This is a genomic window from Pseudomonas sp. WS 5410 (assembly GCF_012985645.1).
Taxonomy (GTDB): Bacteria; Pseudomonadota; Gammaproteobacteria; order Pseudomonadales; family Pseudomonadaceae; genus Aquipseudomonas; species Aquipseudomonas shahriarae.
In genome coordinates this window covers 1-56,462 of record NZ_JAAQWS010000017.1, presented here as the reverse complement: position 1 = coordinate 56,462, position 56,462 = coordinate 1, and the positions used below count along the sequence as shown (strand labels likewise).

The following is a 56,462-nucleotide window of genomic DNA, read 5'->3' as shown; positions in this document are numbered from 1 at the left end:
GCGCGTGAACGGCGAACGTCCGGTGCATGGCGTGGGGATTGATGAAAACATCACCACCGCCAGCTTCAAAGCGGTGTTCAGCGCCCTGAACCGCTCGTTGAGCCAGCTGGAAGCGAAAGCAGCGTAACTGACCGCTGAAAAGCCAAAGGCCCCTGGATGCGAATCCAGGGGCCTTTTTAGTTTGGGGTTGTGGTGGTGCTGATGGCCTCATCGCGGCATAGGTATCTACACAACTCTTTTATCTAGTGCTTATTGGGTTTGTGTACATATCCGTTGCTGCGGTCATGGCCACTTAGGGTTCCGCCCTGACGGCGGCTCACTTTGGCGTTTCTCCAAAGTGAGCAAAACGTTTTTGCCCCACCACTCGGTGCCTCGCCTAGGCTCGGCATGCCCGCAGTCAGGCATGGTTTAACGGGGCGCCTAAGATCAAGATCAAAAGCAGAGCAACAACATCAACAGCAAAGCCGGGGCGCGAAGCTGCATTCCCCCTTGTGGGAGCTGGCTTGCCTGCGAAGGCGGTGTATCAGCCAATACATTTATCGACTGATACACCGCCTTCGCAGGCAAGCCAGCTCCCACAGGTATATGCGTACATCTCGACGATCAGGTCGGCTGTCAGGCCGCCTCGATTTGCTTTTGATCTGAGGCGCCCCGTTAAACCACGCTGGCCGTCATCCGATATTGATTTGGGGGGTAACCCGGCAGGACGCCGGGTTAGCCGCGCTGGGCCATGGATGGCCCATCGCGGCGGCCCCCCAAATCAATGTCGGATGACGGGCACACCGAGCCTAGGCGAGGTGCCGAGTGGTGGGGCAGGAGCCCTTTTGGTTACTTTTGGGGCTCTTTTCCAAAAGTGACCCGCCGTAAGGGCGGAACCAATAGCCGCCATGACCGCAGCAACGGATATGTACACAAACCTAAGAATCACTAAAAAATCTGTAGATACCTATCCTCATCGCGGGCAAGCCCGCTCCCACATTTGGAATGCATTCCCCTGTGGGAGCGGGCTTGCCCGCGATAGCTATCCCACTGACAACAGGCCCCTGTCAGACAAACTGAAAACTATCGGCATCCAGATTTGCCGGAAACCGCGTGCGATAGTCCGCCAATTGCGCCGCGTCCAGGCACACCTGGAACACCCCGTCCGCCTCCCCTGCGCTCAGCAGGCTTTCGCCCTGAAAGTCCAGGACCTGGCTGTCGCCGGTGTAGGCAAAGCCCTTGCCATCCGTACCCACTCGGTTCACCGCCGCCACATAACACAGGTTTTCGATGGCCCGAGCCGGCAACAGGCGGTTCCAGTGCTGACGCCGTGCCCCCGGCCAGTTGGCGGTATACAGCAGCAGGTCAGTGTCCTGGGCATCACGGCTCCACACCGGGAAGCGCAGGTCATAGCAGATCAGCGGGCGAACCCGCCAACCCTTGAGTTCGAACTGCACCTGGCGCTCCCCGGGGGTGTAGTGATTGTGTTCACCGGCCATGCGAAACAGGTGGCGCTTGTCGTAGTGCAACACCTCGCCATCGGGCCGCGCCCACAACAGGCGGTTGCGGTGGCTGCCGTCAGCGGCCTGGATGATCACGCTGCCGGTAATCACCGCGTTGTACTTCCGGGCCTGGGTCTTGAGCCATTCATGGGTCGGGCCGTTTTCGGCTTCGGCCAGCAATTGGGACTCCATGGAAAAGCCGGTGGTGAACATTTCCGGCAGCACGATCAGGTCGGCGCCCCTGGCCTGCTCCAGCAGCAGCTCGAAATGCTCCAGGTTGGCCTGGCGGTCATGCCAGGCCAGGGTGGTCTGCACCAGGGCAATGTTCAGGTCGGGTAAAGCACTCAGATCACGCATAGTTTCTCAGCTGCTTGACGCAGCGTCTCCTCGCGTTTGGCAAAGCACAGGCGCACCAGGCGCTGGCCTTGGGGTGGGGTCTGATAGAACACCGAGACCGGAATTGTCGCCACGCCATGCTCGCGGGTCATCCACAGCGACATGGCCACGTCATCCAGGTCCGGGCGAATCTGTGAGTAATCCACCAGTTGAAAGTAAGTACCGGCTACCCGCGTAAAACTGAAACGCGAGGGGGCCAGCAGATCGCAGAACAGGTCACGTTTGGCCTGGTAGAAAGCGGGCAGTTCCTCGACATGCTCCGGGTGTTCGGCCATAAAGTCGGCCAGGGCGTACTGCAATGGCGTTACACCGCAGAAACTGACGTATTGATGCACCTTGCGCAGCTCCGCACTCAAGGCCGCTGGCGCCACCACGTAGCCGGTCTTCCAGCCGGTGACGTGGTAGGTCTTGCCAAAGGAGCTGACCACGAACGCGCGCTGATACAGCTCTTCGTGGGCCAGGACGCTGACGTGGGGTACGCCATCGAATACCAGGTGCTCGTAGACCTCATCGCTGACCAGATAGATATCGCGATCGCGGATCAGCTCGGCCAATTGGTCGAGCTCGGCGCGAGTGATCAGGGCACCACTGGGATTGTGCGGGGTGTTGAGGATGATCATGCGTGTACGCGGGGTCAGCGCGGCCTTGATCTGTTCGAAATCCAGGCTGAAATCCGCCAGCCCCAGTTGCACATGCACACAACGCCCTCCAGCCAGCTCCACCGAAGGCTCGTAGCTGTCGTAGCACGGGTCAAAGACGATCACTTCGTCACCGCTGCGGATCACTGCCTGGATCGCACAAAAAATCGCCTGGGTGGCGCCGGGGGTGATGGTCACTTCGCTGTCGGGATTGACCGACACGCCGTAGCTGCGAGCGATCTTGGCTGCCACTTGCTGACGCAGGGCCGGCAGGCCGGTCATCGGCGCGTATTGGTTATGACCACTGGCAACATGTTTGCCCACCGCGTCGAGCAAGGCCTGGGGACCATTGAAATCAGGAAAACCCTGGGACAGGTTCAACGCGCCGGTTTCGGCAGCGAGTTGCGACATGGTGGTGAAAATGGTGGTGCCGACGTTCGGCAACTTGCTGGTGATCATGCGGTGGGCCCCTGGCGGTGAGTTACAAGTTGTAAGCTGCATGCGCCGAGGGGTCAATCGTGAGGCACAAAAAAGGGCTCATTCAGAGCCCTTTTTGGGTAACGCCTAACGTCTGTAGGAACTGGCTTGCCTGGGATGGCGCTGGGTCAGTCAGCAGGTTGGTGTCTGATCTATCGCTATCGCGGGCAAACCCACTCCCACACAAGCCCGCTCCACTGTCAGCGGCGGTCTTTACGCTTTTTGTCAGCCTTTTTGTTGTGGCTCATCAAGCGACGTTTCTTGTTCACTTGGCGGTCAGTCAGGCTGTTCTTGTTACCTTCGTACGGGTTCTCGCCACCTTTGAACTCGATGCGGATCGGTGTGCCGACCAGCTTCAAGACACGGCGGTAAGTGTTTTCCAGGTAACGCACGTAGGACTTGGGCACCTTCTCGATCTGGTTACCGTGGATCACGATAATCGGCGGGTTGGCACCACCCAAGTGGGCGTAACGCAGCTTGATCCGGCGGTTGTTGACCATCGGTGGCGCATGTTCGCCCACCGCGTCTTCAAGGATCTGGGTCAGGCGGTTGGTCGGCCAGCGGGTGACCGCCGACTTGAACGAGTTCTGTACCGAAGCGTAGAGGTTGCCCACGCCAGTACCGTGCAGCGCCGAGATAAAGTGGATATCGGCGAAGTCGACGAAGAACAACCGGCGTTGCAGCTCGACCTTGACGAAGTCACGCTCGCTTGGGGTCATGCCGTCCCATTTGTTGATCGCGATCACCAACGCCCGACCAGCCTCCAGGGCAAAGCCCAGCAGGTTGAGGTCGTGGTCGACCACGCCTTCGCGGGCGTCCATCACGAAGATCACCACGTTGGCGTCTTTGATCGCCTGCAGGGTTTTGACCACCGAGAACTTTTCAACTTCCTCGTGGATCTTGCCGCGCTTGCGCACACCGGCGGTGTCGATCAGCGTGTACTTCTCGTCGTTACGCTCGAACGGGATGTAGATGCTGTCGCGGGTGGTGCCGGGCTGGTCGTAGACGATTACCCGGTCCTCACCGAGCATGCGGTTGACCAGGGTCGACTTGCCCACGTTGGGGCGGCCGATGATAGCGATCTTGATCCCGTCTTTTTCACTCGGGCCAGGAATGCGCTTGGCTTCCTCACCTTCGGCGACGATCTCTTCTTCGCCTTCAACTTCTTCGGCGTCATCCTTGGGGAAGTCGCGCAGGGCGATTTCCAGCATCTGGGTGATACCGCGACCGTGGGCACCGGCAACAGGAATCGCGTCACCCAGGCCCATAGGGCTGAATTCGGCACGGGCCGCTTCAGGATCGATGTTGTCGATCTTGTTGGCGATCAAATAGGAGCGCTTGTTACGTTTGCGCAAGTGCTCGCCGATCATCTGGTCGGCGGCGGTGTAGCCCGCACGGGCATCCACCAGGAACAACACGACATCGGCTTCTTCAATGGCCAGCAGCGACTGCTCGGCCATCTTTTCGTCCATGCCATGCTCGTCACCGGAGATACCACCGGTGTCGACAATAATATAGGAGCGCCCTTGCCACTTTGCCTCACCGTATTGGCGATCACGGGTCAGACCGGACAAGTCGCCGACGATGGCGTCGCGAGTCCTGGTCAGGCGGTTGAACAAGGTGGACTTGCCGACGTTAGGTCGGCCCACCAGGGCGATTACGGGAACCATGCGGCTCTCCACTGCGTTATTTCAGAAAATACAAAAGCCGCTGCAAGGCAGCGGCTGGTGCTCGGGGCAACACCTGAAGGTGTCGCATGCCCTGCCGAAGCAGCGCCGCCTGGGGGTTACCCCAAGCATAGTTCTTACTTGATGGTCAGGGCTTCCAGCTTGCCGCTGTTACCAAACACATAAAGCATGTTGCCTACTACCAGCGGACGCGCACGCAGGCCGTCGCTGTCGATACGTTCACGGCCAACAAAGCGACCATCTACCTGGCTCAGCAGGTGCAGGTAACCTTCCAGGTCGCCTACCGCTACATAGCTGGAGAACACTTCCGGAGCCGACAGTTGACGGCGAGCCAGCGAGTCATTGCTCCACAGGGCTGTGGTGGAACGCTCATCGACGCTTTCAACGGTGCCCGATGCCAGGCTCACGTAGACGCTGCCAAAACCTTGGGCGACACCGGCGTAGCTGGAGGCATCACGCTGCCAGAGGACGCGGCCGCTTTGCAGGTCCAGCGCCGCGACACGGCCCTGGTAAGTGGCGACGTACAGGGTTTCACCCGACAGCAGCAAGCCGCCGTCGATGTCCACCACACGGTCCAGCTCGGAACGACCTTGCGGAATGGCGACCCGCGATTCCCAGGCCGGCACGCCGTTCTGGGTATCCAGGGCGACCACTTTACCGGTCGAAAGACCTGCCAGCGCCAGGTTATTGGTCACAACCGGACCACTGGTACCGCGCAACGTCAACACCGCAGGGGTGCTGTCGTACAGCCAGCGCTGCTCGCCGGTGTTGGCGTCAAGACCGATGACACGGTCATCCTGGGTCTGCACCACGACGATATCGCCGTTGGTGGCAGGCGGTGCGAGGACTTCACTGGTCACGCGAGCGCGCCATTTCTCTTCACCGGTGCTCGAATCCAGGGCCACGACTTCGCCTTTCAGCGTGCCGATCATCACCATGCCGTAACCCACGCCGACGGCGCCGGAAACAGGCAACTCGAGGTCTTTCTTCCACTTGACGTCGCCGTTCATGCGATCCATGGAGATCACCACGCCGGTCACGTCAGCGGCCACGATGTTGTCACCGTCGATTGCCGGTACCAACATGTTGTAGGTGTCGCCCTGGCCGTCACCGATAGAGCGGCTCCACTGCTTTTGCAGGACCACTTCTTCCTTGAAGCTGGTCAGCTCGGCCGGAGGCAGTTCTTTTTTGCTGTTGCTGCTGCAACCCGCGGCCAAAACGGCCAGAGCCAGCAATGCTGCATGTTTCCAACGGATCACGTCACGCATCCCCTTTGGCCAAGTCGTCCAGCTTGATTTGTAAACCACCGACCGCTGCTTCATCAGACAGCGCAGCCTTGGCTTTTTGGTACGCAGCATTGGCTTCGTCGGTACGACCCAATTGGACCAGCAGGTCGCCCTTGAGCTCTTCGCGAGTGGCTACAAATGCCTTGTCAGCATCGCCGTCGAGCAGTTTCAGTGCTTCGTCGGCCTTGTTCTGTGCGGCCAGGACCTGGGCCAGGCGCTGACGTGCGATTTCACCCAGGGTCGGGTTGCTCGGCTTGTCGGCGATGGCTTTGAGCTCGGAGGCTGCATCATCCAGCTTGCCGGTATCGACCGCGACTTTCGCGACGAACAGGCTACCGTATTGGGCGTAGGTGCTACCGCCAAATTCGTTTTTCAGCTTGCCGGCCAGGTCCGCCACTTGGGCAGGATCAGGCTTGCCGGTAGGCGTCAGCGTGGTTTCCAGCAATTGCTGATAGAGCATCGAGGCGCCTTGCGACTGATTGCCCTGATACTTCTGGAACGCCTGCCAACCGAACACCACCACCAGCGCCAGCAGGCCGCCAGTTACCAGGGGTTTGCCGTTACGCTGCCACCAGTCTTTGAACTCGGCCAGCTGATCATCTTCAGTACTCGACACCCCAATACTCCTTAATCGCTAAATTCGGCTGTTTGACAGCTTCAACCCTGCACGATGCAGGTGGCCAAGTGCGCGGCAAGCGCATCAAAGGCAATGCTTTGTTGTTCGCCCTGGCCACGCAGGGGTTTGACACTTACCACTTGCTGGGCCAGTTCATCGTCGCCCAGGATCAGCGCGTACAACGCGCCGCTCTTGTCGGCTTTCTTGAATTGGCTCTTGAAGCTGCCAGCGCCGGCATTGACCTGCAGGCGCAGGTTCGGCAGTTGGTCGCGCAACTGTTCGCTCAAAGCCAGGCCAGCCAGTTCGGCTGCCTCGCCAAAGGCGCACAGGTACACGTCCACCTGACGGGAAATTTCTTCAGGGATCTGCTCCAGGGTTTCCAGCAGCAGGATCAGCCGCTCGATGCCCATGGCAAAACCCACGCCCGTGGTCGGCTTGCCACCCATCTGCTCGACCAGGCCGTCGTAACGACCACCGGCACACACGGTGCCCTGGGCGCCGAGCTTGTCAGTGACCCACTCAAACACGGTCTTGCTGTAGTAATCGAGGCCGCGCACCAACTTGGGGTTGATCACGTAGGGAATCCCGGCCGCATCCAGGCGTGCCTTGAGGCCCTCGAAGTGCGTGCGGGACTCGTCGTCCAGGTAGTCGGCCATTTTCGGCGCGTCGACCAGCACAGCCTGGGTCTCGGCGTTCTTGGTATCAAGGACGCGCAATGGGTTGGTCTTCAGGCGACGCTGGCTGTCTTCATCGAGCTTGTCCAGGTGAGCGGACAGGTACTCGACCAGGGCTTCACGGTAACGGCCACGGGACTCGCTGGTGCCCAGGCTGTTGAGCTCGAGCTTGACCGCGTCGCGGATGCCCAGTTGGCCCCACAGGCGCCAGGTCAGCACGATCAGCTCGGCGTCGATATCCGGGCCATCGAGGTTGAAGACTTCGCAACCGATCTGGTGAAACTGGCGATAACGGCCTTTTTGTGGGCGCTCGTGGCGGAACATCGGGCCGATGTACCACAGTTTCTGGGTCTGGCCACCACCGGTGATGCCATGCTCGAGCACAGCGCGCACGCACGCGGCGGTACCTTCCGGACGCAAGGTCAGGGAGTCGCCGTTGCGATCTTCGAAGGTGTACATCTCTTTTTCGACGATGTCAGTCACTTCACCGATGGAGCGCTTGAACAGCTCGGTGAACTCGACGATTGGCATGCGGATCTGCTTGTAACCGTAGTTATCCAGCAGGCGCGCGACCGTGCTCTCGAAATAGCGCCACAGGGGCGTCTGTTCGGGCAGGATGTCGTTCATGCCACGAATGGCTTGCAGAGACTTGCTCACATCAAATCCTTAAATTCGTTCGATCAGCCGCGAGCGATCAGCGCTGCGTCAGAGGCGACCTTCTCGGCCGCTTTCTCGCGGATCAGCCGTTCCAACTGATCCACCAGATTATCATTCGTCAATTTCTGCGACGGCTTGCCGTCGATGTAAATCAGGTTCGGGGTACCGCCGGTCAGGCCTACGTGCGCCTCCTTGGCCTCACCCGGCCCGTTGACCACACAGCCGATCACCGCAACATCCAGCGGTACCAGCAGGTCTTCCAGGCGTACTTCCAACTCGTTCATGGTTTTCACCACGTCGAAGTTCTGCCGCGAGCAACTCGGGCAGGCAATAAAATTGATGCCACGGGAGCGTAAATGCAGGGATTTGAGAATGTCGTAGCCGACTTTCACTTCCTCTACCGGGTCCGCCGCCAGGGAGATACGAATGGTATCGCCAATCCCGTCGGCCAGCAGCATACCGAGACCCACCGCAGATTTCACTGTGCCTGAACGCAAACCACCGGCTTCGGTGATGCCCAGGTGCAATGGCTGCACGATTTCCTTGGCCAGGAGGCGGTAGGCTTCTACCGCCATGAACACGTCGGAAGCCTTTACGCTGACCTTGAAATCCTGGAAGTTCAGGCGTTCAAGGTGCTCGACATGGCGCAGTGCCGACTCGACCAGGGCTGCCGGGGTAGGCTCGCCGTATTTCTTCTGCAGGTCTTTTTCCAGTGAGCCAGCGTTGACACCGATGCGGATCGGGATCCCGCGGTCACGGGCTGCGTCGACCACGGCACGCACGCGGTCTTCGCGACCGATGTTGCCCGGGTTGATCCGCAGGCAGTCGACGCCCAGTTCGGCCACGCGCAACGCGATCTTGTAGTCGAAGTGGATATCGGCGACCAACGGTACCTTGACCAATTGCTTGATGCGGCCGAAGGCTTCGGCAGCGTCCATATCCGGCACGGAAACCCGCACGATATCGACGCCAGCGGCTTCCAGGCGGTTGATCTGGGCCACGGTGGCCGCTACGTCATTGGTGTCGCTGTTGGTCATGCTCTGCACGGCGATGGGGGCATCACCACCCACCGGCACGGAGCCGACCCAGATCTTGCGCGATACGCGACGTTTGATTGGAGATTCGCCGTGCATGACTATTGTCCCAACTTCAGGCGAGCGGTCTCGCCACTGGTGAACGGCGCCACGTCTACAGGCTGGCCGTTATAGGCCACTTGCGCGCCACGGGCAAAGCCCAGACGCAGCGTCAAAGGAGGCTTGCCGACCTGCTCAAGCGTATCTCCCTTACGCTTCAAAGCACTGAACAGGACTTTGCCATTGCCATCGGTGACTTGTGTCCAGCAGTCAGCGACGTAGGTAATGTGGAGACGGCCATCCCCCGCCACGCCGGCAGGCGCCTGGGCGGCAGGTGCAGCGACTGTTGGTGCGACTGGCGCGGCCGGAGCCTGGGCCGGGACAACAGGCGTCTGGACCGTGGCAGCCGGGGCCTGGGTCACGGGAGCCGTTGGAGCCGGTGCAACGGCGGCCGGAGCTGGCTCACCGCTGGCTTCGGCAGGCTGCTGGCCCGCTTGCAGCTCAAGATTGGTTTCAGGGGCCGCCTGGCCCTGGACGACAGCCTGGTCTTCCGGCTCGTCCAAGGGGTGAATCTGGGTGGTACCGTCAGCGCTTTCGACTTCGACGTGTTCCAGGGCGTTGCTGATCAGATCCTTGCTGCGCAGCGAGGTCTGGTCCTGCCACCAGATAAAACCACCACCGATCACTGCAATCAGCAATAGCAGGCTGACAATTCGCAAAATAGTATGGGAAACCCGCACCGGCTCTTCAATACGACCGAGACCGTGTACGTTACTGCCCTGGGAATCCGTACCGGTGAACTGGTCGAATTGCTGGACCAGGATGGCCTGGTCGGTGCCCAGCAGCTTGGCATAGGCGCGGATGTAACCACGGGCGAAGGTATGCCCTGGCAGTTTGTCGAACGCGCCGTTTTCCAGGTTACCCAGGGAAGTGGTGGTCAAATTGAGCTTGAGGGCCACTTCTTCCAGCGACCAACCATTGCTTTCGCGGGCCTGACGCAAGGTCTCGCCTGGGTTTACGCGATTAGCGGCTACAACTTCCGGGTGCGCGGCTTTCATCATTGCTCCGACAGGTATTGCTGATATTCCGGGGTACCGGGATAGAGTCGTTCTAATTGCTGACCAAAACGTGCGGCCTTGTCGCGTTCTTCATGAACCGTGGCCAGGCGCACACCAAGCAATAGACTACGTGCATTTTGCCCACTGAGCAGGCTAAAACGCTCGTAATAGTCACGTGCCGGCACATAATGCCTGTCTTCAAACGACAACTGGGCCATTTCGAGCAAGGCCCGTGGCTGGCGCTGATTCAGGTGCAGGGCTTTTTCCAGTTGCTGGCGGGCATCTTCACGCTGGCCGAGACGCACGGAGGTCACTCCCAGGTTCTCGAAAACCCGCGAACGTTCAGGATATAGGGTATCAGTGGCTGCTTGCTGGAAATAACCGGACGCTTGCTTATAACGCTCCTGCTGAAACAGGAAGCTGCCGTAGTTGTTGAGCAGGCGTGGATCATGGGGGCGAACAGCCAGGGCCTTGCGGTAATACTGGTCGGCCAGCTCGGGCTCGGCCTGGGCCTGGAACACCAGGGCCAACGCCGCATTCGCGTCGGCATCATGGTTGTCGAGGGCCAGGGCCATTTGCAGCGGCACCTTGGCCTGCTCGCTCAGGCCCTGGCGCAGGTATCCCAGCCCCAACTGCACATAGGCAGCACGCGCTTCGTCACGGCCCTTGCCGGTTTGCAACGGACTATCAGAGCCCGATGAAACACAGCCAACCGACAGGCTGGCAACAAGCAACAGCAGCGCAAGGCGCAAGGGCATAGAGATCCTCTCTCAGGTTCGTGTCGCGGCGTTCTGCGCCAGATCGCTGTCGGCGCTCAATTCGCGCACTGCGATGTAACGCTCGCTACGACGGGTGCGATCCAGCACCTGTCCTACCAATTGGCCACAAGCGGCGTCGATGTCCTCACCACGGGTGGTGCGCACAGTGACATTGAAGCCAGCCTGGTGCAGTTGATCCTGGAAACGACGGATGGCGTTGTTGCTCGGCCGCTCGTAGCCAGAATGGGGAAACGGGTTGAACGGAATCAGGTTGATCTTGCACGGGGTGTTCTTGAGCAACTCGATCATCTCGACCGCGTGTTCAACCTTGTCATTGATATCTTTGAGCAAGGTGTACTCGATGGTCAGGACGCGCTTTTCGCCCAGGGACGACATATAACGCTGGCAAGATTCGAGGAGCATCTTAAGCGGATACTTCTTGTTGATCGGCACCAATTGGTTACGCAATGCGTCATTGGGTGCGTGCAGCGACAACGCCAGGGAGACGTCGATGTGCTTGGACAGCTCATCAATCATCGGCACCACGCCGGAGGTCGACAGGGTCACACGGCGCTTGGAGATGCCGTAGCCCAGGTCGTCCATCATCAGGTGCATGGCCGCAACCACGTTGTCGAAGTTCAGCAGCGGCTCACCCATGCCCATCATCACCACGTTGGTGATGGCACGGTCGACGGTCGCCGGGACGCTGCCAAAGGATTTGTTGGCAATCCACACCTGGCCAATGACTTCGGCGGCGGTGAGGTTGCTATTGAAGCCTTGCTTGCCGGTGGAGCAGAAACTGCAATCCAGGGCACAGCCTGCCTGGGACGAAACGCACAAGGTGCCACGTTTGCCCTGGGGAATGTAGACGGTCTCGACGCAGCTGCCGGACGCCACGCGCACCACCCACTTACGGGTGCCGTCGCTGGAGATGTCCTCGCTGACCACTTCAGGACCACGGACCTCAGCAATCGCCTTGAGCTTGTCGCGCAGGGCCTTGCTGACGTTCGTCATGGCGTCGAAATCGTCGACGCCAAAGTGGTGAATCCACTTCATTACCTGACCGGCACGGAAACGCTTCTCCCCGATTGAGTCGAAGAATTTTTCCATTTCCTGTTGAGTCAGACCCAGCAGGTTGGTTTTTACAGTCGATGTAGTCATGGATTCACCTTCACTCTTAAGCCAATGCTTAGCGAGTGGTTACTTCAGTAGCTGCGAAGAAGTACGAAATTTCGCGAGCAGCAGCGGCTTCGGAGTCCGAACCGTGTACAGCGTTGGCGTCGATGGAATCAGCGAAGTCAGCACGGATAGTGCCGGCAGCTGCTTCTTTAGGGTTGGTAGCGCCCATCAGCTCACGGTTCAGAGCGATAGCGTTTTCGCCTTCCAGAACCTGAACAACAACAGGACCGGAGATCATGAAGGCAACCAGGTCACCGAAGAAACCACGAGCGCTGTGCTCAGCGTAGAAGCCTTCAGCTTCAGCCTTGGACAGTTGCTTGAGTTTCGAAGCTACAACCTTCAGGCCGGCTTTTTCGAAACGAGTGGTGATCTCGCCGATGACGTTTTTTGCAACAGCGTCAGGCTTGATGATGGAGAAAGTACGTTGAACAGCCATGGTGTAACTCCAGAAACGGTAATTTGCGAAAAATTAAACCCGCGAATTATACGCGGGTTCTTGGGTATTGCCTAACTGCGTAAGGGAGGCTTCAGTCCTGTTCTTCTTTCCAGGCAGTCTGGATCGCTTCGAGAACCTTTTCACCACCACGATCCCGCTCGTCTTCGAACCCTGGCAAAGCCATGACCATGTCACGCAAAGCTACAAAGTTCACCGAATAGGGATCCGTATCCGGATGGCCGTCGGCCAGCAGAATAGCGATTTCTTGCACATCAACCCATTTAAGACTCATGACACTTCCTTGAATCAGTGCGGCGCTTCGGCGGCATGGTTGAGCGAATACTTCGGAATTTCGACGGTGAGGTCTTCTGTCCCCACCTTGGCCTGACAGCTCAGGCGCGAAGTCGGTTCCAGGCCCCACGCCCTATCAAGATAGTCCTCTTCCAGCTCATCAGCCTCTTCGAGACTATTGAAACCTTCGCGGATAATGCAGTGACAGGTGGTGCAGGCGTTAACACCACCACACGCACTCTCGATCTCGATATGGTTGTCATGGGCAACTTCGAGAATGGACTTGCCGGTCTCAGCCTCCACGACCATACCGTCCGGGCAATGCTCGGCGTGTGGCAGAAAAATGACCTGTGGCATCAGTTATTCCTCGATTTCATTCAGGTTGCGTCCCGCCAGGGCGGCTTTCACCGTCTGGTTCATACGACGGGCGGCAAAGGCATCGGTTACTTGTGAAAGGCGCTTGGTCTGTTGTTCGATGGCATAGCCATCGGTGCCTTTCATCAATTGGGCCAGTTCCTGCATCTGCAGGTCGATGACCAGACGCTCTTCAGCATCCAGCAGGCGCTCGCCGTCGGCCTCAAGGGCGCCCTGCACCGCTTCAAGCAGGCGCTGGGCATCGACTTGCTGCTCACGCAACACCCGGGCGACCTTGTCATCACCGGCGTACTGGAACGAATCCTTGAGCATCTTGGCGATTTCGCCGTCAGTCAGGCCGTAGGACGGCTTGACCTGGATGCTCGCTTCAACGCCCGAACCCAGCTCGCGCGCTGCCACGCTGAGCAGGCCGTCGGCGTCAACCTGGAACGTCACGCGGATCTTCGCCGCACCCGCGACCATGGCCGGGATACCGCGCAATTCAAAACGCGCCAGGGAGCGGCAGTCGCTGATCAGCTCGCGCTCGCCTTGCAGCACATGAATCATCATGGCCGTCTGGCCATCTTTATAAGTGGTGAAGTCCTGGGCGCGGGCGACGGGAATAGTGGTGTTGCGCGGAATCACCTTCTCCATCAGGCCGCCCATGGTTTCCAGGCCCAGGGACAACGGAATCACATCAAGCAGCAACAACTCGCCGCCATCGCGCTTGTTGCCGGCCAGGGTATCGGCCTGGATCGCGGCACCGATGGCCACCACCTGATCCGGGTCGATTTCGGTCAGCGGCTGGCGACCGAAGGCGTCGGCTACCGCTTCGCGAACCCGTGGCACACGGGTCGAACCGCCAACCATGACCACCGCGCCAACTTCTTCCAGTTCGATGCCGGAATCACGTACGGCGCGACGGCAAGCCTTCAGACTACGGGCGACCATTGGCTCGATCAGCGCATCAAAGGCTTCACGGGTCAGTTGGGCCGACCAGGAGCCGTAGGAAACTTCAACAGATGCGGCGTCAGTCAGCGCTTCCTTGGCGGCGCAGGCGGTTTGCAGCAGGTTACGCTGCTCGCCCGGATCCAGGTCGGCGGACAAACCGGCACTGGTGATCATCCAACCGGCAATGGCGTGGTCGAAGTCATCCCCACCCAGGGCACTGTCGCCACCGGTGGCCAGCACTTCAAACACACCGCCAGTCAGGCGCAGAATCGAAATATCAAAGGTGCCGCCGCCCAGGTCATAGATAGCAACCAGGCCTTCAGCGTGCTGATCCAGGCCATAGGCCACAGCTGCCGCCGTCGGCTCGTTGAGCAGGCGTAGCACGTTCAGACCGGCGAGTTTCGCCGCGTCCTTGGTGGCTTGGCGCTGGGCGTCATCAAAATAAGCCGGGACCGTGATGACCGCGCCGACCAATTCGCCACCCAAGGTAGTTTCTGCACGCTGGCGCAGCACCTTTAGGATATCGGCCGACACTTCCACCGGGCTTTTCGGCCCCTGCACGGTGTCGATGAACGGCATATGGGATTCGCCGCCGACAAAGCGGTACGGCAGTTGGTCGCCCAATTGCTTGACGTCGGACAGCCCACGACCCATCAAGCGCTTGACCGACAGTATGGTGTTCAGCGGGTCGGCAGACGCCGCCAGCCGAGCGGACTCGCCCACTTCGATGCGGTCAGCGTGATAGCGCACGGCGGATGGCAGGATGACCTGGCCATCAGCATCGGGCAGCGGCTCGGAGAGACCGCTGCGCAGTGCGGCGACCAGTGAATTGGTAGTACCCAAGTCGATGCCAACCGCCAGGCGACGCTGGTGCGGTTGAGGACTTTGGCCGGGTTCGGCGATCTGCAGTAGAGCCATGGTAATCAGGTCTTATCTGTCTATCAGGCGTGCAATCTGTGCAGCACTGGGTTAATCGTCGAGGCGCTCTTCTAGCTGGCGCACTTCGTAAGTGAGCTTGTCGAGGAACTGCATGCGCCGCATCAGGCGTTCGGCCTGTTCACGTTGCGCTGCATCGTCCCAACAGGCTGCGAAGCTTTCGTTGAGTTCATCCTGGGCCACTTTCAGACGCCGCTTGAAGACCGCGACGCCAGCCAGATCGGCCTCGTCCTGCAAGTCTTCAAGCTCTTCACGCCACTGCATCTGCTGCATCAGGAAATCAGGGTCATGGACCGTGACTTCCAGCGGCATTTCGCCACCACCCATGGCGAGCAGGTAACGCGCGCGTTTGGGAGGGCTTTTGAGCGTCTGATAGGCTTCGTTGAGGCTGGCTGACTGCTCCAGCGCCAGGCGCTGCTCACGCTCGGAAGCGTCGGCAAAGCGATCCGGATGCACCCCACGCGCCAATTCACGGTAGCGCGTGGCAAGCTGCTCGAGGTCCAGCCGAAAGCTCGGCTGCAGCTCGAATAAAGCGAAATGACAAGGAGTACCCACAAATAGCCTCAGATGTTGAAGCTTTCGCCGCAGCCACATTCACCGCGTACGTTGGGGTTGTTGAACTTGAAGCCTTCGTTCAACCCTTCCTTGACGAAATCGAGTTCGGTGCCGTCCAGGTAGGTCAGGCTTTTCGGGTCGATGATTACTTTCTCGCCGTGACTTTCGAACACCTGATCTTCCGCAACCACCTCGTCGACGAACTCCAGCACGTAGGCAAGGCCGGAACAGCCTGTGGTGCGCACACCCAGACGAATCCCCTCACCTTTACCGCGCCCATCCAGGGAGCGTCGCACGTGCCGCGCAGCCGCTTCTGTCATGCTGATAGCCATCGTTGACTCCTTACTCGTCGCCAAATGCTTAGATCAAGCCTTTCTTCTGCTTGTAATCGCGAACGGCCGCCTTGATGGCGTCCTCTGCAAGTACCGAGCAGTGAATTTTCACGGGCGGCAGGGCCAGTTCTTCGGCCAACTGGGTGTTGCTGATAGTGACAGCCTCATCCAGGGTCTTGCCTTTCATCCATTCGGTCGCCAGGGAACTGGAGGCGATGGCTGAACCGCAGCCGTAGGTCTTGAACTTGGCGTCTTCAATAACGCCAGCGTCGTTGACCTTGATCTGCAGGCGCATAACGTCGCCGCACGCCGGAGCGCCGACCATGCCGGTGCCCACATCAGGATCTTCCGCGTCCATCTTGCCGACGTTGCGCGGGTTTTCGTAGTGGTCGATGACCTTTTCGCTGTAAGCCATGGTACTGAATCCTCACTCATCAGGGCCGCTCTGGAACCCTGTAGAAACGCCTGCGTTTTCCGCCACGTTCCTACAGAGCTTGGGTGGCGGCTTCTATATTTAGTGTGCCGCCCACTCGATCTTGGAAATATCGACACCGTCTTTGTACATGTCCCACAGCGGCGACAGAGTGCGCAGCTTGGTGACCGCTTCGCAGACTTTCTGCGCTGCGTAGTCGACTTCTTCTTCGGTGGTGAAACGGCCGAACGTAAAGCGGATCGAGCTGTGCGCCAACTCGTCGTTGCGGCCCAGGGCGCGCAGGACGTAGGACGGCTCGAGGGAAGCCGAGGTGCAGGCCGAACCGGACGAAACCGCCAGATCCTTGAGCGCCATGATCAGCGACTCGCCCTCGACGTAGTTGAAGCTCAAATTCAGGTTGTGCGGTACACGGGCGGTCATGCTGCCGTTGATGTACAGCTCTTCAAGGTTCTCGACCTGCTTGTAGAAGCGATCGCTGAGGGCCTTGATGCGCACGTTTTCGGCAGCCATGTCTTCTTTGGCTACACGGAAGGCTTCGCCCATGCCGACGATCTGGTGGGTCGCCAGGGTGCCCGAGCGCATGCCGCGCTCGTGACCGCCGCCGTGCATGGTGGCTTCGATACGTACGCGAGGCTTGCGGCTCACGTACAGCGCGCCAATGCCTTTAGGGCCGTAGGTCTTGTGGGCCGAGAACGACATCAGGTCGACTTTCAGCTTGGACAGGTCGATATCGACCTTGCCGGTGGACTGGGCAGCATCGACATGCAGCAACACGCCTTTGGAGCGGGTCAGCTCGCCGATGGCGGCGATGTCGTTGATGGTGCCGATTTCGTTGTTCACGTGAATCACGGAAACCAGGATGGTGTCTTCACGCATCGCGGCTTCGATCATTGCCGGGGTGACGATACCGTCGGTGGTGGGCTCGAGGTAAGTAACCTCGAAACCTTCACGCTCCAGTTGGCGCATGGTGTCGAGGACAGCCTTGTGCTCAATCTTGGTGGTGATCAGGTGCTTGCCCTTGGTCGCGTAGAAATGCGCGGCGCCCTTGATTGCCAGGTTGTCGGACTCGGTGGCACCGGAGGTCCAGACGATTTCACGCGGGTCGGCATTGACCAGATCGGCGACCTGGCGACGAGCGTTTTCCACCGCTTCCTCGGCCTTCCAGCCGAAAACATGGGAACGGGAGGCCGGGTTGCCGAAGTTTCCGTCAACCAGCAGGCATTCGCTCATCTTTTGCGCGACACGCGGATCAACCGGGGTGGTCGCTGAGTAATCAAGGTAAATCGGCAATTTCATGGACTTTCTCCTAAATCAGGCTGGCTGGCGTGCCGTTAGCTCTTCGGCTGTCACTCGACGGCGGACGCTTCAATCTTGTCCAGACGCGGCACCTTGGTGTTGCATCGGCGCTGGTCCTGACGCTGGGCTACTTCCTGCACCTCACGGCGAGTCACAAGATCAGCCAAGCTGATACCACTCAAAAACTCATGGATCTGCAGGCTCAGGTCACACCACAAGTGGTGTGTCAGGCAGGTGTCGCCGGCATGGCAATCACCCAGACCCTGGCATTTGGTAGCATCGACGGACTCATTGACCGCGTCGATCACCTGGGCCACCTGGATGCCCTGCATATCGCGGGACAACTGATAACCGCCACCCGGGCCACGCACACTGGAAACCAGGTTGCTGCGGCGCAGCTTGGCGAACAGCTGCTCAAGGTAAGACAGGGAAATGCCTTGGCGCTCGGAGATATCGGCCAGGGACACCGGCCCGTTTTGCGCGTGCAGGGCCAGATCGAGCATGGCGGTCACCGCATATCGGCCTTTTGTAGTCAGTCTCATGGACAAGTACCAAGGTGTTTCAGAATGGGAGCAAGTATGCGATTCCCGAGTATTTAAGTCAACTATAAGACCTAGTACTTTAGTCAGGAATACCCGTAAAAAGGGCGCGCGAATCATAGCAGGATGGGGTGGGATCGAACAGCAGGAACAGGGCCAGGGCTCAATCTCAAGACCAATGGAGATCAAATGGGGGAGCTGGCTTGCCTGCGATAGGCGTGGATCAGCAGCCCAAGGGGTGACTGGCAGACTGCTATCGCAGGCACGCCAGCTCCCACAGGGCATTTTATCGGACTTAAAACCTAACCAGCTTTGGTGGTACCGGCCTCATCCTTGATCTCGGCGAAGTCCTCTTCGCGCAACTCAGGGAGATCTTTCGCACAGTAAGGACTACCCAGATCCTTCAGCGCGCCGCACATGCCATCCAGCTTGCCATCCACCGCCTGCAGATGGTCGAGCAACTGGCCGATGGCGCGAGCCACCGGGTCCGGCATGTCTTCGCTGACGCCATAGGCGTCGAAGCCGATCTTCTCGGCCATGGCCTTGCGCTTGGCCTCCTGCTCATCGCCGACTTCCGGCTTGACGATGATCCGCCCAGGAATGCCCACCACGGTTGCGCCCGGAGGCACCGCCTTGGTCACCACCGCATTGGAACCAACCTTGGCACCGGCACCCACGGTAAACGGACCCAACACCTTGGCGCCCGCCCCCACCACTACGCCGTTTTCCAGGGTTGGGTGACGCTTACCCTTGTTCCAGGTGGTACCGCCCAGCGTCACGCCTTGATACAGGGTCACGTCATCACCAATTTCGGCGGTCTCACCAATAACGATGCCCATGCCGTGATCGATGAAGAAGCGACGACCGACCTTGGCCCCTGGATGAATCTCGATCCCGGTCAGCCAACGACCAAAGTTCGACACCAGCCGCGCCAGCCACTTCCAGCCCATGCCCCACAAGGCACCGGACAAGCGGTGAATCCAGATCGCGTGCATACCCGGGTAGCAGGTCAGCACTTCAAAGGCGTTGCGCGCCGCCGGGTCACGGTGGAAAACACTCTGGATATCTTCTCGCAAACGCTCGAACATTTTTAATCCTTCCGCTTAAGAAGCTCGCCACGGGCCGCTTTCTGGGTTTCCGTGAGGATGCCACGCAATATATTCATCTCTGCCCGGCTGACCGAGCTGCGCCCATACAGCCGGCGCAGGCGCGCCATCAAGTGCCGCGGCTTTTCCGGATCAAGGAATTCGATGGCCACCAGAGTTTGCTCCAAGTGTTCATAGAACCGTTCCAGTTCATCCATGGTGGCCAATTCACCACTTTTGGTGGATGCAACCTCGTCCTTCTCCATCTTGCTCGGCCGGCCTTGTGCTGCCAGCCAGGCCATGCGCACTTCATAACTCAACACCTGCACGGCTGCCCCGAGGTTCAGCGAGCTGAATTCAGGGTCTGATGGAATGTGCACGTGATAATGACATCGCTGCAGCTCGTCATTGGTCAGGCCGGAGTCTTCACGGCCAAATACCAGAGCGATTTCAGCACCGCCAGCAGCCTCTTCGACCACTTTGGTCCCGCACTCGCGGGGATCGAGCAGCGGCCAGGGGATGCGCCGGTCACGAGCACTGGTGCCGAGCACCAGGTTGCAACCGACCAGGGCGTCTTCCAGGGTGGCGACGACCTGGGCTTTTTCCAGGATGTCATTGGCGCCTGAGGCACGAGCGTCGGCTTCGTGGTGCGGGAACACCCGTGGCTCCACCAGCACCAGGCGCGTCAGCCCCATGTTTTTCATGGCCCGCGCCACCCCGCCGATATTGCCGGGGTGACTGGTATTGACGAGGACGACACGAATGTTTTGCAGCAAGGGAGGCGCTCTCGGACATGGGAAAGGGGGGCAAATATTACAGAACAGCCTAAGGTTATGCCATGAAAGCGAACGTCGTCCTTCACCTGAAGAAAGTTTCTGCTAGAATGCCCGGCTTTCTTTAACAACCTTAGGTGACACATCCATGCAGCCCATGCTGAATATCGCGCTGCGCGCCGCCCGCAGCGCCAGTGAATTGATCTTCCGCTCCATCGAGCGCCTGGATACCATCAAGGTCGACGAAAAAGACGCCAAGGATTATGTATCCGAGGTGGACCGCGCCGCCGAACAGAAAATCATCGACGCCCTGCGCAAGGCCTACCCTACCCACGGCATCCTCGGTGAAGAAACCGGCCTGCACAAAGGTAGCGGCGAAGGCGAAGACTACCTGTGGATCATCGACCCACTGGACGGTACCACCAACTTCCTGCGCGGCATCCCACACTTTGCCGTGAGCATTGCCTGCAAATACCGTGGCCGCCTGGAACACGCCGTCGTGCTGGACCCGGTTCGCCAGGAAGAATTCACCGCCAGCCGCGGCCGTGGCGCCCAGTTGAACGGTCGTCGCCTGCGTGTCAGCGGTCGCACCAGCCTGGACGGCGCCCTGCTGGGCACCGGCTTCCCGTTCCGTGACGACCAGATGGACAACCTGGAAAACTACCTGGGCATGTTCCGCGCCCTGGTTGGCCAGACTGCCGGCATCCGCCGCGCCGGCGCCGCCAGCCTGGACCTGGCATACGTTGCCGCCGGTCGTTTTGATGCGTTCTGGGAGTCGGGCCTGTCCGAGTGGGACATGGCCGCAGGCGCCCTGCTGATTCAAGAAGCCGGCGGCCTGGTGAGCGACTTCACCGGCGGTCACGACTTCCTGGAGAAGGGTCACGTGGTAGCAGGCAACACCAAATGCTTCAAGGCAGTCCTGACGGCGATCCAGCCGCACCTGCCGGCTTCGCTGAAGCGTTAAGCGAGCGAGCACAAAAAAGCACCCCTCGGGGTGCTTTTTTTATGCCTGGGATTTGGGCATGCCTCGCTTTCAGCGACAACACAAATCAAATGTGGGAGCGGGCTTGCCCGCGATAGCGGAGTGCCTGGTTAGACACATTTGACTGATTCACCGCCATCGCGGGCAAGCCCGCTCCCACATTTTGAGCTGCGCCAGGCTTGGGATTACTGTTGATTTTGGCCCAAGATCAAACGCCCTTCTTTATCCACTGGGATCTGGCTACCCGGATCGCGCTCCATGCGCACCGATCCTTCCTTGCCATCCAGGTTGTAACGCACGTCATACCCGACAACCTTGTCGCTGATATCGTTGACGGTATTACAGCGCGTCTGGGTGGTGGTGTAGGTATCACGGTTCTGCATGCCTTCCTGAACCTTGTTACCGGCATAACCACCACCGACTGCGCCGGCTACGGTGGCAATCTTCTTGCCTGTACCGCCACCGATCTGGTTACCCAGGAGGCCACCTGCCAGGGCGCCGACCACGGTACCGGCGATTTGATGCTGATCCTGCACCGGACGCTGCCGGGTTACGGTGACGTCCTTGCAGACCTCACGCGGGGTTTTGATCTGGGTCTTGACCGGCTGCACTGCCAGCACTTGCGCATACTCAGGGCCGCTTTTTACCAGGCTGTAGGTGGCGACAGCACCCCCGGCAGTCACACCGACAGCACCCAATACCGCACCAACCAGTAACGACTTGTTCACGTGAACCTCCTGACCATCACAAGCGGACTGAAACGTCCGCGCTATACCCAGCCTTGGAGCAAAAAAAAAGGCGCGAGTTCAATACTCGCGCCTTCTTTGTAACAGCCGATCAACAAGCACCCATCAAGGGCGGTCGTCGATCTCCTTGTCTGTCGCAACAGGAGGAATCAGGTCTTCGCTGTTGAGGTTCAGCCAGATCAGCACCACGTTGGCGATGTAGATCGACGAGTAGGTACCTGCCAGGACGCCGATGAACAGCGCCAGGGAGAAGCCCCACAGGTTGTCGCCACCGAAGATCATCAGCGCGGCAATCGCCAGCAAGGTGGAGATCGACGTCGCCATGGTACGCAGCAGGGTCTGGGTGGTGGAGATGTTGATGTTCTCGATCAACGTCGCCTTGCGCAGCACCCGAAAGTTCTCGCGAACCCGGTCGAATACCACGATGGTGTCGTTCAAAGAGTAACCAATGATCGCCAGCACCGCCGCCAATACCGTCAGGTCGAAGGTGATCTGGAAGTACGCCAGGATCCCCACGGTCACGATCACGTCGTGGATCAGCGAGACAATGGCACCGACGCCAAACTTCCACTGAAAGCGGAACGCCAGGTAGACCATGATGCCGGCCAGCGCCATCAGCATGCCGAGGCCGCCCTGGTCGCGCAGCTCTTCACCCACCTGCGGGCCGACGAACTCGACGCGCTTGACCGAAGCCGGGTTGTCGCCACCGACCTTGAGCAAGGCCTCGGCCACCTGGTGACCCAGTTGCGGGTCTTCACCGGGCATCCGCACCAGCAGGTCGGTGGTCGCACCAAAGCTCTGCACGATCGCCTCGTTATACCCGGCCTCGTTCAGCTGGGCACGCACCTTGGTGACGTCGGCCGGTTTCTCGTAGGTCAGCTCGATGAGCGTACCGCCGGTGAAATCCAGGCCGTAGTTCAACCCCTTATGGAACCAGCTGAACAGCGCCAGGACGGTAAGGAGCACAGTGACGCCGAACGCAACGTTGCGAACGCCCATGAAGTTGATTGTACGTAACATGGCAGCCCCTTAAATCCACAACTTCTTGAAGTCACGCCCGCCAAAGATCAGGTTGACCATTGCGCGGGTCACCAAAATGGCCGTGAACATCGAGGTAAAGATACCGAGGGACATGGTCACCGCAAAACCCTTGACCGGGCCGGTGCCCATGGCAAAGAGAATCCCGCCGACCAGCAATGTGGTCAGGTTGGAGTCGAGAATCGCGGTAAATGCCCGGCCGAAGCCTTCGTTGATTGCCCGCTGCACGCTCATGCCCGCCGCGATCTCTTCACGAATCCGCGAGAAGATCAGCACGTTGGCGTCTACCGCCATACCCATGGTCAGCACGATACCGGCGATACCCGGCAGGGTCAGTGTAGCCCCCAGCAGCGACATCAGGGCCAGCAGCATCACCATGTTGCCCGCCAGGGCTACGGTGGCGATGACGCCGAAGAAGCGGTAGATGGCAATGATGAACAGCGAAACGAACAGCATGCCCCACAGCGCCGCATCGACACCCTTGGTGATGTTGTCAGCACCCAGGCTTGGGCCAATGGTGCGCTCCTCGGCGAAGTACATCGGTGCGGCCAGGCCACCGGCACGCAAAAGCAGCGCCAGTTCGGAAGACTCACCCTGGCCGTTCAGGCCGGTGATGCGGAATTGAGCACCCAGAGGCGACTGGATGGTCGCCAGGCTGATGATCTTCTTCTCTTCCTTGAAGGTCTGTACCGCCACGTCTTTCTCGACGCCATTGACCATTTGCTTGGTGTAGGTGGTCACCGGGCGTTGCTCGATGAAGATCACCGCCATGCTGCGACCGACGTTGCTGCGCGTGGCGCGGTTCATCAGTTCGCCACCATGACCATCCAGACGGATGTTCACTTCAGGCGTGCCGTGCTCGCCGAAACCAGCCTTGGCATCCGTCACCTGGTCACCGGTGATGATCAGGCTACGCTCGATCTGCGCGGCTGGGCGGTTGCCCTCGCGGAACTCGAAGGTTTCGGAAGTGGCCTTGGAAGCACCCGGCTCGGCCGCCAGGCGGAACTCCAGGTTGGCAGTCTTGCCGAGGATGCGCTTGGCTTCAGCAGTATCCTGCACGCCCGGCAGCTCAACCACGATGCGGTTGGCACCCTGGCGCTGAACCAGAGGCTCGGCCACACCCAGCTCGTTGACGCGGTTACGTACCGTGGTCAAGTTCTGCTTGATGGAGTATTCACGGATTTCCGCCAGCTTGGCCGGGGTCATCGCCAGACGCAGTACCGCCTGACCATTGAGGTCGGCCGGAACAATGTCGAAATCGTTGAAGCTTTTGCGGATCAGTGCACGGGCCTGTTCGCGGCTTGCTTCGTCAGCAAAACCCAGCTGGATGGCACCATTGAGCTGCGGCAGGCTGCGATAACGCAGGCGCTCTTTACGCAGCAGGCTCTTCACATCGCCTTCGTAGACTTTCATGCGTGCGTCGAGGGCTTTGTCCATGTCCACTTCCAACAGGAAGTGCACACCACCGGACAAGTCCAGACCCAGCTTCATGGGATGCGCGCCAATGCTGCTCAACCATTTTGGCGTGGTCTGAGCCAGGTTCAGTGCAACGACGTAGTCATCACCCATGACCTTGCGCACAACATCCTTGGCCGGCAATTGGTCTTCTTGCTTGGTCAGGCGCAGCAAACCGCCCTTCGCATCAGCTGCCAATGTTGCCGCTTTAACCTGGATACCCGCGTCGATGAGCGCCTTGCTCGCACGGTCCAGGTCAGCCTGATTGACCTGCAGCGAAGTGCTGGCACCGGTGATCTGGATCGCCGGGTCATCAGGATAGAGATTGGGAGCGGAATAAATAAAGCCGATCGCCAGCACCGCCAGGATCAGTACGTATTTCCACAGAGGGTATTTGTTCAGCATCACGCCGCCCGCTTATGACGCGGGGCGCCTTGCGCGCCCCGTCGATTGGTAAAAGTTGTTACTCAGATCGCTTTGAGCGTGCCTTTTGGCAGCGTGGCGGCGATGGCGCCTTTCTGGAACTTCATTTCAACGGTGTCGGAGACTTCCAGTACCACGAAAGCATCGGAAACCTTGGTGATCTTGCCAGCGATACCGCCGGTGGTGACCACTTCGTCGCCTTTTTGCAGGCTACCCAGCAGGTTTTTCTGCTCTTTGGCGCGCTTGGCCTGTGGGCGCCAGATCATCAGGTAGAAGATGACCAGGAAGCCGACCAGGAAAATCCACTCGAAACCACCGCCCATAGGACCGGCAGCGGCCGGTGCAGCGGCGTCAGCCATAGCGTTAGAGATAAAAAAGCTCATTTAGCACTCCAGTTGCAAATAGTGAATCTTAGGGTCGGGAAACTCAGTCCAAGGGCGGCACGGGCAGCCCGCGCTTGGCATAGAAGGCATCGACAAAGGCGGCCAATGTACCCTGTTGAATAGCCTCGCGCAAACCAGCCATCAGGACTTGGTAGTGACGCAAATTGTGGATGGTATTCAACATGCTACCCAGCATTTCCCCGCATTTGTCCAGATGGTGCAGATAAGCACGGGAGAAGTTCTGGCAGGTGTAGCAATCACAGGTGGGATCCAGCGGCGAATCATCATGGCGATGGAACGCGTTACGGATCTTCAGCACGCCTGTATCAATGAACAGATGCCCATTGCGGGCATTACGGGTTGGCATCACGCAATCGAACATGTCCACACCGCGGCGCACACCCTCTACGAGATCTTCTGGTTTGCCAACGCCCATAAGGTAACGAGGTTTGTCAGAAGGCATCAGGCCTGGCAGGTAGTCCAGCACCTTGATCATTTCATGCTTGGGCTCGCCCACCGACAGACCGCCAATGGCCAGGCCGTCGAAGCCGATCTTGTCCAGGCCTTCCAGCGAGCGCTTGCGCAGGCTTTCGTGCATACCGCCCTGGACGATACCGAACAACGCCGCCGTGTTGTCGCCGTGGGCATTCTTCGAGCGCTGGGCCCAGCGCAACGACAGCTCCATGGAGATCCGCGCCACGTCTTCATCGGCCGGGTACGGCGTGCACTCGTCAAAAATCATCACAATGTCGGAGCCCAGGTCACGCTGGACCTGCATCGACTCTTCCGGGCCCATGAACACCTTGGAACCGTCCACCGGCGAGGCGAAGGTCACGCCCTCCTCCTTGATCTTGCGCATGGCGCCCAGGCTGAACACCTGGAAACCACCGGAGTCAGTCAGGATCGGGCCTTGCCACTTCATGAAGTCATGCAGGTCGCCGTGCTTCTTGATCACTTCCGTGCCCGGGCGCAGCCACAGGTGGAAGGTGTTGCCAAGGATGATCTCGGCGCCGGTGGCGACGATGTCACGCGGCAGCATGCCCTTGACCGTGCCGTAGGTGCCGACCGGCATGAACGCCGGGGTCTCCACGGTACCGCGAGGGAAGGTCAGGCGGCCGCGACGGGCCTTGCCGTCGGTGGCCAATAATTCAAACGACATACGACTCATAGTTGTTCCTCTGGGCCGCGCGGCGCCGGATTACGGGTGATAAACATCGCATCACCGTAGCTGAAAAAGCGGTATCCATTGTCAATGGCTGCGTTATACGCGGCCATTGTTTCGGGATAACCCGCGAAGGCCGACACCAGCATCAACAGCGTGGATTCCGGCAAATGGAAGTTGGTGACCAGGCAGTCGACCACATGAAACGGCCGGCCTGGGTAGATAAAGATGTCGGTGTCGCCACTGAACGGCTTGAGCACGCCATCGCGCGCCGCGCTCTCCAGGGAGCGCACGCTAGTGGTGCCCACTGCGACCACCCGCCCACCGCGCGCCTTGCAGGCGTTGACCGCGTCCACCACGGCCTGGCTGACTTCCAGCCATTCGCTGTGCATATGGTGATCTTCGATGTTCTCCACACGCACCGGCTGAAACGTCCCGGCCCCCACGTGCAGGGTCACATAGGCAGTCTCGACACCCTTGGCGGCAATCGCATCCAGCAGCGGCTGGTCAAAATGCAACCCGGCCGTCGGCGCGGCGACGGCGCCGAGGCGTTCGGAGTAAACCGTCTGATAGCGCTCGCGGTCCGAGTCTTCATCGGGACGGTCTATATAAGGAGGCAACGGCATATGGCCGACACGCTCCAGCAGCGGCAGCACTTCCTCGGCAAACTTGAGCTCGAACAGCGCGTCATGGCGCGCGACCATCTCGGCCTCGCCACCGCCATCAATCAGAATGCTCGACCCCGGTTTCGGCGACTTGCTGGAGCGCACATGGGCCAGCACACGATGGCTGTCCAGCACCCGCTCGACGAGAATTTCCAGCTTGCCGCCGGAAGCTTTCTGGCCAAACAGCCGCGCCGGAATCACCCGGGTATTGTTGAAGACCATCAAATCGCCTGGGCGCAAATGCTCAAGCAAATCAGTGAATTGACGGTGTGCAAGAGCACCGCTGACCCCGTCCAGGGTCAACAGTCGGCTGGCGCGACGCTCGGCCAAAGGGTGGCGGGCGATCAGCGAATCCGGGAGTTCAAAAGTAAAGTCAGCAACGCGCATGATGGGGTTCGTCTAGCAGGGCCGGGAAGTCTAGCGGAAATAGTGAAAATAGACCATGAAACGTGATTGACCAACGGTAATCACCTCTCTATACTTCGCCGCCATTGAGCCCTGATGGCGGAATTGGTAGACGCGGCGGATTCAAAATCCGTTTTCGAAAGGAGTGGGAGTTCGAGTCTCCCTCGGGGCACCAACATTCTCCTTGTAAATCAAGGACTTAGAGAAGGGGTAGAAAGAAATTTCTACCCCTTTTTCTATCCAAAAAATCTACCCTTCTCATACCCTTTTCTTGGGAAAAACTGCCTCCCGGCAGTAGTCTTCTTGCTTTGCATTCACGCGAGAGACTGTGCGTTTAAGCCATCCTTTCTGATCCAGACCGCTTGAAGTGCTGCGGCTCTGCAGCAGTGCGTAAAAGGGTCAACCATGGGTTGCATAGATGTGTGGCTCAGGCGAGGATTAGCCTAGGCAAAACGCCACCACGCAAGGAAAGCCACATGCAAGCAAAATCCCTCAAAGCCTTGATTGCTGACCACGGCGTCTCATTCGACGCGAGCACCATCATGAATGCTCTGCTGAAAGCTGGTTACGCGGAAAGCTTTGAGTATGCGAGCACCACCGGCAACGGTGTGATGAAGTCATTCAGGAAATTGACCGATCAAGGTGAAGCCTTCGGCGTCAACAAGGCGTCAATGGGCCACCCCTTTAAGACTGAGGCGAAATTTTTCGGAGAGACTTTCCCTCAAATGCTTGACGTGGTCGTTGAACAATTGCGGAAAGAAGTCGGAGGGCTGTTAGCCAAATGAGGTTAGCACTCGTCTTGGCTGCCGTTCTCCCACTAGGGGTAGCGGCTGCTGCTCCTTCTAACGTCCAAGAGTTCGTAGCAAACGACCCTTGGCACCAATTTAGTGATGGCGTTAACGGCCAGAAGGTATTCACGAAAGGTGTTCTAAGACACGATAAAGGTCGCTATGAGCTTTGGTTTAAAGTCGAATACCCACAACCCAAAAGCTGTGGCGGAAACCTATTTATGAAAAGCCCTATGGACAGGGTCATCTGCGACAACGAAAAAGATGGTGAAATTGAAATTTCGATGAACCTTTACGAGATCAATTGTAATAATGGAACATCTAGGGTTACTGAAAGCATTGATTATGATTTTTCAGGAAAAACGTTAAATCACACGTCCAACAAACGTGCAGAGTGGACAAGGACCATACCCGATACTATCGGTGAAGGACTGAACACCTTTTTTTGTAAGCAGGACTAGGGTCGCTAACACATATGGCCATGCTATATAACAGGTGAAAAATCCTTCATAGACTCGTCAGGGAAAATCACATAGCATATTTGTTATAGATACCTAATGGAGCAAATATCTTTTTATCTTTCCAATCAAAAAAGTTATTCCCTCCTGCATATAGACCATCGTCAAACTCTTCAAACGCGACTTTGAAAAGATTATCGCTTTTGTCCCCTAGTGTCATCATGGCTACGATGCATTGTTTTATACCTTCTTCCGCGACTTCCTCGCCGTATAATACGCTGAAAATCAATTCAAGAGCGTTGGGGTCATATTTCTGATTTTTAGACTGAAGAAAAGCGTCATAAAATCCAGAAATATATCCAGCAAGCCATTGGTTAATTTCGTAATCCCCATTATCTCCTTTGTAAAGAAGCGGCGGCGTTTTCACACCAGACTTCTCAATTAAAAAAAATTGGTCCTTAATTAAAGAGTATACAAAAGAAACTCCATCAGTCATTTCAGGTGTTATGGGGTATCTTTTGGGTTCTTTTTCTTGGGTTTTCTTTTTTTTGAAAAAATCAAATAAAGCCATTGATTAATCATCCAGAGTTAAGGTCATCGCGTCATAATTTTGTTAAATAGTATCAGATATGGCTATGCTCTGTGAATGGTTCACACACCCGTCAAGGTCGTTTTTAGCGGCTGAACTTGTTCAAGCGTGATAAATGACCAGATGAACGCGACGTTTCTTCATACAGATTTTCAGAGGGTCATTTTCAATTTTGAGAAATTTAAAGAATAAGGTTGAACTCTATTTGATGATTAAGGTTGCACCATAAATATATTTTCAATTTTCTATTGACAACGAATTTCATTGTTTTTAAGCCAAAAAACGGCTACCCAAGAAAATGAAAACTCAAAAAACTGACATGAAAACGTGCAAAAAAATCAACGCTCTTTTTTAGGGCACTAACAAAAACACGTTAAAAACGGCGTGTTTTAATTCTAGGTATTACCATACGAATAAGATGGTAAATCGTCTAAAAACAGCCGTTTCATAAGTTTTGATATTTAAAAGTTTTGCTGCTCCAAATGTATTTGGAATTAAATTTTGAGCTTTACGCTTTTGATTTTCATATGCGAACTTTGTTCGCAATACCCAGAAGCTTTTCGCCTGCTAGGGCGGCTTTATGCTTTTTACGCTCTTCTTGGATAACTCTTAAATAAGTGTCGCAAGTTGATTTTATAGGTTTTTTTGACCGTTTTTGATTTTTAAAAAAATCAGCTTTTTTACAGGTTAGAAAGTAAAAATATTTATTTATTTGACAACCATGCACGGCATGGTATTTGTATTAGTAACGAACAATAATAACTTTCATGATATTTATTCCACAACGCATAATCCTTAAAAATCTTACTCCTGAATTTTTCTTTGCAGAATGTGAAAGGCAGTATTTTTTTGAGCGAGCCATCGAAAAAAAGATGATTGCAAAGGAATGTCTTGAAAATAAGTTAAATAACTCATCAAAAAGAAAGCGTGAAAACATAGCCAAAGAAATAAGAAACCTCAAAAATAAATTCACTTGGGTTGCCACTTGCAGTGAATATAGATGCTGGAAGATACGACATAAATACATTCTAGCTGGCGATTTGGACGAAATCGTCAAAAATATCACGTTTGTTTTCGAGAGAATTCAAGAGCAACTAATAATAAAGCAGAGAAACCTCGACAACGATGACTCCGGCGAGAGTATTTTTTCACGCATAAAGAATGATTGGGATATCGGTTATGGTATCAAAATAAAGGACATTAAAGGGTCAACTATAAAAGACAAGCTCATCAACATTGCTGATGAGAAAAGACTTAAATCACAAATAAAAAGAATACAAAAACAAAGAAGCGAACTTTTAAAGCTGCACTCAGGTTTGATTGGTTCCGGTCGAGCATTTGAGATTTGTAGTGATGAAGTTGTTCGCAATAGAGAAGCTGACGAAGCCAGCCAGCTTGATTACATAATGAAGAAATCTCTTGTTAATGAAAACAACAAGAAAATCCCACTATGGAAAGTAGCAAGCACTGAAAAGCAAAGATTTGCTGAGATATTTATCCAAGTCTCATCGTTGGACGCCTATGCCAAACAACTTGACTATAAGCCTCTTTTCATAACTTTTACCGCTCCGGCAAGATTTCATCCAAAGCCGTCGAAAGGCGTTAGTTCTTGGGACGGTTCAACCCCAAAGGATAGCAATGATTACTTGAAAGGCTTATGGAATGCTTTTAGAAAAGACATCCATAGACATAAGATTGAGATGAATGGTTTCTGGGCAGTCGAACCTCACAAAGACCAGTGCTTTCATAAGCACGCTTTAATGTATGTTAATAAGAAACATTATGACGAATTAGTAATCTTGATTAACAAGCATTTTAGACACTCGGAAAACGCCGTAAGAATTGAAGAAATTGACGCAAAGAAAAGCAAGGCAACATCATACGTGATGAAGTATCTAACTAAGTCATTCAATTTGGAATTCGAGTTAAAAGGCGGCGTCCTAAATGTAGATAAGTTGGAAATCTCAAATCACAAAAAAGTTAGAGCAGTTCAAGCACTGTGGTCTGTGCGTAGATATGCAATGTTCGGCGTTAAGAATACGCTTTCATTGTGGAGAGAGCTGAAAAGAAAATCATTCTTGAAAGGCAAGAATGACGTTATTGATAAGGCGTTCGCATTTGTGGACAAGAACGATTTCATTGGGTTCTCTATATTTGTAAATGGAAACCTAAAAATAATGAGGCTATACAGCAAAATACAAGTATTTAAGAATGACCTGCTCGGTGATGTTTTCGGAAAAAGACTAATAGGTAAATACATAATTGATTTGAGCACAAAAGAAATGATTGATATAAAAGCAAATTACAAAATTGTTGATACTGCATTGCTTGATGCTGCCGAGTTGCAATAAATAAATACTTATCTATTGATTATTTATAATCGCATGTTATATTGTTATCAAGAACAGGAGATTATGAGCATGCAACTAATAAGGGTAACTAGCAAAAGAAAAGAAATCTTAAAATATACAAAAAAACTAGGTCTTTATGGTTTATATAAAGATGTTAAGAATGCACATGACAAAAGTGTTTGTCATTTGATTTTTGACCCATTAGATTACACATTCAAGGTGCTGGTAGACCAAAGTAGAGTTCCTTACGAATATCAAGACGAATGTATAAGGGACTTATAACAAAGCCAGCTAATGCTGGTTTTTTTGTGCCTGAATTTTGTCAAGAAAAATATGTATTTATTTGACTTTGCTTTTATTTGTGCTCTAATAAATATATATAAATAAGAAAGGGACACTAATGAAAAAACCAAAAGCAAAAGCAAATCTTAAAGTTTGCACCATCACACTCGACGCTGAAACACATAATCAATTTAGAGAAATTGCCAATACTCACAAATTTCCGTTGTCACGCTTTATAAATGATTGTATGAAAGAATACTTAAATGTAAGCAAAGTTAACGGGTTCAACAAAGATGTAACGCTACAAGTTGGAATTAGAAACTTTCAAATCCAAGACAAATAAAAAGCCCTGATAGGGCTATTTTGTTAACTGTGGTTTTAAGTCAAACGTAACCGCTCTTTTGTTTGCCATCTGTGCTTTAAAAGCTTGTTCAAGCTGTTTTGCTGCCGCTGGGTCTCTTTCTTTAATTTCATCAAATAGATTATAGAGCTTCTCTCTGAATTCATATTGACGTTTAACATCTCCAGTTTTTATTCCATTACGATTTTCTGGGATGTTGTCCATCTCTCTATGTCCGGCAATATCTCTCTTGCTATTACCCGGAAATGAACTTTTCTTTAGTCTCGGTTGTAACCATTCAAATTCTTCAACAAGTTCATCATTCGAATATGTTGAATAGTCTCCATCAATCTTGTGATTTTCAGGCTCTGCAAGCGGTTCTGGTGCCATCGGTATGTAAAACTCATCTATGGCAGGCTCTACTGGTTTAGGTGGTTCTACGGCTTCTGTGGGAGCTTGTGCGACAGGGGTAGCTATGGCTGGCCGGAACATATCGTGCAAGTCATCAATTAAGCCATCATTGGTTGGCGTAACCTTTTCTTGTTCAACCTTCTTTGTAGGCTCTGGTGGCTTCTCAGGAGCTTTTTGAAGAGGTATAGGCATGACAGGCTCAACTGGTTTAGGTGCTTCTACGGCCACCGTAGGGGCTTCTGGTGCTGGTTGCGGTTTAGGATCGGCCTTCTTATTCATCGAAGCATATTGCTCCTGAATTTTCTTCAATTCGTCTAAATCTGCTGGGGTAGGTTTGTAGCCTTCAAGCTTGAAGCCTTTGGCTTCCAATCCCATTAGCTGAAATTCGAGCCATACATTCTTCTTGAAGTAATCAGGGCCATTCACTGTAAATGATTGTGGTGGTTTGGCGTCGGCAACAAGTCTTTGAATGCCAGCCTTTGCTGACTGTCTTGATAAATCATGGAATGAAACTTTTGATGGGTCTTTGTAATACTCGAATGATTTCTTGCTACTGGCTGAATTATAGAAATATTCAACCTTGTCACTATGCTGAATAAACTTGAACTTAGTAGCAAGCACTGAGTTTGGTTTAATCTTTTTCATGTAGTCGGGTTCTGCTTCGGTTGAAGCGATTGAACAATTTTCGTATTCCTTTACGTTGTGCTTATTTTTTAAAGTCTGCTCAAAGCCAGTGTCATCACCTAGTTTCGCTTTAAGTGTTTTGTAAGATAGGCCAAGCTCGGATGCTTTGAATATCTGGTCTTCATGTTGAATGGAGAGAGATGATTTGCCATTGTGAATGACATTGAAACCATTCTCGGTTATCTGGTTGATGAAGTCGGATGGGCTGGAAGCATTGTTAAGGAAATCACTCAAAGCGTCTTTCATTTGTTTCTTGTTAGAAATAACGCCACGAACGTCAAGCATTCTTTCTTTTGTTGATGGATGCTTGTCTTTGTATTTCTTGTTGATAATGTCTTTCTTATCTTGCAGTGTTAGCTCTTTTATTTTGTCGAGTTCATCCATGTCTCTTGAAATTCGATTTTCGGGAACTATTAGATTGTATTTTTGTTCAAGCTTTTCACATTCTCTTTCAATAACACGGTAGTCATTGCTGACGTTGTAACACTTGCCATTAAAATCTTTTAAAGCCCACACAATATGAACATGAACCTCATCTGTATCAATGTGAACGCCTAACGAATACTTTCTATTTGAAAGTTTATGCGTGGCCTCATAAAGTTCTTTTGCAATATCACGGGCTTGCTCTGGTGTAATATTGTCATTCGTATGAAAGCTAACAACATCGTGCTGGGTTCTAACGGATTGCTTTCTACCTTTCTTGTTGTCAGTAATATCGCTTTCAATTGATTGTGATATTGCTTTCGCAATATCTTTCTTTGAAGCATTCAAAGGCGTGTAAATATTTGACTCGAATAAAACGCAGCCTTCTTCTTTATTGAAGTATTTGGCTGTTTTGTAAATCTTTGATTTAGATTTTTGAGTGCTTAGCTTTTCACGTATCATGACTTACCTACGTTTCTTAATGTCTCATTTTTTAATTTGCCCAACTTTTTAGTAAGTATAGTTATGTTTTGGTCGAGTGCAGTTAGCGTTTTTAGAATATCAAAAGGTGGTGTCTCATTCGCATTTAGACTTTTAGCTATTTGATTTAGGTTGTTTCCATATCCGCCCAGAAACCTTTCAATTTTATCAATGTCTTGTCTAAGCTCAGGATTGGTGATTTCAATAATTTCACTGATGCCATTATTAATGATGTGGGAAATATAGCCGGACTGGCTTTTGTGTATAATTCCCCTTTCGTGCTCAATCTTTTCGTAATCACTTTCGGATATTCTTACATTCATCTGTCTTGGTTTTTTATTATCACTCATACATTCCTCATGGTTGTTGATTTTAATTTTTCAAACGTAGTGCGAAAAATCGAGCGTAAATGTAAGCAACGAACGAAGTGAGGTGCTATACATTTACATTGCTCGCCTGTAATGTTTTCGAACTACTAATATCAAGTTAACATATATTAAAATGTTTTCAAGTTGTATAGCTTTCAATAAGCCAGATAACAAAGAATGAAAGTGTATAGCAACGTATAGCAACGTATAGCAACGTATAGCAATGTATAGCAGGCATTAAAAAGGCCACCTAATTAGGTAGCCTCATGAATGATGACAACAATAAAAAATTATACTGAGAATTTATATTGTAGGTGTTTAACAGCATCCATTTTAGATGCTGGGGTTGGGCCTTCCGAATATCTATCGAAAGTCATTCTTAGCAGTCCATCAGCTTTGTGGCCAACCAACGAAATGATGACAAGGTTCTTAACATCAGCACGCTCTAATGTAGTGATTACAGTTTTGCGAATGCTATGGAAAACACATTTTTTATCAAAACCTAAATCTGTCTTGAAGATTGAAAATTGATTACCTAAACCTTTCGATTTGGTTTCATACTTCCCACCTTTGCTTGTCTTCAACAAATACCCATCGTCCGATGAACTAACAAGCCGTTTGACCGTTTCCATGAGAACCGGATGAATTGGCACAAAACGAACGGATGCTTGTGTTTTACCTTCTGTAATATGAAAACAATCCACACCATCCTCTTTAACAACTGACGATGTTTTTAAACGGCATATTTCTTCAATGCGTGCTCCCGTATAGGCCGCTATCTTAATCAAATCGGCTAATTGACGCTTTCCTTTTTCAACTGCTTTACTATGCAAGGTTTCAACCTCTTCCGCCGTAAAAGCACGTCTTTCATCTTTTTTGAGTGTTCCACGTCTAACTTGGCTCAATTCATGACTTTTGAAAGGATTGATTGGATAACGTTCTTTGAATGGTGGTTCTTTTTTAATCAAGAAATTATAGAAGGCATTAAACGAAAACAAATATTGTTTCTTTGTCTTCGATTCCAGATTTTTTGAAATCAAGAATGAAGCAACTGCCTCATAATCCAGCAATAAGTCCTCAGCTTTCAAAAAGGCATCAAGTGCTTTAATTCTCTTTATATGTCTATCAACTGTATTCAAGTCTACTTTTCGTTGATTTAATTCATAGTTATAGAAACCATCAAGGCGACTTTTGAAAAATGGGGTTTTTGGTGAGTAGTCCGAACGACCTGCTGCAATATCAATTGCTTCATTAACAAGGTCGATGCTTAACTTCTTATCTTGTGTATATTGGATTACTTCAAAACCCATTTTTGTTTCATTGTTTGCGGGTTTCCCCTTAATTTTATCTTGGTTTATGGCCCTTTGATGCTTTTCAACTATTTGAAGAACATCATCACGGAAATTGCCGATTTCACCCCTACGGGCTTTTTCGATTTCGGTTTTCCACTGCTGCAACCATCGTAGTTTGAAAATATGGGCTTCCGAACGATTGCCAGTTTTGAGGCTTTTAGTCAAAACCTTACGCCCGGAAAAGGCTTCCCGTGCGTCTTCTGGAACGTCCAGACGGACGTAGTAGGTGCCGGATTTCAGGACTAAAAAATCGGTCATAGCAAAAGCCTTCGCTAGTCATTTCTACCCAAAATTCTACCCAAAATTTCTACCCAAAGCCACTGAAAGCCTTTAAACTCGCGGCATTGCTGGGTCTTATGATGTTTTTGAGGGAGTTCGAGTCTCCCTCGGGGCACCATCTTAAAAAAGACCTTGAAATTCAAGGTCTTTTTTTTCGCCTGCAGAAAAGTGATCATCGCCCACCGCACCAGATAGTAGAGGTACCAGGACCATGGAATTGACACTCGAAGCCGTTGCTCTGTTCGCCCTCAAACTGGTGCATGAGACGGAAGATGGCAGCCCGATCCTGCGCGACGATCTGGTCATGGATGGGTATGAGCGGGAGGTGTTTGGGTTGTTGGTGCGCACTGGCGACCTGACAACTATCCAACGCAAGTTGGATGAATGCATGAAGTTGGCCCTGGAGACGTTGGGGGGTGCCAACACGGTCATGGGCCGTGAGCTGCAAAAGCTGGCGGCTGAAGTCCAGCAAGCCTCGACGCTGGAGGAACTAAAGACCCCGCTCGACGCACTTATGGATTACCTCAAGGCCATCTTGTAACGCACCCTCCCTGCCCCACCACAAGGACCGCCCAATGATCGACTTCAACAACAAAGGCTTCTTCAAGCTCAAGCAAAACAATGAATACGCCGAACGCGTTGCATCCCTGCTGCTCGATGACGAACAGGTAGTAGATGCCTACAAAGCCATGCGCGACGGCGTAGTGTTTACCACCAAGCGCATCATCGCCGTAAACGTGCAAGGCATCACCGGCAGCAAGAAGGACTTCACTTCCCTGCCGTACAAAAACATTGTCGCGTACTCGGTGGAAACCTCCGGCACGTTCGACCTGGATTCGGAGTTGGAGATCTACTTCTCGTCATTGGGCAAAGTGAAGTTCGAGTTCACGGGCAAGACCTCGATGGTGGAAATCTCCAGGCTGATTTCCAAACACCTGCTGGGTTGATCGGCCGTTAAAAACCAAGGTCTTTTTACCGCAAGCCGTGTGATTCAGCGGCTGTACGCCATCAAATGTGGGAGCTGGCTTGCCTGCGATAGCGCCCACCCCGGCACCATCGAACTACCCGTCTGCAGCAACTCTCTCACCCAGCGCTCCAGGTCCTTCCTCGGTCAACCATACCGATTTGTTCCGGTTCACCGGATCACAGATGCCAGCCCTGCTCATGCAATCAACACCTTACGGCGGGCAACGCATCTTGCCAGGCAGGTGAAATGATTTGAATCCAGCGCGCGCCTTCTAGACAATCCCCACCTTTGGCTCGAAAGGATGCGTGCAATGAAGTTCGAAGGGACTTTCCAATACATGGGCAATCACGGGATCGTGTTCAACGTCTCGCAGATCACCCTTACCGACAGCGAGCGCGGACGCCTGGGCGAGTTGCATTTTGGTGAAGCGAAAAGCGCCCACTATGAGGTCAACCGCAAGGTCGTCGAGGTGTACGACAAGATGCTGGCCAAGAACCTGCCGTGCCTGATGATGATCGGCATCTCCAAGCCGCTGACCCGGCAACAGGGCGATGTTCTCAATGCCCAACGCACCAAGATCGCTAACCTCGCGGCCTCGGCCTTCGCTGGCGCCACCTCTTATGTAGCCTCCCCCTACGTGGGTGCCCCTGTCGGCGCCGGTGTGCGCATGTATGTGAATGAAACCCTGCCCACCTATCATGCAGGCGACATACTGGTCAGCATCGAGGCGCAGGTGAATGGCGGTATCGGCCCACAACGTAGCGCCTCGACACTGATCATCAAGACCTGACGGGAGAAACACATGTCTGACATTACCCAGTTGGTCATTGCCCTGGTGCTGTTCTTTCTGCTCGATCGGTTTCTGAAGTCGTACCCACTTCGCAAATGGCTAGGGGTGCTGCTGGTAGCGATCGGAGCGGTCGGCTGCGTGGCTGCAAGCCAAATCCGTTTGTTTGGGTTTGACCTGGGGCTGCTGTCGATCTTTGCCGTTGCACTGGGGGTGGGGTTGTTCCTGAAGCGGCGGCGGTTCGAACAGAGGGGGTGAAGGTGGCAGGAATTTGCGCTGATTAGCGCCCAAAAGCCCCAGCAGTAAAAAGGGGACGGACTTGTTTGAAAATAGATCCGTGCCCTTTTCCTGATCAGGATGCAGCACTGCAGATCGGGATTGCCTGCCAATCAACGGATACATTTATTCCCAGCGGGGCCTGAAGTATTCAGGAGCAAGCCAAAAAAGAGGTTCCTAGAGCTGGGCTCCTAACCCCGAAGCAAACGCCGACGGAACCAAACAACTCCAACTAACATTGAAACCCCAACTACCACCCCATTCCCTAACAACCAAATCCCAAAATTCCGACTCTGGTCCGCATCATTCTCGTAAAACGGCCCAAAGTAAGCCGAAGCCGCTACAACCAACCCGTTAAACACCGCAACCGCCACAGCCACCACCAACGCTACAAATAACATGCCCTTAACTACCGTCATAAAACCTTCCAAAACCAAATCTCCCTGGACTCGTGATAATCCGAGAACGTCCCCTCAATCGAAAACCCAAGTTGAATACGCGGGTAGCTCAACCAATCCGTCAACCGCCGCCCATTCCACAGATCAATGTGATCACCACTGCGATTGCCAAATGTCTCGCTCCCCCGGCGCCAAAAGTCCTTGAAGAAAATGATGCCTCGCTGCCCTTGCAGCTCATCCTCAAAACCTTCGGGTGTGACCTTTCTCATTCGTTGCAAGCCGAGAATGTTCGTACCGCTTAATGCTCTGGCCATTTCTTCTGCTGCCAGTACATGGCCCTCAGCCTTGGGATGCTGCCAACAATAGCGCACGCCTCTTAATTTGCTCAGATCAGCGCCTGATCTGCGCAGTGCAACACCAAGGTTGATCGCGCATTGATCACTGAAGTTTTTGGCACCGTTGGTCCGGCATGGCGCTGCGTCTCCATAGATCTGCGGGTGGTTTTTCCATAGGGAATCGAAAGTGAGCATTCCGCGTCTCCATCGCGTATTTTTCACGCAAAAGTAGCAAACGCAGTGCTGCCAAAGACGGGGCTACATGAAAACAGGAAAGATCCTACCAGCACGCAACGTTTAGGACAGAAAAGCAGCGGCGGTAAGCTTAGAGCTCGTATCGGCGTGGTCGTGGCAAAGACCCAACCACGCCAAGGCAGGCACTTGCCCTTGACCATCCTACATCTCATATCGGCCCAGCCAATCCATCCCCCCAATCTATCGATTTGAGCTCTCCCCCACCCTCCCCGACTATTGGCGCCACTTCCAACAACAAAAACCAGGAACACGCCATGACTGCCCGATTCCATAACCCGGTAGACACCCGCTTCGGCTGGGGCTGCCTGCAAGACCTGGCCAGCATCACTGCGCAGCAGACCGTCGCTCTCGTCACCTTCCCGGAGGCCCGTGGCCTGGGCTTGGTCGAGCGGATCCAGGGATTGCTGGGCGAGCGTCTGGTGTATGTCGTCGAGGATGTGCAGCCCAATCCCGATGTCGCGCAATTGCGTGAAACCTACGAGCGTTTCTGGCTGCAAGCCGGGGATTGCGATGTGGTGCTGGCCGTCGGTGGCGGCAGTGCGATTGATACGGCCAAGGCGCTGATTGTCGGCACTGAGTCCGGGCAGTTCGATGAATTACTGGGATTGTTGGCGACCGGCCAGCCGTTTGTGCCGGCGCACTGCAAAACCTTGATCGCTGCGCCGACCACGGCGGGCACCGGCAGTGAGGTGACGCCCTGGGCGACGATCTGGGATTCGGCCAGCCACAAGAAGTATTCCCTGCACCTGGATTGCACCTGGCCGAAGGTGGCGATTGTCGACCCACAGTTGATGCTGACCGTACCGGCCGGGGTCACGGTGTCGACGGGGCTGGACGCCTTGTCCCACGCGCTGGAGGCGATATGGAACATCAATGCCAATCCGATTTCGGACACGTTCGCGGTATCGGCCATCGAGGACATCCTGGAATGCCTGCCATCGCTGCGGCGCGACCTCGGTAATCAGGAGTTGCGCTCGCGCATGGCCTTGGCCGCGCTCAAGGCCGGCCTGGCGTTTTCCAATACCAAGACTGCGCTGGCCCACTCCATTTCCTACGAGATGACCCTGCACCACGGCCTGCCCCATGGCATCGCCTGCTCCTTTACCTTGCCGCTGGTCCTTGGCTTGGCGTGGGGACATGACGCGGCGCGGGATCGCACCCTGCAACGGGTGTTCGGTGATGACCTGGACAAAGCCCAGACCCGGTTGCGCAACTTCCTGCATAGCCTGGAGGTAAAAACCGAGTTTGCCGATTACGGCGTCACGCCCACCGAGGCCGCCGCGATGATCCGCTTCGCCCTGCAAGGTGCACGCGGCAAAAACTTTATCGGTTCGAAAGCCGCCTAGGCTCAACGCAATTCAGTCTTTCCTCTTGCACCTGTAAAGGGTGCCACCCCGTCGCTGCGGCTTCGGGGGCGAATAACAATAAGGAAAACATCATGAATCGTGCACAAACCCTGCCTGCCCCTGCCGTTCGCTCGGCGTCGTTCCGTTTTGCCCAGTGGCGCATGCTGCTCGCGGCGATGTTTTGTTACCTGTTTTTCTACACTGGGCGCCAGACCTTCGGCTTCGCCATCCCGGGAATCCAGGCCGAGTTCGGCCTGACCAAGGAAGTGCTGGGCTGGATCTCGGCCGCCATGCTCTGGTCCTATGCCATCGGCCAGGCGATCAACGGCAACCTGGCCGATAAGTTCGGCGGACGGCGCATTATGACCCTGGGCGCGGTGCTGTCCTGTGGCGCCAACTGGGTCACCAGTTTTGCCAGTGGTTTTGCCGGGTTGATCCTGCCGTGGGGCATCAACGGTTACTTCCAGGCCCTGGGCTGGGCGCCGGGCAGTCGCTTGATCTCCAACTGGTGGAGCGCCAGCGAGCGCGGCCGGGTCTATGGCTTCTACGTGTTCGCCGCCGGCTGCGCGTCGGTGCTGTCCTATGTGACCTCCATCGTGGTGTTGGAGGTGCTGCAACTGGAGTGGCGCTGGATCTTCCGCCTGCCGGTCCTGTTGATGTTGGCCGGGGGCATCCTGTTTTACCTGGTGGCCCGTGAGCGCCCGCAGGACCTGGGCTTCGAACCCCTGGCCGATACCGGCGTGGCCAACGCCGAGGACAAGGGCCATGAAGTGGCCCACGGCGAAGAGGAAACCTCGGCCCAGCGCTACAAGGCAGTGCTGAAAAACGCGCGCCTGATCATTGCCGCCGTGTCCCTGGGTTTCCAGAACGCTGCGCGCTACGGCCTGATCGTGTGGGTGCCGGTGCATTTCCTCGGCGCCAACTGGAAAAGCGGCGACAGCATGATCGATCCAAAGTGGATCACCGTCGCCCTGCCGGTGGGCATGGCCGTCGGCGCCCTGAGCAATGGCTGGGTGTCGGACAAGCTGTTCGGCTCCAAGCGCTACCTGGCGATCATGCTCTATATGTTCCTCGGCGCCGCGACCAGCCTGTGGATGTGGAGCCTGCCACCCCATAGCGCAGTCGGCCTGGTGGCGCTGTTTCTCTGCGGGTTCTTTGTCTACGGCCCGGCGTCCAGCTTCTGGGCTTTGTGCCCGGACCTGGTGGGTGCCAAGCGCGCAGGCACGGCCACGGGTGTGATGAACTTCTCGTCTTATCTGTTCGCCGGCCTGGCAGAACCGCTGATCGGCAGTATGCTCGACAGTACCGGCAATACGTCGCTGATCTTCATCGTCGTCACCTCGGCCTGCCTGTGCAGCGCGGTGGTGGCCCTGTTTATCCGCCGTTGATGACCCGGCTCGGCTGATCCCTGGAACAGGATGCGTTATGTACCAGTACCACAAGTGGCTACGGTCCTTTCATGCAGTGGCGAAGACCGGCAGTTTCACCCTCGCCGCCGAGTACTTGAGCGTCGGCCAGCCGACTGTCAGCGAACAGGTCAACGGCCTGGAAAAGCAGTTCTCGGTGGAGTTGTTCCACCGCCGTGGGCGCTTTATCGAGATGAGCTCGGCCGGCCATGCGCTCTACGGGATCACCCAGGGCCTGTTCGGCCAGGAGGATGAGGCCATGCAACTGCTGCACAGCTTCAAGCAGCGCAAGACCGGGATGTTGCGCCTGGGCGCTGTTTCGCCGCCCATTGCCATGAACCTGACGTACGAGTTGATGCAGCGCCACCCGGATATCACGCTGGAGACCTCGTTTTCCCCGGAGAAGGAGACCCTCGACCGCCTGTTCAATTTTGATATCGACGTGGCAATCCTGGCCCTCTCGGAGTTTGACCAACGCTTCGATACGCAGCTGTACCGGCGTTACCCGATCATTGCGGTGGTGCGCGACGACCATCCCTGGGCTGCGCAGAAAGAGGTACACGTCGAGCAGATCAGCCAGGAGCGTTGGGTCATGCGCGAACGCAGCTCGCGCACCCGGCAACTGGTGGAAGAAAGCTGCAAGCGCCTGGGGGTGGACCTCAACTGCGTGATGCAGCTCAACAGCCGCGAAGCCATCGTGCATGCCATCGCCAAGGGTATCGGCATTGGCTTTGTATCGGCGGTGGAATACGCCGAAACGCCGGGTACCACACCGATCACCTTCGTCGACCACCCGTTTTCCATCGACTACCACCTGTGTTGCCTGGGCATCCGGCGCAACCGACCGATGATCGCCGAACTGTTCGAGGCCAGCCCCATACCGGCTACCTGATTCGCTTCACCCTTTTGCACTCAACCGGCTTACCTCGTGAATCGAGGGACGGCCTGCTCATACCCGAAAATGGAGATTGATCATGCATTACCAACAACCTTCTACGTTGCAAGCCGTGGTCCTGGACTGGGCCGGCACCGTCGTCGACTTCGGCTCGTTTGCGCCCACGCAGATTTTCGTCGAGGCCTTTGCCGAGTTCGGCGTCGCCGTGTCCCTGGAGGAAGCCCGCGGGCCGATGGGCATGGGCAAGTGGGATCACATCCGCACCCTGTGCAATCAGCCGCAGATTGCCGAGCGCTATCGTGCGGTGTTCAACCGCCAGCCGACCGACGCAGACGTCACCGCCCTGTACGAGCGTTTCATGCCGTTGCAGATCGAGAAAATCGCCCTGCACTCGGCAGTGATTCCCGGTGCGCTGGAGGCGATTGAAACCCTGCGCGCCAAGGGTTTGAAGATCGGCTCGTGCTCGGGCTACCCGGCGGTGGTGATGGCCAAGGTAGTCGAGTTGGCGCGGCAAAATGGCTATGTGGCCGATCATGTAGTGGCCACCGACGAAGTGCCCAACGGTCGCCCGCATCCGGCCCAGGCCCTGGCCAATGTGATCGCCCTGGGCATCAGCGATGTGGCGGCGTGCGTCAAGGTCGATGACACCTGGCCGGGAATCCTGGAAGGACGCAGTGCCGGCATGTGGACAGTCGCCCTGACCTGCTCGGGCAACGCACTGGGGCGGACCTACGCGCAATACAAGGCGCTGCCGGCCGAAGAACTGGCGCAGGAACGCGAGCGTATTACACAGATGTTTGAAGGGTCACGGCCGCACTACCTGATCGACACCATCGTCGACCTGCCGGCAGTAATCGACGATATCAATGCGCGACTGGCACGCGGGGAAACACCACAAGGCAGTTGAAATCGCTGCCAATCCTGCAGGAGCCGGTTTGCCGGCTCCTGCAATGGATTTGGGTGTATCGCGCTATTGCGCCTGAAAGGTCTCCAGATAGGTCAGCAGGTTCTCGATCTTCTGCTGATCACTGATCCCCCAGAAAATCATGCGGGTCCCGCTCACCACTTTTTTCGGATTCTCGATATAGGCCGCGAGGGTCTCCCGCGTCCACACCACGCCCGAATTTTTCATCGCGGCGGAATACTGATAGTCCGCCGTGGTGCCCGCCAGCCGCCCGATCACCCCATTGAGCTGTGGCCCAAAGCCGCCACGGGCGTTCAGCCCGACACTGTGGCAACCGCCACAGGTCTTGGCGAACAGCCGGCCGCCTGCCTCGGCATCGCCTGCTGCCACCGCCGACGTGTTGAAAAGCATGGCCGTGAGTAACAGGGTCAGTAAGGCAGCGGGTTTCATCAGGGGCTCCAGGTCACGGGCTTCAGGCGGTAGAGGCGGCAATTATGCCTGCGGTTTACTTGTCCTCGTCCACGTTATTGAAGCGTGCCCGGTTGATCTGCCAAGGCAGGGCTGGCTGTGAACGGATTTTTTTATGTTTGCCACGGCTGAAAAAGTGCGTTTGCAGTTCCAGGAAGTGCCGGTCGCGCCCTACCGACTCAAAGGTTACGACAAAGAAAACCAGCGGTGTGCTGGCCTTGGCCCAGAGCTTGGACGCCTTCTCGATGGCTTCGGGCAAATGGCTTTTGGTGCTGTAGGACACGAAAGTGGAGAACGCCGCCTGTTCATGGTTTTTAAACAGTTTGCTGATTTCATCCACTTTGTCGTTATGGGACTGGACCCACTCCCATTCGACGTTGGACAGGATGCTCTTGTCGGGATATTTCAGGACCGCATCGGTACGCCCGCCCTGTTCGAAATAGGCACGCGCGCCGAGCAATTTCGCGCACTCGCGCATCACCAGCCCCACATGAATCGTCCACCCGGCACGGTTGGTGACGGCATCCACCTCCACCGGAAAATCCTGGTACCACAGGCAATTGAACAGGGTGATGAAGTCGCGTTCGATCCGTTTCATTTTTACTTCCTTAGCGTCGACTGGACGAATGGCAAAGAGCCATCACTCTAAATCAACTGAAGGCAAATCGCTCCCGCTGTCTGGCAAAACATTTGGACACAGCCATTTAATTGCCATCACTCCCGCCCTCTGTTTGCATGCGCACTTTCCATCAGCGCGTCAGTTCAAGGAGAGATCAATGAGAACCATGGTGGTCGGTGCAAGCAAAGGTTTGGGCAGGGCATTTATGGAAGGCTTGGGCGGCGTGGGGGATACCTTGATCGGGGTCTCGCGCAGCCGTCCTACAGGCTTGATATCCAGCAGTGGCGCCGAAGTGTCATGGGTGGAAGCCGACCTTGGCCAGCCGGCGCAAGCCGCACAGGTCATCGAGCAGGCGGTGGCACAGGACGGCCTGGATACGCTGATCTATAACCTGGGTATCTGGGAAGAACAGGCGTTCGATGAGGCCTACAGCTTCCTCAAGGATGAAGACACGCAGTTGGAAGCCATTGTCAGCTGCAACATCACCGCCCCCTTGCTGCTGATCAAGCGCCTGCTGCCCGTGCTGTTAAAAAGCCCCAACCCACGCATCATCTTTACCGGCTCTACCTCAGGTCTGCCACAGAGTGGGCGCCCGGAAGTGACGTTCGGCGCGTCGAAGTTCGCCTTGCGCGGCATGGCCGATGCCTTGCGTGAAGGTTATCGGCACCAGCGCCTGGGCGTGACCTGCCTGAACCTGGGCTACCTGAATACAGAGGATCCATTGAGCACCTCCCGCCTTGAGGCCGAGCAGCGTGGCGACGGGCAGTTGATCCCGGTACACGACGTGGTGCAAGTGGTGCGCATGGCCTTGAGCCTGTCATCGGCCAGCTTTGTCAAAGAGCTGACTTTGCCAGCCCTGCTGGACGAACGCTTCTGACGGAACAGGCCGAATCTTCAGACAGCCAGATAAAGCGCCATCAGGCACAACGGCACCAACACCAGCCCCAGCAGCATCATGAACACCACACTCATGGCGTTGGTCCGGGGCGTGCCGACGTGGCTGACAAAGCCCATGCACAACCGTCGCAACAGCTCCGCGCCTCGGGCGAATTGATAGACCACGCCGATGGTGAGCAGCGAGAGGGTTCCGGTCGCCGCGCAGTAAAACAGGATCGGCTCGGGCATGAAGTAACTGGAGATAAAACCTTCGGAGGTGGCATAGATAAACGTCACGGGCTGAAACAGCGCGATCGAATACAGCACATTGCGCAACGGGTTGAACGCGATCGTCGGCCGCACTTCGTCAGCGGGCAACATGGCGTACAGCTCGTTCATGTCCGACCAGCGAAACCAGTAGACCGCCACACTGAACAACAGGTAGGCCAAGGCAATCGTCGCCGAAAAGCACCCCAGGAACTGCCACGAACCAAACCCGCGACGCGTTCCCACGTTGATGCTCCATTTGGTCAACTGGATGGTCACGCAGTCGATCACCATCGCCACCAGCAGCCCCTTGCCGTAGAAGTCCTGGATGGCTTGCAGCACATTCGGCGGCGGCGGAACATTGAACACGTGCTCGGGATTTTTAAACAGGTAGAGATCCAGCAGCCACACCACAAAAAACACCAGCGACACGAGCAAGGTGTACAGCGGGATACTGATCAGTTGGCGCCGGGCGAGGTACGTTTGCCCGAACACCCGTTGGAAGAGGTTGGCCCACAACTGGGCGATCCCGATAAAGCGGTCGCGGCCAAGGCTCATGCCGCCCAAGGTCTTGAGTATTTCCAGGCGGCTTTTCTGGGTGGTAAACGCGACGGCGACCAATACCCCGGTACACCCGAACAACACGGTGGCAACGACGATCAACGCCCCAATCAGTTCTTTCACACTCGCATCCCTTGCTGTGAAGTTACGTGGCCCACATCCTGGCTTATCCCACCCGAAGCTCGCAAGCAGCGGCCGTTTTATCCACGCTGGCGACACGCTCAAATGACCACCCATCGAATAAAAAACATTCAGTAGAACCTATCCCATGGCCTGCCACTCCACCTTACTCAACCCAGATGGTGGAGTAAGGATCATGGCTCAGCCATCGATATTGGTACTGGAAGACGACGAGATCATTCGCTCGTTGATGGTGGATGTGCTGGAGGAGTTCGGCGCGGTGGTGACCTCGTTCCCATCGGCCGATGAAGGGATGATTTTTCTGGAGCGGACCAGTGATCCGGTAGACCTGATTGTCAGCGATATCCAGATGCCCGGCCTGCTCAACGGGTATGACCTGAGCAAGGTCGTGGCCCATCGCTGGCCGTCCTTGCCGGTGGTGCTGACCTCGGGCAATACGGTGATGGCGGCGCAACTGGGCAATACGGTGAAATTCCTGCCCAAGCCATGGAGCACCGAGCGCCTACTTGACTGTGTGCAGTCGGCATTGGTGCAGGGTACCTCCCTGCACTGATAGCGTCACAACACGGCGGCAATCGAACTTCGCGATAAGGTGTGGGGTCTGTTTTTGAATATTGGGTTATTTTTCTGACAGCAACGTCAGATTTTTTACCTGACTTTTCAGATACAGACGACGGGACAAACAGAATCGTTGCCCGCCCTTCACCCACGCGTCAGCCATGGTTGCCCTGGCCGACCAGTCCGAGCTTACTGCATGCATCCACAGGCCCATGACGTCGCGGCGCCCTCCCTGCTTGAAGCCTTGCGCGCAGGCACAGCCCTGCTCCATGTGGCCCTGGAAAAACGCTTGCCATTCTTTTCCCCGCAGCTGGATGCCGACGGATATCGGCGTTTGTTTGAGGCTTACTACGGTTTCTACCACCCGCTGGAATCACGACTGTACGACTGCGCCTTGATTCCTGTGGGATTCAACCAGGCGCTGCGGGTGAAAACCCCTACCCTCCACAGTGACCTGATTGCCCTGGGCCTCACCAGCCAGGCGATTGCCGCCCTGCCCCTCTGCCCTCGCCTGCCACGCCTCGACACCCCGGCCGCCTGCCTGGGCGTGTTGTATGTGCTCGAAGGCGCGACCCTCGGCGGCCAGGTACTGCGCCGGGAGATGGCCCGGCGCCTGGCGCTGGACGCCAGCAACGGCGGCGCCTTTCTCGATATATACGGCACCGAGACTGGTCGGCGCTGGAAAGACTTTCTCGACTACTTGGGCCACGTCCCGCTGGACGACCTCGGCCGGCAGCAGGCGGAGGACGCGGCCTGCTCGACATTCAGCTGTTTTGAGCAATGGCTCGACAGCCAGGAGGTACTGCTATGAAACCCGAAGATTTTGAAGAACTGCTGGCCAACTGTGCCGACGAGCCGATCCGCTTCCCTGGCGCGATCCAGCCTCATGGCGCACTGCTGACCCTGCGCGAACCGGACCTGCAAATCGTGCAAGTCAGCGCCAACGTGGCCAGCCTGTTCAATCACCCGCCCGAGACCTTGCTTGGCCAGCCACTGGATACGCTGTTGGGCGCGGACAACGCGCGCACGGTGCAGCAGATCGCCAGTCAACTTAACTTTATCGACGCCCCGGCGCTGCACGTCACCCTCAACGGGAACGAGTTCGAAGGCCTGCTGCACCGCCATCAAGGCGTGCTGGTGCTGGAGTTCGAGCCACGCTACGAGCACTTCCAGCCCAAGTCGGTGAACGGCCGCGCCAGCAACCTGGGCAAGATGTTGCAACATTTGCAGTCGGCGAAAACCCTGCAAGCCTTGTACGAAATCAGCGTGAGCGAAATCCAGGCCATGACCGGCTATGACCGTGTGCTGATTTATCGCTTCGAAGAGGAAGGCCACGGCCAGGTCATCGCCGAAGCGTCCGCGCCGTCCATGGAACTGTTCAACGGCCTGTTCTTCCCGGCGTCCGACATCCCGGAACAGGCCCGCGAGTTGTACCGCACCAACTGGCTGCGAATCATCCCCAATGCCGACTACGAGCCGGTGCCGCTGCTACCCAAGCTGCACCCGGACACCGGGAAACCGCTGGATTTGAGCTTCGCCACCCTGCGCAGCGTGTCGCCGATCCACTGCCAGTACATGAAGAACATGGGCGTGCTGTCGTCCATGAGCATCTCGCTGATGAAAGGCGACAAATTGTGGGGGTTGATCAGTTGCGGCAACCGCGAGCCGCTGCACGTGCCCAACGACCTGCGCACCACCTGTCAGACCATCGGCCAGGTGCTGTCGTTGCAGATCAGCGCCATGGAGGCCCTGGATATCAGCCGCCAGCGTGAAGAAAAAGTCGAGGCCCTGGACACACTCAACCAGGCAATGAGCGCGTCAGCGGACACGGTGTTCGACGGCCTGGCCCAATGCCCGCAGGTGTTGATGGACCTGGTCCTGGCCGGTGGCGTGGCGATCATTGAGGGCCAGCAACTGCATCGCTATGGCAACTGCCCGGAACCGGCGCAGATCCGCGCCTTACACAAATGGCTGCAGGACACCGGGCAACCGGTGTTTGCCAGCCACCACCTGTCAGCGGTCTACCCGCCCGCAGCCGACTATCAGCCAGTGGCCAGTGGCGTCCTGGCCATGAGCCTGCCCAAGCCGGTGGACAACGGCGTGCTGTGGTTCCGCCCGGAAGTCAAAGAGAACATCCAGTGGAGCGGCGACCCGCAGAAACCGCTGGCCCTGGAAAAATCCGACGCGGGCCTGCGCCTTCGCCCACGCACCTCGTTTGAAATCTGGAAGGTGGAAATGGCTGGCATCTCCACCAAGTGGAGCTCTGGCGACCGTTTCGCCGCCAACGACCTGCGCCGTTCGGCCCTGGAAAACGACCTGGCCCGCCAGGTCCTGCGCGAGCAACAAGCGGTGCGCGCCCGGGATGAACTGGTGGCGGTGGTGTCCCATGACCTGCGCAACCCGATGACCGTGATTTCAATGCTGTGCGGCATGATGCAAAAGGCGTTCAGCTCTGATGGCGCCCACACCTCGCGGCGAATTTCCTCGGCCATCGACACCATGCAGCAGGCCGCCGCGCGCATGAATGTGTTGCTGGAGGATTTGCTAGACACCTCAAAGATCGAGGCGGGCCGCTATACCGTCAAGCCGGTGCCCCTGGACGTCAGCCAGATCCTCGAAGAAGCCTATGCGCTGCTGGCGCCCCTGGCCCAGGAAAAGGGGGTTGACCTGTCGTTCAACGCCGAACCCGGCCTGCAGATCAACGCCGACCCGGAGCGTTTGTTCCAGGTACTGTCGAACCTGATCGGCAACGCCATCAAGTTCACCCCGCGCCAGGGCAAGATCGGGATTTCGGCGATGAGCAATGGCGAGGAGATTGTGTTTGCGGTGCGCGACTCCGGCGAAGGCATTGCCCCTGACCAACTGCCCCACGTGTTTGATCGCTACTGGACCCTGACCGAAAACAACCCCACGGGCAGCGGCCTTGGGCTGTACATCACCCAGGGCATCGTCAAGGCCCACGGCGGGCGGATCGAAGCCGAAAGCGAGCTGGGGCGTGGCAGTGAATTCCGCTTTACCGTCCCCAAGGTCACGCAGCCCCCATGCTGACCGCGCGGCCCACTGTGCCTACCTCTGTGGCGAGCGGGCTTGCCCGCGCTGGGCTGCGCAGCGGCCCCCTTCAGACCTCTGCGGTGTGTCAGGCATACCATAGCGCCCGGTTTTGGGGCTGCTGCGCAGCCCAGCGCGGGCAAGCCCGCTCGCCACAACCACATCACAAAACTCAGAGCCAGACCGCATCCCATAATGGGTAGTCACCGATATGCTTCACCAGCCCTGCCCTCAGCGGATTGGCAATAATATAGCGAGCGATTTTCCGGTGGTCCTCTTCAGCCCTCACCGCACGGTCATGATAACCACGCTGCCAAAACGGCCCCGTGGTACCGCGAGCACGGTTTATCGTCAGCGTGCTCCGGGACTTGGTCCGCCCCATGACTTGCGCCAACCCCACCTCTTGCAGCTCAAACAGCCAATGAAGGTGATCCGGCATAATGACCCAGGCCAGCGAGTTGACCTGGCCTGAGTCATGGGTACGCTTAAGCTCGGCCACCAACAATCGGCCCAGGCGCAGATCACGGAACAATGGCCGTCGCCCATACACGACGGCGGTTATCAGATAGGATCGGCCTGGCTCCGAGTACCGGCCACGGCGTAACAAATGAGAGTCTGGCTGACGAAGCATTCCTTTGCGCCTTTGAACAATAAGTACATGTCGAGGCTAGCAGCGGATATCAGCCAATGACCGTAAGATTGGTGAACACATGTATCCGCTTGCCACAGTGAGCCTGCTTTGACAAAACACCGACATCCACTGCGTTAACCTACCCAGTCCAATCCCGCACAGAGCCGTGTTTTCATGCTGCAACCCGACACATTGCCCGCCGTCCTCGCCGGCCCCTTATTGCGTCGCCTGGAGCCGGGCCGCCTGGTGTTGTGGCTGGTGGGCAGTCGCGCGCTGGCATTGACCTTGCGGCTGCAGTTCTGTCAGGACGAGGGCGAACAGTCCCTGGATATCGACCTCGACGCCACACGCTGCCAGGTCATTGCGGTGGGCCGCGCGGCGTTTATCCACCTGATTGATGTGTCGCTGGCCACACCCCTGCCCCAGGACGTGCCCATCCGTTATGACCTGCTGATCGAGGGTGGCGCCGGCATCGCCCAATGGGCCCCGCATCTGTTGTACCCAGGCGCCCAGGCCCCGGACTTCATCCTGCACAGCCGTATCCGCCAGTTGCTGCACGGTTCTTGCCGCAAACCCCACCATTACGCCGACGAGGGCCTGCTCTGCGCTGATCGCCTGTTGGCCGCCGACCGCAGCCTGGCCCAGCGCCCGGCGTTGTTGATGATGAGTGGCGACCAGGTGTACGCCGACGATGTGGCCGGGCCGATGCTGCGCGCCATCCATGGGCTGATTGCGCGCCTGGGCCTGTTCGATGAACACCTCGATGGCGCCGTGGTGGACGACAGCGCCAAGCTCTATGACCACCCTGCCAGCTATTACCATCGCGCCGATCTGTTGCCCGCCCTGGAGAGCAACGAGACCCTGCGCGAACGCTTTTTTGGCGGGGTGAAAAAGCCGATCTTCACCAGCAGCACCGCCGACAACCACCTGGTGACTTTCGCTGAAGTCATGGCCATGTACCTGCTGGTCTGGTCGCCCACCCCCTGGACCCTGATCGCCACACAGCCGCCCACTCGGCTCACTGCCGAAGAACGGGCGCGCTACGCCCGCGAACAGGTGCCTGTGGATAAGTTTCGCGACGGTCTGGGCGGTGTGGCCCGGGTGTTCGCCCATGTGCCGTGCCTGATGATTTTCGATGATCACGACATCACCGATGACTGGAACCTCAGCGCCCAGTGGGAACAGACCGCCTATGGCCACCCGTTCTCCAAACGCATCATCGGCAACGCCTTGCTCGCCTATATGCTCTGCCAGGGCTGGGGCAACAACCCCGATGCCTTCGCCGCGCTTGTGGAAAAAACCCTGGCCCTGAGCGCGACGGCCCAGCAGCACGACAACCATTTACCCGCGCCCGCCCAGGACCAATTGCTCGAAGAACTCCTGCAGTTTCAACAGTGGCATTACGTGCTGCCCACCACCCCGGCGCTGGTGGTCATCGATACCCGTACGCGGCGCTGGCGCAGTGAATTCACCCTCAAGCAACCGTCCGGCCTGCTGGACTGGGAAGCCTTGAGTGAGCTGCAACAAGAACTGCTCGACCACCCTTCGGCAATCATCGTGTCGCCTGCGCCGATCTTCGGCGTCAAGCTGATCGAGACGGTGCAGAAAGTCTTCAGTTGGTGCGGTTACCCACTGTTGGTCGATGCCGAAAACTGGATGGCCCACCGTGGCGCCGCGCAGGTAATCCTGAATATCTTCCGCCACTCGCGCACCCCAGGTAACTACGTGATTCTGTCGGGGGATGTGCACTACTCGTTCGTCTACCAGGTGCTGATCCGCCATCGCAACGGCGGGCCGAATATCTGGCAGATCACCAGCAGTGGCATCAAGAACCAATTCCCGCCGCGCCTGCTGGAATGGTTCGACCGCCTTAACCGCTGGCTCTACTCACCACGCTCGCCCCTGAACTGGCTGACCCGGCGCCGGCGCATGCAAGTGGTGCCGTATATCCCGGAACATGCCGAAGCGGGAGAGCGTCTGTGGAACAGTGCCGGCATCGGCCAGGTGTTTTTCAATGAGGAAGGGCAGCCGGAGGCGATTTACCAGCACAACGCCAACGGCTCGGCTCCTACCCGGATGGTGGAACCGCTCTAGCTTGGCCACCAACAATAATGGCGTTTAGCCACAATTTTACCCGGACAAACCTCGCTGTACAGTACGCCCAGCCACGGAGTATCGGCGTTAACACCTGACTGGCCACAATGAGCCGGCATCCTCGCAGGGAGCGCGCAGATGGGCGATACATCCGATTTGGATCCGTTGAACAGTGAGCTTTTCGACGTCAACGCCGACCTGGTCCATGCCATCATGGAACTGGTCAGCGATGGAATCTGGGACTGGAACGCCAACACTGGGTTTGTCTATCGCAACCCCGGCTGGTACGAAATGCTGGGCTACGATCACCATTCCCTGGAAAACACCGTCTTCACCTGGGAAAGCGTGATCCACCCCGACGATTACCCCCATGTGATGAAAGTCTTCGATGACTACATCAATAGCCGCACCCCTCACTATCAAGCCGAATACCGCTGTCGAAAAAAAGACGGTACCTGGCTGTGGATCGAAGACCGTGGCTACATCATTGCCCGCAATGCCGATGGCTCGGTGTCGCGCATGGTCGGCGCCCACCGCAGCATTCATGAGCGCAAACGCTCCCTGGAACAGCTTGAGCGGCGCAACCAATCCCTTGAAGCGCTGGTGGCCGAACGCACTCGCGAACTGTCGCGGGTCAACCAGCAACTGCAGTTACAGCTGGAGGAAAACCGCTCCCTGGCCGAGCGCGATACCTTGACCCGCATCGCCAACCGCTATCGCCTGGAAAAAGCCCTGCTCGAAGAGTGCGCGCGCGCTCAGCGGTTTCGTCTGCCGCTGGCGGTGATTGCCATGGATGTCGATGACTTCAAGTCGATCAACGACCAGCATGGACACGCCGTGGGCGATGCCACCCTGCTGCGGGTAGTCGAATGCCTGGAGCATTGCGTGCGCCAGGGTGACCTGCTGGCACGTTGGGGGGGCGACGAGTTTATGCTGATTATGCCCAAGAGCACCGTGGAAACCGCCCGGATACTGGCCGAGCGCATTCGCCGGGCGGTGCTCGACCTGCCTCCCGTGGGCGATTTCAACGTGACCCTGAGCCTGGGGGTGGTACAGCGCCTCGATGGCGAATCACCCGCCGACCTGATGGCCCGGGCGGACCAGGCGCTGTACCGGTCCAAGGCCGCGGGCAAGGACCGGGTTTCGCAGTAACCGTTAGCGCACCGGCGGCGCGTACTGGATGCCGCCGTTGTTCCACAGCGCATTGAGGCCGCGCGGGATCTTCAGCACGCTGCCCTGGCCGATGTTGCGCTCGAACACCTCGCCATAGTTGCCCACTTGCTTGACGATCTGCACCACCCAGTCCTTGCGCAGCTTCAAATCCTTGCCGTACTCCCCGTCGGCCCCCAACAGGCGGGCGATGTCGGGGTTCTTGGTGGTCTTGGCCTGTTCCTCGACGTTCTTCGAGGTGATGCCCATTTCCTCGGCATTGAGCATGGCAAACAGCGTCCACTTGACGATGCTGAACCAGTCGTCATCGCCCTTGCGCACCAGCGGGCCCAGGGGTTCCTTGGAGATCACTTCCGGCAGCACGATAAACTCATCCGGGTGCGCCATCTTGATCCGCTGGGCGTACAGGCCCGACTGGTCGGTGGTCAGCACGTCGCAACGGCCGGCTTCCAGGCCCTTGGCACTTTCATCGGCGGTATCGAAGGTGATCGGGGTGTATTTCATGCCATTGGCACGGAAGTAATCCGAGACGTTCAACTCGGTGGTGGTGCCGGCCTGGATACAGATGGTCGCGCCATCCAGCTCCTTGGCGTGGGCCACTCCCAGCTTGGTATTCACCAGAAACCCGATACCGTCGTAATAGGTCACGCCGGTAAACACCAGGCCCATTCCGGAATCCCGGGAGCTGGTCCAGGTGGTATTGCGCGAAATCACGTCGATTTCCCCGGATTGCAACGCGGTGAAGCGCTCCTTGGCGGTCAGTTGGGTGAATTTGACCTTCGAGGCATCGCCAAACACGGCGGCGGCAACGGCATGGCACACATCAACGTCGATGCCGGTCATCTTGCCCTGGGCGTCCGGCACGCCGAAGCCTGGCAAGCCGTCGCTGACCCCACATTGGATAAAGCCCTTTTTCTGGATCGCGTCCAGGGTCGCGCCTGCGTGAGCGGTGCCGGCCAGGCCCAGGACAGTGGCGGCGGTGAGTGCTGCCAGGGTGGATTTCAGATGCTGCATGCAAGGCTCTCCGTGTTGGATTTTATTATTTGGCGCCGCAAACCCGGGCCAGTTTATTTATAGTGTTGCCGGTCAGTATCAACGGCTTTACACCTGGGTCACAAATGACGTTTAGGCAAAGGCTCCTTCCTGTTTGGAATGAACTCCCATGATCTCAAAACGCTTGACCCCTTCGATGACTGCCCTGCAATGCTTCGAAGCCGCTGCCCGGCACCTGAGCTTCACCCGTGCCGCCGAAGAACTGCACCTGACCCAAAGTGCGGTGAGCAAGCAAGTGGCGCAACTGGAGGAAATGCTCTGCCACAAGCTCTTCGAGCGCGTGCGCCAGCGTCTGTACCTGTCGCCGGCGGGCTCGTTGTACCTGGCAGAAGTGCACAAGATCCTGACCCAGGTGGATATCTCCAGTCGCTATATCCTCACCTACGGTGGTGAAACCGAGGTGCTGCGCATCGCCACCCAACCGACCTTCGGCGACCGCTGGCTGGTGCCCAAGCTCAAGGACTTTGCCGCCCGTCATCCGAATATCCACCTGGATGTGCGCAACGAGCTCGAACCCTTCGACGTGCTGCAGGCCAAGGCCGATATCGCGTTCTTCTTCGGCCAGGGGTCATGGCCGGGGGCCACCTGCATTGAGCTGTTTCGCGAAGCGGTAGTGCCGGTGTGCGCACCGGGGTTTGTCGCCCAGGGCAGCGACGCTTCATCGCAACACACCTTGCTGCAATGCACCTCACGGCCCGAGGCCTGGCACGAGTGGTTCCTGGAACAGGGCCTGCATTCACAGAACAGCTACCACGGGCCGCGCTTCGACACGTTCTACATGTGCATACGCGCGGCGCAATCGGGTTACGGCGTGGCACTGGTGCCGCACTACCTGGTGGCTGACGAATTGGCCCAGGGCAGCCTGGTGGTGCCATGGGACTATGCGATGCCCAGCAGTGGCGCGCACTTTATCGCCCATGCCGAGCATGCCGGGGAGATTCCCAAGGTGAAGGCGTTTTTGCAGTGGATGGTGGAGTACACCCACTCTCACTGTGGGGGCGGGCTTGCCTGCGATGGTGGTGTATCAGTCAACTGATGGGTTGGCTGATTTGGTTGTTGGGGATGTGTACATATCCGATGCTGCGGTCACGGCGGCTATTGGTTCCGCCCTTACGGCGGGTCACTTTTGGAAAAGAGCCCCAAAAGTAACCAAAAGGGCTCTTGCCCCACCACTCGGCACCTCGCCCAGGCTCGGTGTGCCCGTCATCCGACATTGATTTGGGGGGCCGCCGCGATGGGCCATCCATGGCCCAGCGCGGCTAACCCGGCGTCCTGCCGGGTTACCCCCCAAATCAATATCGGATGACGGCCAGCGTGGTTTAACGGGGCGCCTCAGATCAAAAGCAAAGCGAGGCGGCCTGACAGCCGACCTGATCGTCGA

Annotated in this window: 59 protein-coding genes and 1 tRNA gene (1 of these 60 running past the window's edge); 22 read left to right on the top strand and 38 right to left on the bottom strand. The window is 56.3% G+C overall.

Annotation, left to right across the window (positions count from 1 at the left end):
• Positions 1–127: the end of a 2-isopropylmalate synthase gene (gene leuA, locus HBO24_RS22445; protein ID WP_057960565.1), read on the top strand. 1,553 nt of this gene lie to the left of the window's left edge; 127 of the gene's 1,680 nt are visible here — the last part of the coding sequence; its start codon lies off the left edge, out of view; it ends in the stop codon at positions 125–127.
• 919 nt (positions 128–1,046) lie between these two features.
• Here leuA and HBO24_RS22440 read toward each other — a convergent pair.
• From HBO24_RS22440 to trmJ, 21 genes are all read right to left on the bottom strand, one after another.
• Positions 1,047–1,838 carry an amidohydrolase gene (locus HBO24_RS22440; RefSeq protein ID WP_169960778.1) on the bottom strand — a complete coding sequence of 264 codons (792 nt, stop codon included), beginning with the start codon at positions 1,836–1,838 and terminating at the stop codon, positions 1,047–1,049.
• The gene (locus tag HBO24_RS22435) at positions 1,826–2,974 is read right to left on the bottom strand and encodes a pyridoxal phosphate-dependent aminotransferase (RefSeq protein WP_170060336.1); all 1,149 of its coding nucleotides are present in this window, start codon (positions 2,972–2,974) and stop codon (positions 1,826–1,828) included. The genes HBO24_RS22440 and HBO24_RS22435 overlap by 13 nt, the downstream gene beginning before the upstream one ends.
• Positions 2,975–3,192: 218 nt before the next feature.
• Positions 3,193–4,662 (bottom strand): ribosome biogenesis GTPase Der, encoded by a 1,470-nt coding sequence (der, locus tag HBO24_RS22430; protein ID WP_057437955.1) that lies wholly within the window; start codon positions 4,660–4,662, stop codon positions 3,193–3,195.
• A gap of 134 nt (positions 4,663–4,796) precedes the next feature.
• The gene (gene bamB / locus HBO24_RS22425) at positions 4,797–5,948 is read right to left on the bottom strand and encodes an outer membrane protein assembly factor BamB (RefSeq protein ID WP_057437953.1); all 1,152 of its coding nucleotides are present in this window, start codon (positions 5,946–5,948) and stop codon (positions 4,797–4,799) included.
• Complete coding sequence (locus HBO24_RS22420; RefSeq protein WP_057437951.1) at positions 5,941–6,582, bottom strand: tetratricopeptide repeat protein; 642 nt, start codon at positions 6,580–6,582, stop codon at positions 5,941–5,943. Before HBO24_RS22420 ends, bamB begins: the two co-directional genes overlap by 8 nt.
• A gap of 41 nt (positions 6,583–6,623) precedes the next feature.
• Complete coding sequence (hisS, locus tag HBO24_RS22415; protein ID WP_057437949.1) at positions 6,624–7,913, bottom strand: histidine--tRNA ligase; 1,290 nt, start codon at positions 7,911–7,913, stop codon at positions 6,624–6,626.
• Positions 7,914–7,936: 23 nt separating this feature from the next.
• Complete coding sequence (gene ispG, locus HBO24_RS22410) at positions 7,937–9,046, bottom strand: flavodoxin-dependent (E)-4-hydroxy-3-methylbut-2-enyl-diphosphate synthase (protein ID WP_057437947.1); 1,110 nt, start codon at positions 9,044–9,046, stop codon at positions 7,937–7,939.
• 2 nt (positions 9,047–9,048) lie between these two features.
• Positions 9,049–10,044, bottom strand: coding sequence for a RodZ family helix-turn-helix domain-containing protein (locus tag HBO24_RS22405; RefSeq protein WP_057437945.1), 996 nt, complete (start codon positions 10,042–10,044; stop codon positions 9,049–9,051).
• Positions 10,044–10,802, bottom strand: coding sequence for a type IV pilus biogenesis/stability protein PilW (pilW, locus tag HBO24_RS22400; protein ID WP_057437943.1), 759 nt, complete (start codon positions 10,800–10,802; stop codon positions 10,044–10,046). Before pilW ends, HBO24_RS22405 begins: the two co-directional genes overlap by 1 nt.
• 12 nt (positions 10,803–10,814) lie before the next feature.
• Positions 10,815–11,963 (bottom strand): 23S rRNA (adenine(2503)-C(2))-methyltransferase RlmN, encoded by a 1,149-nt coding sequence (gene rlmN, locus HBO24_RS22395; protein WP_057437941.1) that lies wholly within the window; start codon positions 11,961–11,963, stop codon positions 10,815–10,817.
• Positions 11,964–11,991: 28 nt separating this feature from the next.
• Positions 11,992–12,417: a nucleoside-diphosphate kinase gene (ndk, locus tag HBO24_RS22390; RefSeq protein ID WP_017846179.1), complete on the bottom strand. Its 426-nt coding sequence runs from the start codon at positions 12,415–12,417 to the stop codon at positions 11,992–11,994.
• 91 nt (positions 12,418–12,508) lie between these two features.
• Positions 12,509–12,709 (bottom strand): Fe-S cluster assembly protein IscX, encoded by a 201-nt coding sequence (gene iscX, locus HBO24_RS22385; RefSeq protein ID WP_057437937.1) that lies wholly within the window; start codon positions 12,707–12,709, stop codon positions 12,509–12,511.
• Between the two features lie 14 nt (positions 12,710–12,723).
• Positions 12,724–13,065, bottom strand: coding sequence for an ISC system 2Fe-2S type ferredoxin (gene fdx / locus HBO24_RS22380; RefSeq protein WP_016977666.1), 342 nt, complete (start codon positions 13,063–13,065; stop codon positions 12,724–12,726).
• Positions 13,066–13,068: 3 nt separating this feature from the next.
• Positions 13,069–14,931 carry a Fe-S protein assembly chaperone HscA gene (gene hscA / locus HBO24_RS22375; RefSeq protein WP_057960568.1) on the bottom strand — a complete coding sequence of 621 codons (1,863 nt, stop codon included), beginning with the start codon at positions 14,929–14,931 and terminating at the stop codon, positions 13,069–13,071.
• Between the two features lie 51 nt (positions 14,932–14,982).
• A complete protein-coding gene (gene hscB / locus HBO24_RS22370; protein WP_057437935.1) occupies positions 14,983–15,504 on the bottom strand; it encodes a co-chaperone HscB in 522 nt (173 codons plus the stop codon).
• Positions 15,505–15,512: 8 nt separating this feature from the next.
• Complete coding sequence (gene iscA, locus HBO24_RS22365; protein WP_010565230.1) at positions 15,513–15,836, bottom strand: iron-sulfur cluster assembly protein IscA; 324 nt, start codon at positions 15,834–15,836, stop codon at positions 15,513–15,515.
• Between the two features lie 28 nt (positions 15,837–15,864).
• Complete coding sequence (iscU, locus tag HBO24_RS22360; RefSeq protein ID WP_028617851.1) at positions 15,865–16,251, bottom strand: Fe-S cluster assembly scaffold IscU; 387 nt, start codon at positions 16,249–16,251, stop codon at positions 15,865–15,867.
• A 99-nt stretch (positions 16,252–16,350) separates the two neighbouring features.
• Positions 16,351–17,565 (bottom strand): IscS subfamily cysteine desulfurase, encoded by a 1,215-nt coding sequence (locus HBO24_RS22355; RefSeq protein ID WP_057437931.1) that lies wholly within the window; start codon positions 17,563–17,565, stop codon positions 16,351–16,353.
• Positions 17,566–17,615: 50 nt separating this feature from the next.
• Positions 17,616–18,107, bottom strand: a complete 492-nt coding sequence (iscR, locus tag HBO24_RS22350; protein ID WP_038446306.1) for a Fe-S cluster assembly transcriptional regulator IscR — start codon at positions 18,105–18,107, stop codon at positions 17,616–17,618.
• A 299-nt stretch (positions 18,108–18,406) separates the two neighbouring features.
• The gene (cysE, locus tag HBO24_RS22345) at positions 18,407–19,192 is read right to left on the bottom strand and encodes a serine O-acetyltransferase (protein ID WP_115127479.1); all 786 of its coding nucleotides are present in this window, start codon (positions 19,190–19,192) and stop codon (positions 18,407–18,409) included.
• Positions 19,193–19,194: 2 nt separating this feature from the next.
• Positions 19,195–19,965 carry a tRNA (cytosine(32)/uridine(32)-2'-O)-methyltransferase TrmJ gene (gene trmJ / locus HBO24_RS22340; protein ID WP_170060335.1) on the bottom strand — a complete coding sequence of 257 codons (771 nt, stop codon included), beginning with the start codon at positions 19,963–19,965 and terminating at the stop codon, positions 19,195–19,197.
• Between the two features lie 145 nt (positions 19,966–20,110).
• Here trmJ and suhB point away from each other — a divergent pair, with 145 nt between their 5' ends.
• A complete protein-coding gene (gene suhB, locus HBO24_RS22335; protein WP_003175971.1) occupies positions 20,111–20,926 on the top strand; it encodes an inositol-phosphate phosphatase in 816 nt (271 codons plus the stop codon).
• 203 nt (positions 20,927–21,129) lie between these two features.
• Here suhB and HBO24_RS22330 read toward each other — a convergent pair whose 3' ends face one another.
• From HBO24_RS22330 to queA, 6 genes are all read right to left on the bottom strand, one after another.
• Positions 21,130–21,672: a glycine zipper 2TM domain-containing protein gene (locus tag HBO24_RS22330; RefSeq protein WP_029298576.1), complete on the bottom strand. Its 543-nt coding sequence runs from the start codon at positions 21,670–21,672 to the stop codon at positions 21,130–21,132.
• A 123-nt stretch (positions 21,673–21,795) separates the two neighbouring features.
• The gene (secF, locus tag HBO24_RS22325; protein ID WP_057437925.1) at positions 21,796–22,710 is read right to left on the bottom strand and encodes a protein translocase subunit SecF; all 915 of its coding nucleotides are present in this window, start codon (positions 22,708–22,710) and stop codon (positions 21,796–21,798) included.
• 9 nt (positions 22,711–22,719) lie between these two features.
• On the bottom strand, positions 22,720–24,588 hold the full coding sequence (gene secD, locus HBO24_RS22320) for a protein translocase subunit SecD (protein ID WP_057437923.1): 1,869 nt from the start codon (positions 24,586–24,588) through the stop codon (positions 22,720–22,722).
• A gap of 62 nt (positions 24,589–24,650) precedes the next feature.
• The gene (gene yajC, locus HBO24_RS22315) at positions 24,651–24,989 is read right to left on the bottom strand and encodes a preprotein translocase subunit YajC (protein ID WP_003175975.1); all 339 of its coding nucleotides are present in this window, start codon (positions 24,987–24,989) and stop codon (positions 24,651–24,653) included.
• Between the two features lie 43 nt (positions 24,990–25,032).
• Entirely contained in the window at positions 25,033–26,148 is a 1,116-nt protein-coding gene (tgt, locus tag HBO24_RS22310) for a tRNA guanosine(34) transglycosylase Tgt (protein ID WP_032858353.1), read from the bottom strand.
• A gap of 5 nt (positions 26,149–26,153) precedes the next feature.
• Entirely contained in the window at positions 26,154–27,203 is a 1,050-nt protein-coding gene (gene queA / locus HBO24_RS22305; protein ID WP_057437921.1) for a tRNA preQ1(34) S-adenosylmethionine ribosyltransferase-isomerase QueA, read from the bottom strand.
• Positions 27,204–27,311: 108 nt separating this feature from the next.
• On the opposite strand from queA, the gene HBO24_RS22300 reads away from it, so the two are divergent.
• From HBO24_RS22300 to HBO24_RS22290, 3 genes are all read left to right on the top strand, one after another.
• Positions 27,312–27,396: transfer RNA gene (locus HBO24_RS22300), tRNA-Leu, on the top strand.
• Between the two features lie 301 nt (positions 27,397–27,697).
• Complete coding sequence (locus HBO24_RS22295; protein ID WP_130207432.1) at positions 27,698–28,006, top strand: hypothetical protein; 309 nt, start codon at positions 27,698–27,700, stop codon at positions 28,004–28,006.
• 14 nt (positions 28,007–28,020) lie between these two features.
• Positions 28,021–28,470 carry a surface-adhesin E family protein gene (locus tag HBO24_RS22290; protein WP_130207430.1) on the top strand — a complete coding sequence of 150 codons (450 nt, stop codon included), beginning with the start codon at positions 28,021–28,023 and terminating at the stop codon, positions 28,468–28,470.
• 67 nt (positions 28,471–28,537) lie between these two features.
• On the opposite strand, the gene HBO24_RS22285 is transcribed toward HBO24_RS22290, so the two are convergent.
• Positions 28,538–29,038, bottom strand: coding sequence for a hypothetical protein (locus HBO24_RS22285; RefSeq protein ID WP_130207428.1), 501 nt, complete (start codon positions 29,036–29,038; stop codon positions 28,538–28,540).
• 785 nt (positions 29,039–29,823) lie between these two features.
• Between HBO24_RS22285 and HBO24_RS22280 the strand changes: the two genes are divergently transcribed.
• Together HBO24_RS22280 and HBO24_RS22275 are read left to right on the top strand one after the other, a co-directional pair.
• Positions 29,824–31,407, top strand: a complete 1,584-nt coding sequence (locus tag HBO24_RS22280) for a replication endonuclease (protein WP_149411650.1) — start codon at positions 29,824–29,826, stop codon at positions 31,405–31,407.
• A gap of 400 nt (positions 31,408–31,807) precedes the next feature.
• A complete protein-coding gene (locus tag HBO24_RS22275; RefSeq protein WP_143129380.1) occupies positions 31,808–32,032 on the top strand; it encodes a hypothetical protein in 225 nt (74 codons plus the stop codon).
• 15 nt (positions 32,033–32,047) lie between these two features.
• On the opposite strand, the gene HBO24_RS22270 is transcribed toward HBO24_RS22275, so the two are convergent.
• The 3 genes from HBO24_RS22270 to HBO24_RS22260 all read right to left on the bottom strand — a co-directional run bounded on the left by HBO24_RS22270 (position 32,048) and on the right by HBO24_RS22260 (position 36,005).
• On the bottom strand, positions 32,048–34,009 hold the full coding sequence (locus HBO24_RS22270; RefSeq protein ID WP_170060334.1) for a relaxase/mobilization nuclease domain-containing protein: 1,962 nt from the start codon (positions 34,007–34,009) through the stop codon (positions 32,048–32,050).
• Positions 34,006–34,377 carry a plasmid mobilization relaxosome protein MobC gene (gene mobC, locus HBO24_RS22265; protein WP_170060333.1) on the bottom strand — a complete coding sequence of 124 codons (372 nt, stop codon included), beginning with the start codon at positions 34,375–34,377 and terminating at the stop codon, positions 34,006–34,008. Before mobC ends, HBO24_RS22270 begins: the two co-directional genes overlap by 4 nt.
• 308 nt (positions 34,378–34,685) lie before the next feature.
• Entirely contained in the window at positions 34,686–36,005 is a 1,320-nt protein-coding gene (locus tag HBO24_RS22260) for a tyrosine-type recombinase/integrase (protein ID WP_028624202.1), read from the bottom strand.
• A 232-nt stretch (positions 36,006–36,237) separates the two neighbouring features.
• Here HBO24_RS22260 and HBO24_RS22255 point away from each other — a divergent pair, with 232 nt between their 5' ends.
• The 4 genes from HBO24_RS22255 (at position 36,238) to HBO24_RS22240 (ending at position 38,038) form a co-directional block, all read left to right on the top strand.
• Positions 36,238–36,567, top strand: coding sequence for a hypothetical protein (locus HBO24_RS22255; protein ID WP_057437918.1), 330 nt, complete (start codon positions 36,238–36,240; stop codon positions 36,565–36,567).
• 34 nt (positions 36,568–36,601) lie between these two features.
• Positions 36,602–36,973: a PH domain-containing protein gene (locus HBO24_RS22250; protein WP_057437917.1), complete on the top strand. Its 372-nt coding sequence runs from the start codon at positions 36,602–36,604 to the stop codon at positions 36,971–36,973.
• A gap of 330 nt (positions 36,974–37,303) precedes the next feature.
• Positions 37,304–37,783, top strand: coding sequence for a hypothetical protein (locus tag HBO24_RS22245; RefSeq protein WP_057437915.1), 480 nt, complete (start codon positions 37,304–37,306; stop codon positions 37,781–37,783).
• 12 nt (positions 37,784–37,795) lie between these two features.
• Positions 37,796–38,038, top strand: coding sequence for a hypothetical protein (locus HBO24_RS22240; RefSeq protein ID WP_057437913.1), 243 nt, complete (start codon positions 37,796–37,798; stop codon positions 38,036–38,038).
• Between the two features lie 209 nt (positions 38,039–38,247).
• On the opposite strand, the gene HBO24_RS29675 is transcribed toward HBO24_RS22240, so the two are convergent.
• Positions 38,248–38,475 carry a hypothetical protein gene (locus tag HBO24_RS29675; RefSeq protein ID WP_233092199.1) on the bottom strand — a complete coding sequence of 76 codons (228 nt, stop codon included), beginning with the start codon at positions 38,473–38,475 and terminating at the stop codon, positions 38,248–38,250.
• On the bottom strand, positions 38,472–38,984 hold the full coding sequence (locus HBO24_RS22235) for a type VI secretion system amidase effector protein Tae4 (RefSeq protein WP_170060332.1): 513 nt from the start codon (positions 38,982–38,984) through the stop codon (positions 38,472–38,474). Before HBO24_RS22235 ends, HBO24_RS29675 begins: the two co-directional genes overlap by 4 nt.
• 314 nt (positions 38,985–39,298) lie before the next feature.
• On the opposite strand from HBO24_RS22235, the gene psrA reads away from it, so the two are divergent.
• From psrA to phnX, 4 genes are all read left to right on the top strand, one after another.
• Entirely contained in the window at positions 39,299–40,390 is a 1,092-nt protein-coding gene (gene psrA, locus HBO24_RS22230; RefSeq protein WP_170060331.1) for an iron-containing alcohol dehydrogenase PsrA, read from the top strand.
• A 92-nt stretch (positions 40,391–40,482) separates the two neighbouring features.
• Positions 40,483–41,778, top strand: a complete 1,296-nt coding sequence (locus tag HBO24_RS22225; protein ID WP_115127474.1) for an MFS transporter — start codon at positions 40,483–40,485, stop codon at positions 41,776–41,778.
• 37 nt (positions 41,779–41,815) lie between these two features.
• On the top strand, positions 41,816–42,688 hold the full coding sequence (locus HBO24_RS22220; protein ID WP_057437906.1) for a LysR substrate-binding domain-containing protein: 873 nt from the start codon (positions 41,816–41,818) through the stop codon (positions 42,686–42,688).
• Positions 42,689–42,770: 82 nt separating this feature from the next.
• Positions 42,771–43,598, top strand: a complete 828-nt coding sequence (phnX, locus tag HBO24_RS22215) for a phosphonoacetaldehyde hydrolase (protein ID WP_057960578.1) — start codon at positions 42,771–42,773, stop codon at positions 43,596–43,598.
• 63 nt (positions 43,599–43,661) lie between these two features.
• Here phnX and HBO24_RS22210 read toward each other — a convergent pair whose 3' ends face one another.
• Together HBO24_RS22210 and HBO24_RS22205 are read right to left on the bottom strand one after the other, a co-directional pair.
• Positions 43,662–44,045, bottom strand: coding sequence for a cytochrome c family protein (locus tag HBO24_RS22210; RefSeq protein ID WP_169960773.1), 384 nt, complete (start codon positions 44,043–44,045; stop codon positions 43,662–43,664).
• Positions 44,046–44,100: 55 nt separating this feature from the next.
• Positions 44,101–44,661 carry a hypothetical protein gene (locus tag HBO24_RS22205; RefSeq protein ID WP_081044300.1) on the bottom strand — a complete coding sequence of 187 codons (561 nt, stop codon included), beginning with the start codon at positions 44,659–44,661 and terminating at the stop codon, positions 44,101–44,103.
• A 178-nt stretch (positions 44,662–44,839) separates the two neighbouring features.
• Between HBO24_RS22205 and HBO24_RS22200 the strand changes: the two genes are divergently transcribed.
• A complete protein-coding gene (locus tag HBO24_RS22200; protein WP_170060330.1) occupies positions 44,840–45,559 on the top strand; it encodes an SDR family oxidoreductase in 720 nt (239 codons plus the stop codon).
• A 17-nt stretch (positions 45,560–45,576) separates the two neighbouring features.
• On the opposite strand, the gene HBO24_RS22195 is transcribed toward HBO24_RS22200, so the two are convergent.
• Positions 45,577–46,509 (bottom strand): hypothetical protein, encoded by a 933-nt coding sequence (locus tag HBO24_RS22195; RefSeq protein ID WP_170060329.1) that lies wholly within the window; start codon positions 46,507–46,509, stop codon positions 45,577–45,579.
• A gap of 193 nt (positions 46,510–46,702) precedes the next feature.
• Between HBO24_RS22195 and HBO24_RS22190 the strand changes: the two genes are divergently transcribed.
• The 3 genes from HBO24_RS22190 to HBO24_RS22180 all read left to right on the top strand — a co-directional run bounded on the left by HBO24_RS22190 (position 46,703) and on the right by HBO24_RS22180 (position 50,133).
• A complete protein-coding gene (locus tag HBO24_RS22190; protein WP_057444523.1) occupies positions 46,703–47,080 on the top strand; it encodes a response regulator in 378 nt (125 codons plus the stop codon).
• 201 nt (positions 47,081–47,281) lie between these two features.
• Entirely contained in the window at positions 47,282–47,896 is a 615-nt protein-coding gene (locus tag HBO24_RS22185; protein ID WP_057437896.1) for a biliverdin-producing heme oxygenase, read from the top strand.
• Positions 47,893–50,133 carry an ATP-binding protein gene (locus tag HBO24_RS22180; RefSeq protein ID WP_057437894.1) on the top strand — a complete coding sequence of 747 codons (2,241 nt, stop codon included), beginning with the start codon at positions 47,893–47,895 and terminating at the stop codon, positions 50,131–50,133. The genes HBO24_RS22185 and HBO24_RS22180 overlap by 4 nt, the downstream gene beginning before the upstream one ends.
• Before the next feature lie 172 nt (positions 50,134–50,305).
• Here the strand turns inward: HBO24_RS22180 and HBO24_RS22175 are convergent, their stop codons facing one another.
• A complete protein-coding gene (locus tag HBO24_RS22175; protein WP_170045901.1) occupies positions 50,306–50,764 on the bottom strand; it encodes a transposase in 459 nt (152 codons plus the stop codon).
• A 174-nt stretch (positions 50,765–50,938) separates the two neighbouring features.
• Between HBO24_RS22175 and HBO24_RS22170 the strand changes: the two genes are divergently transcribed.
• On the top strand, positions 50,939–52,858 hold the full coding sequence (locus tag HBO24_RS22170; RefSeq protein WP_170060328.1) for an alkaline phosphatase D family protein: 1,920 nt from the start codon (positions 50,939–50,941) through the stop codon (positions 52,856–52,858).
• A 138-nt stretch (positions 52,859–52,996) separates the two neighbouring features.
• A complete protein-coding gene (locus HBO24_RS22165; protein WP_115127469.1) occupies positions 52,997–54,010 on the top strand; it encodes a diguanylate cyclase in 1,014 nt (337 codons plus the stop codon).
• 3 nt (positions 54,011–54,013) lie between these two features.
• On the opposite strand, the gene HBO24_RS22160 is transcribed toward HBO24_RS22165, so the two are convergent.
• Complete coding sequence (locus tag HBO24_RS22160; RefSeq protein ID WP_057437889.1) at positions 54,014–55,042, bottom strand: amino acid ABC transporter substrate-binding protein; 1,029 nt, start codon at positions 55,040–55,042, stop codon at positions 54,014–54,016.
• A 148-nt stretch (positions 55,043–55,190) separates the two neighbouring features.
• Here HBO24_RS22160 and HBO24_RS22155 point away from each other — a divergent pair, with 148 nt between their 5' ends.
• A complete protein-coding gene (locus HBO24_RS22155) occupies positions 55,191–56,117 on the top strand; it encodes a LysR substrate-binding domain-containing protein (protein WP_128593804.1) in 927 nt (308 codons plus the stop codon).
• Positions 56,118–56,462 lie beyond the last annotated feature (345 nt).

Coding starts and splice junctions, on each gene's coding strand:
- HBO24_RS22255 (WP_057437918.1), top strand. CDS start 36,238: ATGGAATTGACACTCGAAGCCGTTGCTCTGTTCGCCCTCAAACTGGTG.
- HBO24_RS22180 (WP_057437894.1), top strand. CDS start 47,893: ATGAAACCCGAAGATTTTGAAGAACTGCTGGCCAACTGTGCCGACGAG.
- HBO24_RS22160 (WP_057437889.1), bottom strand. CDS start 55,042: ATGCAGCATCTGAAATCCACCCTGGCAGCACTCACCGCCGCCACTGTC.
- secF (WP_057437925.1), bottom strand. CDS start 22,710: ATGTTACGTACAATCAACTTCATGGGCGTTCGCAACGTTGCGTTCGGC.
- HBO24_RS22270 (WP_170060334.1), bottom strand. CDS start 34,009: ATGATACGTGAAAAGCTAAGCACTCAAAAATCTAAATCAAAGATTTAC.
- iscU (WP_028617851.1), bottom strand. CDS start 16,251: ATGGCTTACAGCGAAAAGGTCATCGACCACTACGAAAACCCGCGCAAC.
- HBO24_RS22355 (WP_057437931.1), bottom strand. CDS start 17,565: ATGAAATTGCCGATTTACCTTGATTACTCAGCGACCACCCCGGTTGAT.
- iscR (WP_038446306.1), bottom strand. CDS start 18,107: ATGAGACTGACTACAAAAGGCCGATATGCGGTGACCGCCATGCTCGAT.
- ispG (WP_057437947.1), bottom strand. CDS start 9,046: ATGCACGGCGAATCTCCAATCAAACGTCGCGTATCGCGCAAGATCTGG.
- HBO24_RS22175 (WP_170045901.1), bottom strand. CDS start 50,764: ATGCTTCGTCAGCCAGACTCTCATTTGTTACGCCGTGGCCGGTACTCG.
- HBO24_RS22200 (WP_170060330.1), top strand. CDS start 44,840: ATGAGAACCATGGTGGTCGGTGCAAGCAAAGGTTTGGGCAGGGCATTT.
- iscA (WP_010565230.1), bottom strand. CDS start 15,836: ATGGCTATCAGCATGACAGAAGCGGCTGCGCGGCACGTGCGACGCTCC.
- HBO24_RS22155 (WP_128593804.1), top strand. CDS start 55,191: ATGATCTCAAAACGCTTGACCCCTTCGATGACTGCCCTGCAATGCTTC.
- HBO24_RS22440 (WP_169960778.1), bottom strand. CDS start 1,838: ATGCGTGATCTGAGTGCTTTACCCGACCTGAACATTGCCCTGGTGCAG.
- iscX (WP_057437937.1), bottom strand. CDS start 12,709: ATGAGTCTTAAATGGGTTGATGTGCAAGAAATCGCTATTCTGCTGGCC.
- HBO24_RS22170 (WP_170060328.1), top strand. CDS start 50,939: ATGCTGCAACCCGACACATTGCCCGCCGTCCTCGCCGGCCCCTTATTG.
- secD (WP_057437923.1), bottom strand. CDS start 24,588: ATGCTGAACAAATACCCTCTGTGGAAATACGTACTGATCCTGGCGGTG.
- HBO24_RS22405 (WP_057437945.1), bottom strand. CDS start 10,044: ATGAAAGCCGCGCACCCGGAAGTTGTAGCCGCTAATCGCGTAAACCCA.
- HBO24_RS22295 (WP_130207432.1), top strand. CDS start 27,698: ATGCAAGCAAAATCCCTCAAAGCCTTGATTGCTGACCACGGCGTCTCA.
- HBO24_RS22220 (WP_057437906.1), top strand. CDS start 41,816: ATGTACCAGTACCACAAGTGGCTACGGTCCTTTCATGCAGTGGCGAAG.
- yajC (WP_003175975.1), bottom strand. CDS start 24,989: ATGAGCTTTTTTATCTCTAACGCTATGGCTGACGCCGCTGCACCGGCC.
- HBO24_RS22275 (WP_143129380.1), top strand. CDS start 31,808: ATGAAAAAACCAAAAGCAAAAGCAAATCTTAAAGTTTGCACCATCACA.
- hscA (WP_057960568.1), bottom strand. CDS start 14,931: ATGGCTCTACTGCAGATCGCCGAACCCGGCCAAAGTCCTCAACCGCAC.
- HBO24_RS22245 (WP_057437915.1), top strand. CDS start 37,304: ATGAAGTTCGAAGGGACTTTCCAATACATGGGCAATCACGGGATCGTG.
- HBO24_RS22205 (WP_081044300.1), bottom strand. CDS start 44,661: ATGAAACGGATCGAACGCGACTTCATCACCCTGTTCAATTGCCTGTGG.
- HBO24_RS22285 (WP_130207428.1), bottom strand. CDS start 29,038: ATGGCTTTATTTGATTTTTTCAAAAAAAAGAAAACCCAAGAAAAAGAA.
- bamB (WP_057437953.1), bottom strand. CDS start 5,948: ATGCGTGACGTGATCCGTTGGAAACATGCAGCATTGCTGGCTCTGGCC.
- fdx (WP_016977666.1), bottom strand. CDS start 13,065: ATGCCACAGGTCATTTTTCTGCCACACGCCGAGCATTGCCCGGACGGT.
- HBO24_RS22235 (WP_170060332.1), bottom strand. CDS start 38,984: ATGCTCACTTTCGATTCCCTATGGAAAAACCACCCGCAGATCTATGGA.
- phnX (WP_057960578.1), top strand. CDS start 42,771: ATGCATTACCAACAACCTTCTACGTTGCAAGCCGTGGTCCTGGACTGG.
- queA (WP_057437921.1), bottom strand. CDS start 27,203: ATGCGCGTTGCTGACTTTACTTTTGAACTCCCGGATTCGCTGATCGCC.
- HBO24_RS22240 (WP_057437913.1), top strand. CDS start 37,796: ATGTCTGACATTACCCAGTTGGTCATTGCCCTGGTGCTGTTCTTTCTG.
- pilW (WP_057437943.1), bottom strand. CDS start 10,802: ATGCCCTTGCGCCTTGCGCTGCTGTTGCTTGTTGCCAGCCTGTCGGTT.
- HBO24_RS22185 (WP_057437896.1), top strand. CDS start 47,282: ATGCATCCACAGGCCCATGACGTCGCGGCGCCCTCCCTGCTTGAAGCC.
- ndk (WP_017846179.1), bottom strand. CDS start 12,417: ATGGCTGTTCAACGTACTTTCTCCATCATCAAGCCTGACGCTGTTGCA.
- psrA (WP_170060331.1), top strand. CDS start 39,299: ATGACTGCCCGATTCCATAACCCGGTAGACACCCGCTTCGGCTGGGGC.
- HBO24_RS22280 (WP_149411650.1), top strand. CDS start 29,824: ATGATATTTATTCCACAACGCATAATCCTTAAAAATCTTACTCCTGAA.
- HBO24_RS29675 (WP_233092199.1), bottom strand. CDS start 38,475: ATGACGGTAGTTAAGGGCATGTTATTTGTAGCGTTGGTGGTGGCTGTG.
- HBO24_RS22165 (WP_115127469.1), top strand. CDS start 52,997: ATGGGCGATACATCCGATTTGGATCCGTTGAACAGTGAGCTTTTCGAC.
- HBO24_RS22435 (WP_170060336.1), bottom strand. CDS start 2,974: ATGATCACCAGCAAGTTGCCGAACGTCGGCACCACCATTTTCACCACC.
- cysE (WP_115127479.1), bottom strand. CDS start 19,192: ATGTTCGAGCGTTTGCGAGAAGATATCCAGAGTGTTTTCCACCGTGAC.
- rlmN (WP_057437941.1), bottom strand. CDS start 11,963: ATGACTACATCGACTGTAAAAACCAACCTGCTGGGTCTGACTCAACAG.
- tgt (WP_032858353.1), bottom strand. CDS start 26,148: ATGTCGTTTGAATTATTGGCCACCGACGGCAAGGCCCGTCGCGGCCGC.
- suhB (WP_003175971.1), top strand. CDS start 20,111: ATGCAGCCCATGCTGAATATCGCGCTGCGCGCCGCCCGCAGCGCCAGT.
- HBO24_RS22210 (WP_169960773.1), bottom strand. CDS start 44,045: ATGAAACCCGCTGCCTTACTGACCCTGTTACTCACGGCCATGCTTTTC.
- HBO24_RS22225 (WP_115127474.1), top strand. CDS start 40,483: ATGAATCGTGCACAAACCCTGCCTGCCCCTGCCGTTCGCTCGGCGTCG.
- der (WP_057437955.1), bottom strand. CDS start 4,662: ATGGTTCCCGTAATCGCCCTGGTGGGCCGACCTAACGTCGGCAAGTCC.
- mobC (WP_170060333.1), bottom strand. CDS start 34,377: ATGAGTGATAATAAAAAACCAAGACAGATGAATGTAAGAATATCCGAA.
- HBO24_RS22260 (WP_028624202.1), bottom strand. CDS start 36,005: ATGACCGATTTTTTAGTCCTGAAATCCGGCACCTACTACGTCCGTCTG.
- HBO24_RS22190 (WP_057444523.1), top strand. CDS start 46,703: ATGGCTCAGCCATCGATATTGGTACTGGAAGACGACGAGATCATTCGC.
- HBO24_RS22250 (WP_057437917.1), top strand. CDS start 36,602: ATGATCGACTTCAACAACAAAGGCTTCTTCAAGCTCAAGCAAAACAAT.